Consider the following 55,554-nt stretch of genomic DNA (forward strand, 5'->3'; position numbering starts at 1 on the left):
CTCGGAGCCGACAGCACGGCCATCCTGATCGAGTTCCTGGACCACCCCGAGCGGTACGGACTGGCCCCCGACCTCTCCGACCTGATCGTGGTCCACGCGGTCACCGGCGACGAATGGCCGGACACCCTGGACTACGTCGACCGGCTGGTACTTCCGCGCCTGCGCCGGGCCGGGGTCCGGCTGGTGCAGATCGCCCGCGCCGGCCGCCAGGACGCGGACGGCGTGGTCGTCCTGGACGACAGCCGCTCTCCCCGGCGGATCTTCGCACGGGGGCCGTGGCGCCTGAGCGACGAGCTCCGCGAGGCCGGAACCGTCCCCCAGATCGCCAATGGCCGTAGGACGTGCAGCATCCGTTTCAAGGGATGGGTGCTGGACCAGTGGACGGAGGCCGAGTTCGGCGGCGCGAGCTACCGCCGGGTGATCGGCTACCACTACGGCGAGCTGAAGCGCGCGGAGAAGGACAGCCGCATCCAGCGCGAGCACAACCGGGCCGCCGGCCGGACCATCTGCGAGCCGTTCTATCCCCTGATCCTGGCCCGTCAGGACCGGGCGGACGTCGAGCGGTTCGTCCTGGAACGGCTCGGAGAGCCGGTCAAGAAGTCGTACTGCTCACAGTGTTGCTTCAGCGGCGTGTGCGCGAGCAGGGAGGCCCACGAGGCGCGTCTGCGGGACCACCCGCACATCGCCGCGGACGTCCTGCGGATGGAGCACGTCGCGATGGCGCTCAACGAGCGCTCCAGCCTGTACGGGACGGACAGCCTGTACCGCAGGCTCACCGAGGACGGCCGCAACCACCCCGTGCTCAGCGCCTTCGAGGAGTTGTTGGACCAGGCCCCGTACGCGATCTACGAGGTGCGGAGGATCTACTACGCGGCGCGTACGCCGGACTGCCGCACCCATCACGGCCGGTCCTGCCGGTCACCGAAGTGGTGGTGCCGCCAGCCGCGGACCGAGCAGTGCCGGGCCGACCACCCCGCCGGGGACTTCGAGCCGTGGTGCCCCGGGCACCGTGAATGCCGGGGACCGGCGAAGAAGGGGCCCGCCTGGCGGTCGGTGCGGACGGTGTGGGAAGGCGACCGCCGCACCGCCGAGCAGCTGATCCGGCAGTTCGCCGCCCGCCACGGGCTCGCCCTGGAGCGCGGGGAGACGTCCGGCATCCAGCGGGCCCACTACCTCACCGCCGACGGCGGGTTCCCGGCGGCCGCCGCCTTCGCCGTCGCGGCGCCGGCCGGAGTCCGCGACAAGCAGCGGAAGCACTTCGAGGCGGCGTGGACCCGGCACACCGGGGACGTCGGCACCCGCTGGAACCCGCTCCGGCCGCTGCCCGCGCCCGAACCCCCACGCCCCACGGGCGGAAAGCCGCTGATCCGCCGGGCCAAGACCGTCGGCGGCGTGACCCTCATCGCCTGAACCACCCCGCGGGCTCCGGAACCGCCGGAGCCCGCCCAACACCGAGGAGAGCAAGATGAGTTACACCGATCCGGTCGCTTTCGCCGCGACCCGGCACCGCATCGTGATCAACCTGTCCGGCGGGAAGGACGGCGTGATCGCGGGCGCCAGGGCGATGGACGCCGCCCGCCGGGCCGGGGTCGCCGACCGCGTCTGGACCGCCCACGCCAGCCTGGGCCCGATGGAGTGGCCCGCCGTCACCGTGGACGGGGTGCGGTGGCCCAGCGCGAGCGAGCTCGCAGCCCAGCACAGCCAGATTCTCGGCGTCCCGCCGGAGCGGCACATCGAGGTCCGCCGCACCCGGCAGGTCGACGGCCGCACGGTCCCCTTCGATCTGCTCACGTTCATCGCCGAGCGGGGGGATTGGCCCTGGCTGGGTCAGGCCCGCACCTGCACCGGACCGTGGAAGACGAAGATGGTGTTCGGCGCCTTCACTGAGCAGGTCCGCGCCCTGCGCAAGGAGGTCCAAGGGCCGCTGATGTTCGCCAACGTCCTCGGCCTCAGGGCGGAGGAGAGTCGCGACCGACGCAACCGGCAGGTGTGGCGCCGCACGACCGACAACAGCCACCGGGTGGTGGACGAGTGGCTGCCCGCCCACCAGGTGAGCACCGCCGACGTGTGGGCGTGGACCCTCGCGGAAGAGGTGCCGTACCACTGGTGCTACGACTCCCACCCCGGCGCCGGGGACCGCCGGGGGTCCAGCCGCTGTTCCTGCTCGACCTGCACGCTGGCCAGCCACCGCGATCTGCTGCTGGGCGTCGCCCGCCGGCCCCGGCTTGCCGAACTGTGCGCACTGGTCGAGCGCGTCCGCCAGGTCCCCTTCAACCCCAACATCACGATGGCCGAGCTGATCGAGCAGTCCCGCCGCCCGGACGCCCCCGACCCGGGCGTCCGCGTCGAGGAGAACGCCGACTTCGAGCGCATGGAACGGGACGTGCACGCCGCCCTCCGGCGGCCGCCGACGTACGAGTCCAAGGCCCGCACCGGGTCCGCCCCGCTGCTGCACGCCACCGGCGGATGCGGCACCTGCACCCTGACGATGTAGCCGCGGAACAGGGGGAACGGCGTTGACCCCGTTCAGCACATAAGGCAGAATTAGCAACGCTCGAAGGTGTGGCAGTTCCTTCGGCAGTCCCGAACCTTCAACGTCCAGGAGTCGCGATGAGCCCCACCGCGCTTGCCGTGCTCTCCCCGGGGACGGGCCGAACCGGTCCACCGACACTGACCCATTCCGTCGGCCCGGCCGTCTCCCACGGCCGGGCCGTGTCGCCCCCTACGGAGAACTCATGACCAGCACATCCCTGACCTTCCCCGTCCGAAACGATCAGCTCCCAGCCCTGCGCGAGGCGATCGAGCAGGCGGACCGGCAGACCCGGGCCCACGGACTGACCGGATGCCACCTCAGCCGCGGACCCGTCGAGCCCATGCCGTGGCCCGACGTCAACGGCGTCCCCATCGGCGCCGTGGCCGTCCAGGACGTCACCGTGACGTTCCCCCTCCTGCAGTTCGAGGGCTGGACCGTCATCGCCCAGGTCGAGCACGACGGAACGGCGGGCAACACCGTGACCGCGCTACCGCCGTTCGAGGACGAGGCCGCCGACCGCATCGCGCACTGCGACGCCTGCGGGGAACGCGGGGCCCTGACCAGCTACCTCCTGCGGCACGAGGACGGAAGCACGATGCAGCTGGGCACGACGTGCGCGGGCCCGTACGCGAACCTGTCCGTCACCGTCCTGCGCGACCTGTGGGACCTGATCCGTTGCTGCCTGGCAGCCGAGCCGTACGAGCCCGGCGAAGTGCCGCCGGACCTGCGGCTCCACGTCGACCAGGTCCTGGAGTACGCCGTCGCCCTGACCATCCAGGCCGGGTACGTCAAGCGCGGCGGCGGCTGGACGACCGCCGAACAGGTTCGCGCCCTGCTGCTGGGCGGCGCCGGCCGGGAGGCCCTGGACCAGCTGCACGAACACCTCCGGGCCGCCGGGAACGTCGAGGCCACGGCCGCCGCGGTCCGGGACTGGTGCCTGCACGGTGACGCGGCCGCGAGCGACTACCGCCGCAAACTGGCCCGCGCGGTCGCACAGGACCTGGCGCCGGCGGACATCGGTCTGGTGGTGTCCGCAGTCCCGATGTACCTGCGCGAGGCCCAGCGGCGGCTGACCACGGAGGACCGCGAGTCGATCACGGCCACGGTCACCGAGGTCAGCCCGCTCACGAGCCAGTGGGGCGAGCGCCGCCGCGTCCGCTTCACCGACGGCGCCGGACGCCGGTACGCGTGGGACTCGATGACCCAGCCGTTCCCCGAAGAGGGGCAACGGCTCCGTGTCACCGGCCGGGTCGTGCGCAACGCGGTCCGCGAGGGCATGGTCGAGACGTACCTGACCCGGTGCCGTGTCGCGCCGGCCTGAGCACTGCCCGGCGGCGTCCGCCACGGCTCCGCCCGGTGGGCGGGGGCTCCCCTCGGTCGGTCGGGCAGGCTCGCCCGTACCCGGGTTCCGGTGGGGGTGCCAGGCTCGCTCGCGCGACCGCGAAGCGGCTCGGCCTGGCGGCCCCGCCGGGTTCCGGGTAGCCCTCCGGGTGACCGACCGGCCGAGGGGAGCCCCCGGCCACCCCTCCACCCCAGCCACCCACGGCCCGCACGCGGCGACGGAGCCCCCGCCCCCTTGGGAGTAAGGGCCCCCGCCGGAGGCGGTCCTGTAGGTATGAAGAGAAGTCGAATGAACGTCGACTCAACCGTCTCGGCAAGGCCATGAGCTGGGAGTTTGTGGCTTGTAGCCCTCAATCCGAGCGGGCATAATTAGGGATTCCGGCAGGCTAAGAGTAGTTTGCCGGTGCAGTGCGGTCGTTCGATCGGACCGGGTCCGCCGAACGACTGGACACGCAGTAACCGAGTAAGGCACGATTAGTGAAGCCGAGAGGTTCGATGCTCGGTTCTTCCGCGGAGACGCGGGAGGAAGTGGGGCGGACGGTCAGCCCAATGGCAGTAGTGCTGACCGTCCTGAAGCCCCCTGGCCCCAGGCCCTTCAACAAAGCCCATATACCAGGAAGGCATCTACGCATGATGGTAAACGACGCGGAGCTGAACACGGCCCCCGCGCTTGACGACCTGATCACCCTGCACGCCGGGAACACGGCCGGTGCCGACCACGGTCTGCTCTACCGCATCGAGGACGGCCCCCTCCCCCGTGACGGCGGCTGGTTCATCCAACTCGCGGACGAGACCGCCCACGGCGCCCAGGACTGGGCGGCGACCATCCAGAGCCAGGACATCGACACGATCACCAGGCCGATCGAGTCCGGTGTCATGAACTGGAAGCACGAGGTCGACCAGGACCAGGACGCCGAGGGCGCGGACGAGGAGCCGGAGGTCGAGCACGGCCTGACGGAATCCGGCGTGGTACTTCTGCCCCGCGCCGCCGGCCACGACCAGCACCACCGCGACCAGGGGGCGGGCAATGACGACTGAAGCCCCGTCGCGAGACGGAAACACAACGGAGGACTCCCTCATGGCCATCTTGAACGGGCGCCGGGTATCGACCCGCAGGGAGCTCGCGGACAAGCACGACCTGAGCCTCACGTACCTGGAGAAGCTGTACCGGGAGCGGGAGACGAACGGGCACCCCGAGCCGGTCCCGGACGCCGCCGGCCGGGAACTGGCCTGGTACGACGCCGACTGGCGCCGCTGGTACAAGGACCTCACCGGCACCGCGGGGCTGGAGAGCCGCGCGGAACTGCAGGAACGCACGGGCCTGGGCCGCAGCACGCTCGAACTGTTCTACCGCGAACGGGAGACCAACGGCCATCCCGAGCCGGAGAAGACGGTCGGGAACACCATGTACTGGAACTCCAAGGCATGGGACCGCTGGTACAAGGGCTACCAGGCCGCACAGGAGTGGCGGACGGAGATCGACCGCAGCGGCAACGCCGAGGACGAGATCACGCTCTCGCAGGCCGCGCGGGTGCTGAAGATGGAGCCCACGAGCATCACGAAGTACCCCACCCGGAAGCCGAAGCACTGGCCCGACCCCATCAGGGAGGAGAAGACCGACAGCGGCCGCGTGAAGCGCTACTACCGCCGCGGGGACATCTGGCAGTACGGGGAGCTCCGCGAGCGGAGTGGTGGCGGTCGCCCTGCTGGCACAGCCGGGACTACGCGCCGTTACCCCTACGACGGGGACGAGCGGCTGGAGAAGGCCAGGAAGGCGTTGAAGGCGAACCCCAACATGCCCGTCGCCACGCTCGCCGGCGAGCTCGCCCGCGAGCACGGTGGAGCTGCCGGGACCTGGTCGCACATTGTCAGCAGCGCACGGCAGAACCCGGAGGACTGACCAGATGACCACCAGCGTCACCATCGCCTCCGATGTCATCGACCAAGTGGGCCTGGACCAGGCCGCGCAGTTCCAGAGCCGTGTCACGGTGTTCGAGTGCGTGGAGTGCAGCACTGCAGGCGACGCGAGGACGGAGCCGGCCGTGGTCGTGCTGCGTCGCAGTCCCGGCCTGTCCCATCTGGGGGTCGCGCACCATCGCTGTGCGAACTCGCAGGTGCGGGACTACGGTCCGGGAGACCTGGCCCTCACCGGAGAGACCGACTTGGTCCCTCGCGCCATCGGCCTGCCCACCGTGGATGGCACCAAGCCCGCTCTGCTGCTTGCCTTCGAGGAGCAGGTGGCGCTCATCGAGGGCGGGCACACCTACGACCCCGTAGTGAGGCAACTGGTCTCGGAAGGTCTGCACGCGTTGCCGGGATTGGGTAAGGCCGCCCCGGACAGTCCTGGCTGGCGCATCGCCCTCGGCGCGGAAGGTCGCGTTAGGGTGCAGTCGGATGTGCGGGTGCACCTCCGGGGGCACGTTGTGGTGCCGTCACCCTGGTTGCGCCTGGCTTCCCCTGCACGAGCTGTGACACTACTGTTCGGCAGTCTGTCCCATGCGGACATCTATGCTGACCAGCCGCCCTTTCGGGCCTACGCTGCTGCTCTGCGAGCAGGGCGGATGGTCGGAGGGACTGTCAGGTTGGAGACAGTCGTGAGTGCGTTCTGATCTTGCTTTAAGTGAACGAGGGGCGGGCCGCGTCATTTGACGCGGCCCGCCCCTCGTTCTATCGAGACGTGTCTGACTTGCCGCGGGCTGATATGGGGCCACCAGCCCGCGTCAGGCCGGTACGGTCGCATCGACAACGCTCTAGGTACCGTTCGAGCACTGTCCCCGAAAACGCGAACGCCGGGAGAGCCCCCGGCGTACGCAGTCGGACCCCACCCGTAGAAGGAGAGAGAACCGTGAAGTACCACCATAACCAGCCCGAGGGAACGCAGCGATGACGTCAGACGCGTTGGTGGAAGCCAGCATCGAGACCGTCGGCCACCAGGTCACTCCGTTTCCCGTGCAAGAGCCAGAGACGAAGTGCGTCGTGGGCTGGAAGGGCGGGATCGGCAAGACGACCCTCGCTCAGGAGCTGGCCTACCTGGACGACGGGGTGGGCGGCGACATGGACTGGTCGAAGGGAGGTCTGTCCAAGGGATGGGGCTACAACGAAGAGACGCGAACCGGCGCCCCGCTGATCGAAGCCTTCGAGAACGACCGGACGCCGAAGCCGCTGCGAGGCGGCCCGCGGAAGCCGGACCTGATCCCCGGGCACAGCACGTTCGGTGAGTTCCAGCCTTCGCCCGAGGTGGTGAAGAGGTCCCTCATCCGCTGGTCGGAAGAGCTGAAGAGGAAGATCACCTGGGATACCCATCCCGACGCCTGTCCTTCCACCCACGGCGCCCTGGCAGCTTCCCGTGTGGCGGTAGTGCCTGTGATCCTGCAGACGCGAGAGATGGCGTCGTTGGAGCACCTGCTTCAGGACATCAGCGACTATCCGCTTCTCCTGATCCCCTACATGGTGCCCAAGTCCGTCCCGACCTGGCACAAAGACGAGCTGAAGCGGCTGGCGAAGAAGTTCCAGGTCCCTGTCGGCCCCATCGTCTCCGAGTACAAGTGGGTCGGTGTGCGCCGCAAGCGGGTGGCTATCTGCTCTGAGCCCGTCTTCAAGAAGGAAGAACTCTTCGTTGAGCAGATGAAGCGGGTTCACCAGGCGGTGGTTCGGTATGGCAACTGAGGAGGAGCAGGCAGTGGAAGAAGGACAGGGCGCGGACGAGCTGAACGGTCTGGACGAGCTCGACCAGAAGCAGAGGGGTCGCAGCCGGACGCGTCCGCCGGCCCCCGCTCACAAGAAGGCCCCCGCAGCTCCCCAGGGCGAGAAGCGGGGGGAAGCGCAGGATGAGAAGCGCGCTCCCGCCGCTACCAGCTCTGCTGGAAGGGGTGTGGCCACCGTCCCGGCAGCCGCACCGCCAGCGCCTGGCTACGTCCCTTCACAGGTCTCCGTCAACGGCAGTCAGGGGTGGGAGGCGGGGCCGGGGCGTCCTGAGAACCTTCCCACGGCAGTCGAGGTACTGAACCAGCGCTCTGTCAGGCGCGAATCTCTGGATGCATCTGTTGCAGCCGATCTCCGCCTGAAGAAGCGCCTGAAGCGATTCGCGCTGGACAACGACGTGGACCACCTCCCCATGGGCGACATCGTCACCGTCGCCCTGGATGACTGGCTCACTTCCCGGGGTTTCTGACCTCCGCACCTCCCTCCCGCCAACCAGGCGGGAGGGAGGAAGCGCGGGTGACTATTTCAATAGTCACCTATGCTGATAGGTAGTCGCCTATTGATCCGCCAGGAGGTTCGGTTTTGAGTGCCAAGGAACGCCAGATCGCTTCTCTGCGTGCCATTGCGGACGAGCTGGAGGCCGAAGCTGCCGGTGAGGTACCGAGCGATCCGTATGAGCCGCATCCCGACACGCTTCGGATCATCGAGTCCAGGGGGACGAAGAGGGGGCAGTTCAACTACTCGGTACCGCAGGAACTGGACCTTCAGCGCCGCATCCGTCGATACCACGTAGAGCACGGCACTCAGCATGGGGACGTCGTGGCTCTGGCTCTCGATAGCTGGCTCAGGGCCCAAGGCTTCCCCCCTCCCCCGTCTTCCGCCTCTCCGACCCGGGAGGGTGAGAGGTGACGAAGAGGTCTCCTGTGGAATTCGCGCAGAGATCTTGACAGCCAAGGAAAGTTAAGGCATAATTAGGGATAGCGCAAGAGGTCCATGCGCGTCCGATACGCACGAAACCCCGGGTGCCACTGCTTGGAGGGCAGGCATCCCGGGGTCTCACACCAGAGACGAGGCTCCGATGTCGTACTTCAGTATCACCCCAGAATGGGGTGGACGCGCACCTTCCGGTGCTCTGCTGCCGGGGGTGGGGGCGTGAACGTGCTTCCCCGTATCCATGCCGTGGCGGAGTCCCTGGGGGTGCCTCCGTGGACGGTTGCTCTCGGCGGAGTGCTCGCGGGCGTGGCGAGTCTGGCCCTGCTGATCCTGGTCGTGCGCCTGGCCGGCCGGGCGGTGACGCGGGCGGTCGAGAAGGCTCGCCGAGACGACGACAGTGAGGCCCGCGCCCGGGTCATGGCCATGATTGACGACCGCTGGCGGACCATCGTCGGCATCTGCGGCATGTCCGTTTCCATGTACGGCCTGTACGGGTTCGCGGAGGACACCGCGGGGCTGCCGTTGCTGCTGCGGATCTTCTTCATCGCGATCTTCGACGGCGCGGAGATCGGCCTCATGCTGGGGCTGGCGCGGTCCCTGGCTGCCCAGGAGGTGCCGCGGTGGACCGAGGGCATGATCCGGTCCCGCCGGATGGCGTGGGGCCTGGTGGCCCTCTCGGCGGCGGCGAACTGGGTGCACGCGCCGGAGGGCGGCGGTCTGTGGGCGAAGGTGGCCCTGGCCGGTGTGCCGGTGGTGTCGGTCAAGCTGCTGGAACACGGCCTTGACCTGCGGATCGCGGAGCTGGCGAGGGTCGAGGAGGAGGACGGCGTCCGGCCGGGCCCGCTTCGCCTGTTCGTCCTGCTGTGGCGCCGGATCTGGATCGCGGCGTTCGCATGGTTGGGCCTGGACACGACGTCCACGACCAGCGAGACCTCCCGCCGGCTGCTGGCCCAGCGTGCCGCTCGCGCGGTCATCGTGCTGGCCCGTGCCCAGAAGCGTGCCGACCGTACGTTCCGATTCGGTTGGCGGAAGTCGCTGGCGGACCGGGCGGTGGACCGGCGGACCGAGGACGCGGCGGTCGCACTGGACCGCGCGGACGCGCCGGTCAACGTGGACCAGGCTCTTGCCGTGGTCCGGCGGACCATGGGTCACATGCAGGCCGGGCGGCTGGGACGGCTCGATTACGCGGATGTCGACGCCGTGGTGAACACAGTGGTCTCGCTGCCCGCGTTGCAGCAGAAGGTCACGCAGAAGCTGGAGGAACAGAAGGCCGAGGTTCAGGACGAGCTGCGTGCAGCGGAGCGGGCCGCGAAGCAGGAGCGGGACGAGGCGTTGGCTGCGCTGGAGGCGGAGCGGGAGGAGCGCGCCCGGCTCCAGGCGGAGCGGGAGCAGGAGCGCGAGCGCTTCGAGGAACTGGCCGGGCAGCTTCGCGAGCAGGCCGAGCAGCTTCGCACCGAAGCAGAACAGGCGAAGCGGGAAGCGGCCGAGCAGGTTCAGCTTGTCCGTGAAGCCGTCGAGCAGAGTGCGGCGCGTGAAGCGGAGGACCGCCGAGCGGAGCGGGAGACCACCGAGCAGCGGGCCGAGCGGGAAGCGAAGCGGTGGCACGAGCAGATCGAGCAGCTTCGTGACGAGGCGAAGCGGCAGCTTCGGGAGCAGGCGGAGCGGTTCGAGCAGCAGGGCGCCGAGCAGGTCCGCGCGGAGCGGGACCGGTGGAACAGGGAGCTGGAGCAGCTTCGTGGGGAGGCGGAGCGGCAGCTTCGCGAGCAGGCCGAGCAGCTTCGCACCGAAGCAGAGCGGGCGAAGCGGGAAGCGACCGAGCGGGTCGAGCGCGAAGCGGCCGAGCAGCTGGCGGCGGAGCGGGCCGAGGCGGAGCGCAAGATCGAAGCGAAGCAGGCCGAGGCGGAGCGCGAGATCGAAGCGGCGCGTACCGAGGCGGAGCGCAAGATCGCCGCTTCGCAGGAGCAGGCGGAGCAGCTTCAGGCTCAGCTCGATGCGAAGCAGGCAGAACCGGAGCAGACCGCGCCGGCCGGGACGGCGGAGCAGCCGAGGACTCCGAAGCCGAGGGAGGCGTCGAAGCCGTCGGCGCCGCTGGCCAAGGGCTCGCTGAAGCAGCGCTTCATCCAGCGGGTGCACGAGCTGTGCGAGCAGGGCGAACCCCGTCTGCTCGGTCCGGCGGTGACCCCCCGGACCCGTACCGATGTCGCGTACCAGGTGCAGGCTGAACTGGGGCTGACGTCGCAGGGGACGGCCCGCACCTACATGCAGGAAGCGATGGAGCGCTGGGAGGCCGCCCAGCAGGCCGCGGCGGAGAAGAAGGCGCCCGCCAAGGCCGCCAAGGACAAGGGCAAGGGCAAGCTGCTGGACACCTTCGGGCGCCCGATCGCGGACCTGGACGCGCTCGACCCGAAGGGGGCCCTGGCGCGGATCTGATCAAGACGCAAACGGGGGCTGGCCGGACCTGGAAGGGTCCGGCCAGCCCCCGTTCTGCTGCCCACCGATGTCCTCAGTGCGGCACCGCAGAGGGGCCCTGGGGGCCGTTCTGCGGCCCTGCTGGCACCCGTCGGGCCGGGGAGGTCGAGAGCGTCCGGGACGGCGTCCAGCGGCCGCGAGGCCGGGCCCGAGTCGAGGGTCGAGGGCGCCGGTAGGCGCGGTAGGTAGGCGGTAGGTAGTTGCCGGTAGGTGGCCTCTGACCTGCGCATCTACCGGGCTACCGAGTGATGGGACGCGCCGGCCCGACCGGTCGGGGAGCGGGGCGTCAGGTGGTGGTGGTCCACCGGTAGGAGAGCGACCACAGGTGTGCGGGGAGCACGCTGACCGTGACCGCCACGGTCCGGTCGACGGTGGCGGCGGTGCGGGTCAGTTGGATGACCCTGTTGTCCGCGTCGATCTCCAGCGCGGTCGCTTCGTGCTCATGCGGCGGGCGGACGTCGACGGTTTCGGAGAAGTCCGTGGGCCGGTGCCCGAGCTCGATGAGAAGGCCTTCTACGCCTCGGGGGCCGAGGTCTGGGCGCTCCAGGTCGGTGTGCCGCGCGATGTCGAGCGGCAGGTACGTGAAGACGAGCTGGACGGGGGTGCCGGGGTCGGCGGGCGCGGAGCCGGCCGCCACGGCGAACGTCCGCGTCTCGCGGACGAGGACCTGCCCCTGGCGCTTCAGGCCGAGCGGAGCGGCCAGGTCCTGCGGTGCCCGCTCCGTGCGGACGTCGGGGAAGTGGCGGGCGACGAGTCCGAGGGCACGCAGCTCCGCTTCGAGCGCGTCGTCCGGGCCCGCTGCTTCGCCGTCGGAGACGGAGCGGAGCAGGCCGTCCGTCCGCCGGGTAATCCGCTGCAGGAGACGGGAGACGTAGGCCCCCGACCCCTTGCGCGTGGTCACCAGGCCCTCGGCGGCGGCGACCCGGACGGCCCTCTCTACAGCGGAGCGGGTGCACCCCAGGTGCTCGGCCAGTTCGGCGGCGGCGGGCAGCCGGGAGCCGGGTTCGTACGTGCCGCCCGTCACGGCCTCCCGCAGTCGCTGAGCGACGCTGCGGAACTCCGGGGTGGCGGACGGGTGCTGTGTCATGAGCTGAGGGTAAGGCTCCGCAGCAGATCACTCAATCTCCCGAGGAGATTTTGAAATCTCCCGTGGAACTTGATTGACCTCCCGTGGAGGTTGGCGTTTACTGGAGATGCCGCAGGACGCCAACGGGCTTGCTGCGGAGTCGCCTTACGCGACAACGGCCCCGCCGGTGCTGAGCACCAACGAGGCCGGATGCACCTCGGAGCGACCCCCCTACCGCCAAGCAGATGGGCCGCCCCGAGTCCCTATCCCAACGCATGGAACAGGACTCACATCATGGCAGAGCGGAAGACCAGCACGCCTTCGAACGGCTACCTGCGGACGGGCCAGCCGGGCATCCCGGTGCCGGGCGCCGGCCGGACCGACGGCCGCCTCCGCCAGGGCGACCCGATGATCCCGCAGAAGCGCCGTCCCTGACCGCTGAGCGTCACTCGCGTGCCTGGCGCTGAACAGCACCACGGCACGAGCAGGGCCCTCACCCGCAGCGCCACCGGCCGCGACCCTTCGTCGCGGCCGGGGCGCCGCCCCCTCTCCGAAGGACAGCCGTGTTTGACCTTGCGCTCGGCGCCGCCGTGGTCGCGCTCGCCGCGACTCACCTGTACCGGCCGAAGAGCAGGAAGGTCCGAATCGCCAAGGACGCCGTGACGGTCAGCACCGTCGTGGCGGTCCTCGCCGTTTGGAGCCAACTGTGACGCTGCTTCACCACCACCGTGGACGCGCCGAGCGCGCCCGGCGCGCGACCCCGCCCGGCCACGTCTTGACCCGCACGTACTACCCGTCCACGCGGTCCTGGACGCCGCACGCGGATGCCCGTGCTCTCGACCTCCCCGCTGGCTTCGTCCGGCACCCGCCGACGGCGACGAACAGCCCGGCCCTGCCCGGGGCTGACGAACTCCGCATCCGGCAGCTGATGACCGACGCCATCCGGAAGTGGGGGTGGCTGGCCCGATGACGACGAACACCGACTCGGAGACGCAGGTGTCCGAGACAGGTGTCCGCGACGTGAGCGACTTCCTCGCGGACCTGGACGACGTGCTGGCGACGTCGACCGCGCCGACGATCCCGGCACCGGCCGTCGAGCCGGACCCGGAGCCTGACGCTGCGGCGACGATGCCCGACGTCGACCTGGGCCTGGACGTGGTCGGCCCGGACGCCGACGCCGACACGGAGCCGGTCGCCGCCGACGCGCCCGCACCGGCCCCGGTCGAGGCACCGGCCCCGGCCGCCCGGGCGCCCGCCCCGGCGAAGGACTGGTGGAACGACGTCTACAAGGACGACGCCGCGGACCAGGACACCTTCACCGGAAACGCCCCCGCTCCGGCGGTCGCGCCGCCCCCGCCGAAGCACGCTCCCGCCGCTGCCCCGGCCCAGCCGGTAGCCGAAGGGGACGACGCCGACGACGAGGACGGCGACGACCAGGACGAGGCGCCCGAGCCGAAGAAGACCCGGACCGGGCGGAAGAAGGAGCAGGACGCCGAGGACGCCGAGGGCGACGAGGCGGGCACCGACGAGGCCCCGGAACCCGCGACGACGGGCGGCCGGATCGTGGCCGCAGTCAAGAAGGCCGGTCCGGTCGTCGCTGGCACCGCGAACGGCGGCGGCCTGATCAACAACCCCCGGGGCCGTCAGGTCGTCTTCGCCGGCACCGCGTACGCCGTGGGCTGGGGTCTGCACCTGGACGACTGGGTCACGGGTCTGCTGGCTCAGGCCGACCAGTACGCCACGCCTGTGGCCGGTTGTGCCCTCGGCCTGGGGGTCTTGGGCCTGGCCACGCGGTCGAGGTTGGGCGGCGTCGTCTTCGTGTCTTCGTTGGGCCTGATCACGGTGCTGCAGATGGCGCGGCCCGCCTGGGTCGTCGGCGGCGGCATCTCGCTGGGGCTCCAGATCGCTTACCGCATGGTCCGTGGCTGGGTCGGCCCTTACGGCGAGCGGTGGCCCTGGAAGGGCGTCGTCTGGGCAGCCCACATCCCCGCCGCGACGGCCACCGTCGCATCCATCTTGTACGGCACGAACTAACTGAGAAGGCAGATCACAGACATGGGCCAGATTTTTGGAGCGATCGGTTTCACCGGCGGCGCCGTCGTGATGACCGCGTTCCTGATCCTCGGCGCGCGGGGCCAGTGGAAGATCAAGTTGTCCCACGAGGGCGTGATCGTGGCCGCGTTCATCACCGGCCAGCTCTATGCCCAGGGCGGGGAGACCTTCAGCTTCGTCGCAGACATGAGCGGCGGCCTGTCCCAGGCGATCCAGAGCAGCTTCGGGTCCGCAGGCAACTTCGGTGCCGGTGCGGTCGCCCTCCTGATGTGCCTCCTCATCTACGGCCTGAAGCCGTCGAAGTTCCGCAACGGTCTGTTCGCCCTGATGCTGCCGAGCATGTTCACGGCGGCCGGTGGCATCTTCGCCACGCTCACGCACCTGATCAGCAACCTGACCGGAACGGTGGTCGCCTGATGGCTGTGGACCTGGTCAAGTCCGACCCGGGCGACGAGGACAAGGGCGTGGCGGATGACGTCGAGCTGGTAGACGACGAGGGCGTGACGGCGGAGCAGCCGTCACGCCCTCGGGCGTGGTGGGGCCAGATCATCGAGTCCCTGGAGAGCCAGGCGGACGCCCCCCGGGTGCGCGGGCGTGCCGTGACGCGTCCGGACCTGTCGGAGTATCACGCGTTCGACCGCGCCGGCCTGGTCACCGTACGGACGGGGTCGGCGATCATCCTCCGCGCGACCTGGACCCTGACACGCCGGGGATGGGTTCTGGTCATCGGCCGGGTGAGAAGGGGGAAGGGGGCGAAGTCGGCGCCGAAGGCGGCGACCGGTGGCGATGCCGAGCGTTCCGCGAAGCCGAAGCGGCGCGGCGGAAAGTCCCCGGCGAAGAAGTCGACGGGGGGCAAGAAGGCGCCCGCGAAGTCCGGGACCAGCACCGGTGACCTCCTTATCGGCGGTGCGGTACTCGTCGGAATGGGAGGCATGTTCCTGGTCAACACGGCGGTACCGGCCGTGGGGAAGCTGGCGGCGGCGGTAGGGAACTGGGTGGTCGACCACCCGGTGGACCTGCTGCGAGGAGCGGGCGGTTTCGTGATCATCTTCGTGGTGATCGCCTGGATCGTCGGAGCGGTCGCCGGGGCCCACGAAGATCACGAAAAGGAAGATCGCGAAGAGAGCCCGGACGGGGGAGTCGCGGAGATGGACCCCCGCGAAGATCACGAAGAGGATCAGGGGAGTGGGGAAGCGGAACCCGATCCGGCCGGTGGGGAAGTGGCGGAATCGTCCCCCGAAGAGGCCGCCGCAGCGGAGCGAATCAGGGTCTACGCGTGGGTGCGCGAGAGCATCCAAACCCGGGGGAATGGCACCGCCGTGCACCTTCGTGAACTGGCCCTGGGAAGACTCCCCGAGGGGGGTGACATGCGGTCCGAAATCGGCCGGGTGAGGGCCCTCCTGGCGGCCCACCAGATCCCCGTCCGGGACGGCGTGAAGGCCCCCGCATCGGACAAGGACGGGGCCACCCGTAACCGGCCCGGTGTGCACTCCGCGGACCTTCCCCAGGGCTTCACTCCCCTGCCGGCCCAGGGGTCGAACCTGGTCCGCCTACTACCGGTAGGTCAGCCCTCTGACCTGCAATAACTACCCGCCGCCTACTGCCCGCCTACCGAGTCGGTAGGCGGGCTACCTGCCGTCCCGCGCAGGTTCTAGGCTCGATTCCCGCATCAGCAGCCGCCCGCCCGTGGGCGGCCCGCGAGAGGAGAACGTCCCCGTGGCGTACTGGAAGTGCGGCGCCTGCCGCACCCGCTTCCCGATCGGTCCGGAGGGGGAGACGGCTGCACGCGAAGCCCACCGCCATCAGGCCCACTTCGGGGGCATCCCCGACGGCGAGGACGGACCCGAGCAGAGCGGCAGTCAGCAGATCACCGGCCGCCAGGTCCTGTACGGGCTGGTCGTGCTGGCTGTGCTCGCCGTCCTGGCCCGCTCGTGCGATTTCCCGCTCATGAGCTGATCGAGCCTGCCACGCAAACGGAATCGGCCCGACAGGCGAATGCCTGTCGGGCCGATTCCGGTCCGTGTGATCTTGCTGCGTCGGGCCTTACGTGTTCCGGTGCCTGATCTCACCGTCCACCACGGCCTGGACGAAGTCCCGCCAGGGGCCGTGGTCGAACTCGAATACGGGCCCGGATGGAGCCTTGGAGTCGCGCACCCACATCTTCCGGGCCGTCCCGTTGCCCATGCGAGCCGCTTCGACGCACTGACCCCCTTGGTCGTTGCTGTAGCTGGACGTGAACCACTGGGGGTTCTGGGCGTCGTCCCTGGTCATAGGAATCAGAACTCCTCGATCGCTTTCTTGATCATGCTCAAGGACTCCGTGTGCCCTGGAGCGAACGCTTGCAGGTCCGTGAACGTCTCCTCGTACCGGTCGACGTCGGCCCGCTTCCGAACGACCCAGGCGTCGGACAGGTTTTCCAGGTAGACAATCGGGGGGAAGGGGTCCTTCTCCCGGAACTGCAAGATGGTGAACGCTCCGTTCATGCCGGGGTGTGCTCCCGACTCGAACGGAACGACCTGCACACGGACGTTGGGGAGGGATGTCGCGAGTTCGGCGATGTGCCCCAGTTGCTCACGCATCACTTCGGCGCTGCCAACGCGACGTCGCAGCACCGATTCGTTGATGATGGCGATGAGCCTGAGCGGTGAGGTCTCCCGATGTAGGACCTCCTGCCGTGTCATGCGGACGGCTACGAGACGGTCGACATCGTCCTTGCCCAGTCCCTCGTGTGCTCGGCGGTGCAGAGCACGGACGTATGCCTCGGTCTGCAGCAGGCCGGGAACGTACTCCGACTCGTAGTTGTGGAGCGCAGACGCCGTGGCCTCCTGCCCGAGATACGCCTTGAAGCCGGGCGGGATGACCGGCGCGTACTCGCGCTCTTGCCACCAGTCCTTCTTCGTCTTGGTCACGGTCGCGTAGCCGATGAGCGTCGCCCGCTGTTCGGGCTCGGCCCCGTAGATGTCGCACAGGGCCATCACATCGGCCGGTTCCACGACGCCGTTCTCGCCGGCCTCCAGCCGGTTCACCTTCGAAGGGCTCACGACGAGACGCCGGGCCACTTCGGAGGCGGCGAGCCCGGAGGTCTCCCGCAAGCTGCGGAGTTCGACGGCGAGCTGAAGACGGCAGAGAGCCGGTGCTGCCGACCCCACATCCTCAATCATCCTGTGTCCCTTCGTCGTGCCAGGGCCAGTGTGTCGGTGCTTGTTCTGCCACGGCAAGGAATGTTCTGCGTCTTCGCGAGAGATTCTGCCACCCCATGAGCATCTGTCAGTTTCCCCCCTGTGTGCGTCAGTTCGAATGAGAACAAGTTCCGCAGAATTCTGCTGGAGATGTTCCCACGGTAGCGAATCTGCTGGCATCCTGTACCGAGTCAGCACACAGCGCGCCTGCTCGACAACTCCAAGTGATCTTGGGTGGGCCGCGTCGTCCCGACCAACCGGGAGGAACCCCGGATGCCCAGCGAAGTGGCCCCGCAGAGCGACGACCGAAGTCGTGGCGCGACAAGCGCCGAGGAAGGGCTCCGTCGGCGGTTTGAGATTTCCGACGTGAGTACGGCCGTCTTACACGTGCTCCAGGGCGCTTGCTGCCTGGGCTGTCAATCGCAGGGCGGGGAACTGCGTCCCGCCGGCCGCGCGTGCACGGTCAGCCCGAATGGCACCACGCTCTGGTGGGACGTTCGGGCCCACGACAAGTGCCTGAATGCTGCCGGGGGTGCGTCGTGACTGCGGTCCTCGCGGCCACCGACACCGGCTGGTTTCTCTCCGCACACCCCAGCCCCGACCAGTTGGCCGTCGAATGGGCCGAGCACCCGAAGTGGACCGGGCAGCTTCCGGCGGGCCGGGCATGGGACGCAGTGGCGATGCCATACACCGTCGGGCTCGACGTGCTCGGAGTGTGCCGGACGCTCAAGGGCTTCTGCCCCCCGGCGCTGGCAGACCGCTGGAACCGTCGCCTCTACGTCTTCATCGAGCCGGACCAGGGCGGAGTCTGGGCTGAAGACATCTGGACCCTCCCCCGTGAGTCCTGGCTGACCATCCCCCACCCGCAGTTCGGGCCGTACGACTGCCCGACCTGGTGGGTGCAACGGCCTCACTCGGCACATGAGTTGCTGGCCGCCGTCGAGCTGCGGACCGCCGTTCGGCTCGCAATGCCCGCCTACCGCCGTCGCGTCGCGTCGGTCCCCGCCGACGGAGGTGTGCTGTGACGCATGAGATGCCGAATCGTTCGGCGGAGACACCGGCACGCGACGTTGGGGCCGACGGTGCCACGCAGCCGAACGTCCAGCCCGAGCCGCACCAGTACGCCTTCGACGGCGACGACCAGGCCCCGGCCCGCGCCCGTCACCACGTCCGGGAGGCCCTGTGTTCCTGGCGGATGCCGGAGAACACCGTCGACACGGCCGTCCTGCTGGCGTCCGAGATCACGACCAACGCGGTGCGGCACACCACGTCATCCAGCATTCAGCTCGAACTGCTGCGGCGTGACGGCGAAGTCGAGGTGGCCGTTCGTGACAGCGGTCCCCGGCCCGCCAGACCGCTCCGCGCGATCTCGGAGGAGACCGCCGACCTGTGGGACGAGCACGGCCGCGGGCTCGACCTGGTGCGCCGGTTGTCCAGCCGGTGGGGCGCCACGGAAGCGGGGCCGGGGCTCAGGGTCTGGGCCGCGATCGAGGCGACGGGCGATGTCCGATGACCGAGTCTCCGGCCGGCCGCGCTCTCGCGGAGCGCGCACCGAACACCACAGCCACCGCGCCGGACTGGCGAGCACGCCGTCCGGCGCGGACCCCGGGCGCCTTAGCGGCGCCCCCCCGTGCCGCCCCTGGCAGGGCCAACCCCCCGTATCCCGCGCCGGGGGCGGCACGCCTACGCGATAGGGAGCTGCTGATGCAGTCGACGTACGCGGTTCACGCTCCCTCGGTCAGCGCCGAGAAGCTGGCTCGGATGGCAGCGGCCTTGCGGAGGATGCGCACGCTCCCCGAGATCCTGGACGACATCGGTGACGCGCTCGACCCACAGCCTCCCGAGGAGGACGAGGTCGAGGAGATTCACGGTCACCTGCGTGACGACCTGGAGCGACTGGCCGCCATCGCTATTGCGGCGGAGAGCAGGGACGCCGAGGTACTGCGGCTCGCAGAGCGGGCCGCCGGCCTTCAGGCCGTCGACCTGCCGGAGCACTTCCGGGACCGCGTTCTCCACCTGCGGCTGGTGGGCGCCGTCGCGAACGACCTCCTGGAACGGCTCACCGCCACGCGAGCGATCAAGCAGGTCGCGTGAACCAGAGCGTCCAGCGGACGCCTTCACCAACACGGACCACCGAGAGGACGAAGCGCTATGTGTCCGCACAACCCTCCCTGCCCGGCAGTGCACGAGTCGGACCGTGAGCACGCCAGGGTGGTCGGCCGGGACTACCTGCTGGGCTGGGCCCTGCTGTGCAACGGGACCATCGTCTTCGACACCGGGAGCCTGCTGCCCGACGGGCAGGTCATCGCGCCGCACCGGCCCAAGTTCGCGGGGGCAGCGGCATGACCGTGACTCAGTTCCACTGGCGGGGGCTCCACGTCCCGTTCGTTGCGCCGTGGAGCGAGGAGAACCCGCTGCCGACCAGGCTGATCAAGCGGGTCGGTCCGGACGGCGCGGAGGGAATCGGTTACGCCGACGAGGTCAGCGGCGCGGACCGGAGGGACGGCGCCCTCTGGGTGCGGTACCCACTGGTGCGGGGGAGGGGAAGGCCCCGTCTGGCGGACATCCACCCCCTGCGTCAGCGTCAAGCCATGTCGCACATGCTCTGCATGGTCTGTGCGACCTCCACGTTCGACAACGACGAGTTCAGCCGCTGGGGTGGGAAGCACCTGTTCATCGGACGCGCGGTTGACGGTCGACCGATCCGCGACGGTGATGTGACGGACACCCCTCCCGTGTGCCTGCCGTGCGCCGTCGAAGCCGCCGAAGCGTGCCCGCACCTGGTCAAGGGGCACACCGCCGCCTTGGTCGAGCGGACAGAGCCGTGGGGAGTTTCCGGGATCGTCTACGACCCGCGAACCCTTCAGCCGATCCCGACGAAGAGCAAGAACGGCCTCACCGACGTCGCGTTCGAGGACCCCGCCCTCCGGTGGACTCTCGCAGCCCGCGACGTCGTGACTCTGCATGGCTGCACCCCCGTGGACCTGACCGAACTCGCGACGCCGAGCGTCGCGGCCTAGACCCCGTCCGGCGGCCCGGCGCCTCGCGCCCGGGTCGTCGGACGGTCAGCGCCGGCGGGCACAGCGCCCGCCGCCCCATCCGCCGAAACAACCGAGAGAGCGAACCGCCATGCCTGACTTCCCGTACCTGCATCGCATCCGCGCGAAGCGCCCGCCGCGGCAGGACTTCGAGCCCCGCACCCTCATGGACATGCTTCTGGACCAGGACCAGGACCAGGAGCAGGTCGAGGGCCGCGCCGTGCAAGTGTCCGCGGTGACCGTCTCGTTCTTCGGCTTCCGAGCGCAGTCGCACGGCAGGACGGGCTTCGCCGCGCTGAAGCACATGTACCGCGACCACCCGGTGCTGGTCCGCTGCCTGTGCACCTACCTGGGCGCCATGTGGACCGTGACCGCAGCCGTGACCGCTCAGAACCTGCTCTGAGGCGGACCGGCGTCGCACCGGTGCCGCACCGCCAGCCGGTGGGCACCGGTCCCTCCGCCGCCCCGTCACCGACGACCTGACCGCGACCGTCGCGGACCGTAGAGAGAGGGCCTTTCCGTGCTGGACGTTGAGGGGACGAAGTCCGTCAGCCTGCCGGGCCAACGCGTCGCGCAGACACCGCTGATCGGCCGGGCCGATGCGGAGGCGCTCGCGGGAGAACCCGCGCACTGGGAGCAGGTGACGGACCGCAGAGGCGCGGCCGTCTGGCAGGTGTCCGGACCGCGCGGACTGTGGGCCTTGAAGGTCGGCACCGGCGAGGGGGCCGCCACCGTCGCCCGCGAAACCGCCGTGCTCCAGCAGACGCACACCCTGGTGCCCGGCCTGTCGTACGGAGGGCGGGCGAAGGCGGGCCGGGGGACAGGTTCGGCGTGGCTCATCACGCCGTGGCTCGAAGGCGCCTCCACCTGGACCCGGTTCGAGAGCGTACGGCAGCAGCATGACGAGGACCGGTCCTCGGCCCTTGCCGCCGCGGTCGACGTGTGCCAGGCCGTCGGAGCCCTGCACGCGGCCGGGTGGGTGCACGGTGACCTCCAGCCACACCACACCGTCCACACGTCCGGCGCGGTCCGCTTCATCGACTGCACATGGGCGTCGGGCCCGGTGCTGGCACCGTCGCACACCTTCCTCGGCGGACTGGTGCACCTGATGTCACCCGAACTGATGCACCGCATCGAGGCGGGGGAGCGTCCGGTGGTCACCGAGCCCTCGGACGAGGTGTACGCCCTCGCGGCCGGACTGTGGTGGGCGGCGACAGGCGCATGGCACCGCGACTACGCCGCGGCGGGAGTCGACCCGGCGCGGTTTACGGCGGCAGTGCTCCGCGGGCTGCTGCTGCGTAACCGGCTGCCGCACGGGCACATCACCCACTGGCCGCAGCTCGAAGAGGTCCTGCAGTACACCCTCATGCGACCGCCGGCCGCGCGGCCCTCCGCCGAACAGATGGGCCAGTGGCTCCGTCAGATCGGCCCCGGATAGCCCCCAGTGCACGACAGCAAAGCCCCGGAGAGCGGCCAACTGCCGTACTCCGGGGCTTAGTTGTGCTTATGGCACATGCCCCCGACCCTTGTCCTGCTGTCGACAGGACGGGCACCGGACGCGGTCGGGCGCGAGCGCCGGGAAAGCGGAACCATGCCCCATCGATCGCGGAATCGTACTTTTGGGGCCAAGGGAAATATAAGTGGCTAAACGTTCCTCCTGGCCGGAACTCGCTCTGTGGGTTTATCGACAAAGAATCATCTCTTCTTCGCCTTTTTTAATGGGGCGCTATTCCTGACGGTGTGTTCATCCGTATTGAAAAGAGACCCGAGTATTGGCACCCACCTGTCGGGCAGGACCTGGCGGCCCCTCTCGACATCGCAATACGTGCTGACGGCGACTTTCAGCGCTTGCGCCACCTGCGCCTGTGTGAACCCTAGGAACCGCCGGAGTATCCTCAACGTCCAGTCAGCATCGAGGAATTCGACCAGATCAAGGGGTGAGACGTCGAGGCTGCGGGCCAGCCGGAGCAGATGCCGTGGACTGGGCCGCTGATTCTTCGACTCCCACATGGCGACGGCGCTGCGAGAGCACCCGACCGCTGTTGCCAATACCTTCTGGGAGATACCACGGGCCTGCCGCAACTCAGCGACAAGCCATCCCCGCAGACGCCATCCGTCTGCCCCCGTGCGCATGGCGCCGCACTCTACCGCGATCCATACGAAATTTTTTGACGCACTGTGGCCGATCCGCGTACTGTCCAGTTCAGTTCGGGCCTATCGCGGGGAAGGTCGTCTGGGGATGAGTGCGCTCAAAACGGTCGTGTGGAAGGTTCTCAACATCCCGGAGCCCCGGAGCAAGGAAGCGCCAGCTCCCCAAGCGGAACCGCCCCAGCAGCAGACCGTACCGTCAGCCGGCGCCGCACACTGGGTAGCCGCAGGGAAGCGTGTCCAGGCCGAGCGCAACGGGCACAGCCCGACTCAGGTTGCGACCGAATCCAAGCAAACGCGGACGCCTGCCACCCCCTGGGTTCTGCAGGAGGAGAAGACCGGCACGAGGGCACTGGTCGTCACCGGCCGGATCGTGCTGTGGGTGGTGGTCGGCCTGGCCGTGATCACTGGGGTCAGGTCCTGGTTCTGGCCCAGCCAGCCCGCGCCGGCCCCGGCGCCAACGGTCAAGCAGGGGCCCACCTACCCAGTGCAGGACGCCCAACTGGTCGCCGCGCGATTCGCGTACTCGTACCTGACCTGGGACGAGGCCGACCCCGACCAGCGAGCCAAGGCCCTGGCGCGGGACATGCCCAAGGGCACGGACACCACCGCGGGTTGGAACTCGAAGGGGCAGCAGACCGTACTCCTCGCCCAGCCGGGCGCGGTGACGGAGCTCGGCGACAAGCGCGCCCGGGTGCACGTGACCGTGCTGGTCAACGTCCCCGGCGAACCGGCGAAGGACAAGAAGAAGGACCCGGCGCCCGCCCAACGGAAGTGGGTGGGGCTGGAGGTCCCGGTCCTGAACACCGCAGGCCGGATCGTCGTCACCGGCGAGCCGGGCATCGTCGGCGTTCCCGCCTCCGGCCCGACCGTCACCGACCAGAACACCGTGAACAGCGACGTCGAACTCTCCGCTCAGACCCAGACCACCGTGGAAACGTTCTTCACCGAGTACGCCAAGGGCGAGGCGGACAGCGTGACCGCCCCGGGCGCGAGCGTCCCGCCGCTGCCCGACGGGATGACGCTCCAGGGCATCCAGAGCTGGAACGTCGACCAGGGCAAGGGCAGCGACCGCACCGGAACCGCCGTCGTGCGTTGGCAGATCGGCGCCGCCGAGCTGGAGCAGACCTACCGGGTCGAGCTGACCCGGGTGGCCTCGGCCGCCGCCGAGCGGTGGCAGGTCGCCGAGCTCCACGGTGGAACGTTCTAACTCCGCTATGCAGGAACCAAACGAGGGGATACGAGGCATGTCTGCCGACACGGTGACGCTGGCGCTGACCAGCGGCGCAGACCTGAAGACGTGGGTCTTCCTGATCGCGGGAAACATCTTCCTGATCATCCTTGTGATCCGATCGATCGGCCACTATGCCAAGCGCGAGTGGGGTGATCTGATCGGCCACATCATCGCCGGCATCCTGGTGGCTGGATTCGTCTTCGCCACCGACACCACACAGACCATGTTCGTGGAGATCTTCAACAAGGTCGCGGGCGCGTGAGGACCGGACACACCTACACGCGCCATTTCGATCTTGAAACTCGGCAGCATGAAATCCTCGGCATGGACCTGGGTGAAGGTCCCTCGCGCCGGATGCTGGTCACGGGCGTGGTCGTTTACGTCCTGTGGACCGGTTCTCTCCTGATGATGTTCGGGTTGCCCAGCCAGCTGACGTTCACGTTGTACTTCGCGCCCCCGGCAGTGATCACCTACTACGGGGCCCAGCGCAGCCGGAGGAACGAGCGCCGGTGGAACCTCACCCAATGGGCGCTGTGGGTCCGCTACCTGACGCTGGGACACCGTCCTGTGATCAACGGCGGGCGCCGTGCGGCCGAGCGGCACGAGTGGTTGCCGATGAGTGCTCGCCTCGGTGAGCGCGCCGAGGCGTTTGTCGAGCTGCCCGGCATGGGCGCCTTCGAGAACGTACTCGGCAAGGACGCGCCCCGACTCACCGCCGGCCGGGCCGTCCCGTTCGACTCCAAGACCCGGATGTACGGGCCGGACGCGGTGTACCGCGCCCGTAAGCGCACCGGCGGCAAGCCGCAGTAAAGAGGGGTACGGGGATGAAGATCACGAAGGCAGTCGGAAAGTTCCTCGGAGTCGCGGGGGACCGGTCGGCGCCGCCGCCGCGATACCTGGCTCTGGCGGACGGGCTCACGGTGACGGAGACCCACGCGGAGGCGTGGTACGTCCTGTCCAGCAGCAACACCGACCTGATGTCGGAGACGGCGCGGGACGCCGAACACGACCAGGCATCCAGTGCGCTCGCCCGCACGCTCGCCGGACACGACTGCCACCTGCGGATACTCTGGAGCCCGCTGAACGCGGCGGACTACCGCGACGAGGCCGAGGAACTGTTCACCGCCGGAGACTTCGCCGCGTGGGCGGACGCCCGGGTGGAACGGCTCGATGACCTCGCCCTCTCCCAGCGTCAGCTACTGCTGGGTGTCCGCATTCAAGAGCGCTCGGGACAGACACAGGCCCGCAGCCGCAGCGGCGTGCAGGACGCCTTCGGCATCAGGAAGACCGGCATCCCGCAGCGCGAGCTGGCCCGGCTCGACGCGCTCGCGCGCCGGCTCGGACGCCAGTTGGAGACGACCCCGTGGCGGGCCAAGCCCGCCCCGGTCGAGGTCCTGGCCTGGATGATCGCGCGCGAACAGCACCGGGCCACGAGCCTGCCGACGCCGAACTCCGCAGGTGTGATCTCCGGGGCGAAGCTGGCCGCACTCACCCGCGGCCGCGTCGTCCCGTACCCGGACCACGTGCGCGTGATGGACGCCCAGGGCGAAGTCGCCGCCTGGACCAGCGTCCTGACGATGGACAGCTTCCCCGAAGAGATGGAGTCTCCCGGGCCGGGGGAGTGGCTGAGGACGGTCAGCGAGATCACGTACGTACCTGAGTACGACGAGGACGGCGTCGACCCCGATGTTCAGATCCTCCCCGTCAACCCCGAACCGTCCGTGCGCTTCAAGGTCCTGCACCGGCGCGACGCGCTGAAGCTGACCGAGGAGACGCGGAAGTTGGCCAAGGAGCAGGGCGACTCCGCCGCCCAGCACTCCGCCGGCACACCCGCCGCCGACATCATCGAGACCGAAGAGACCATGGCCCAGCTCGCGCGCGACATGAAGCGCGAGGACGTCACCCTGTTGGAGGACCACCCCCGACTGGTCGTCTCCAGCGACGTCTCCCTGGACGACCTGCGCTCGAAGATCGACGCGGTCAAGGGGCACTACGGCGGTCTCGGCATTGAGGTGTCCATCGGCACCGAGGAACAGAAGGAACTCTGGCTGGAGACGCTTCCGGGCGACAAGGTGCGCGTCCCCGACCTCTCCCACATCCGCACCGTCGGCGCACTCGCCGGATCGTGGTTCTGGGGCGGTGCGAGCGTCGGTGACGACACCGGCCCGGTGATCGGCTACCTCACCGGCTCCACCCCCGGCCTGGTCCGCAACGACCTGACCGGCGGCAGCCAGCGAGGCGACGCGACCACCACCGCGTTCATCGGCCGAAGCGGACGCGGCAAGACGACCGCGATGATGATGTCCCTGCTGGACGCCGCGTTCCGCGGCAGCTTCGTCCTGGCGCTCGACTTCAAGGGCGACATGGGCGGTTTGGTCGCTGCCGGTCGCCGCTTCGGACTCAACGCGCACCTGGTGGAGACCGGCGCCCAGTACGCCGGTGTCGCTGACCTGTTCACCCTGCTGACCGGTGAGAGCGCCGAGCGGGCCCAGACCGAGGTCCCCGCACAGCTGGGCATCGCCCTTCCCCAGCACCTGCGGATGCGCGGCGCCGAGACGCCGATCCAGTCGGCCGTCAACGAGGTGATCGCCGCCGGGGAACCGCGCGTGTGGAAGGTCATCGAGCACCTGCGCGAGTCCACCGACGAGCTGGCCAGGGAGACCGGGCAGGCCCTGTACGAGCTCGCGCAGACGGGCTTGGGCGCACCGTTCATGGGCAGGCCGACCGGCGACAACATGTTCATGCGGTCCGAGCCGGGCATCTGGGTGGTGCAGATCCCCGGGATCTCGCTGCCTGCCCCGGACGACGACCGCGAGGACTGGTCCGTGCACCAGCGGCTCAGCGTCGCCCTGGTCCACTCCATGCTCGCGTTCGGTATCTCGATGGCCGGCCGCAAGGACCTGCGCGGCCTGCGCAAGGCCATCGCGGTCCCCGAGGTGCACGTACTGACGGCGACCCGCGAGGGAAGCAGCTTCCTCCAGTACATCGCCAGGGTCGGCAGGGCGCTTCAAACTGCCCTGGTCATCGACACCCAGGACCCGGAGTCGCTGGCGAAGCTGACCGGCCTCATCGAGCAGATCACCACCATGTTCGGCTTCCAGCTCACGACCTCCGAACAACAGGACGCCCTCGCGGCCCTGCTCGACCTGCCCAAGGGTGAGCACACCCGGGCGCTGATCCAGGCGATCGGCGTGGGCTTTGACCAGGAGATCCGCCACGGCCACGCGATCATGCGTGACCGGCGATTCCAGTCCGCCACCGTCCAGTTCGACGTCCCGTCGGAAGAACTGCTGGAACTGCTGAGCACGACACCGAAGGTCGACAACGGCGGGGCCGACCTGACCAAGGAACCGCAGGGGGTAGGGGTATGAAGCGTGCCGTAACCATCGCCGCCGCGGCGGCCGTCACCGTTCTCGCCGCCGGGTGCTCATCCCAGGACGAAGGGGACAAGGGCGGGTCCGGTGACGGTGGCGCCTCCGACACCACGGCGGCCGCCGTGCAGGCCGCCCGGATCTACCAGAGCGCGGTCAACGGTGACGACTGGACGAAGGCGTGCGGCCTGCGGACCGAGCGCTATCGGCACGGCTCCGTGAAGGAGTGCGTCGCCGACAACGCGCCGAAGACCCAGAGCCCGGAGCCGAGCCCGACCGAGTCCGAGGAGTTCCCGCCGCTTCGCCGGGCGGACGGCTCTGTCGTGCGCGGCAAGCCGAAGCCGAGCGCCACCGGCCCGGACCGGGCGGAGACGGGGGAGGTCAAGGCCAGCGCGCCGCAGAGCGTCCCCGCCATCGGTGACCACCCGGCCGGCACGGGCGTGCGGGTCGAGTACACCGTCACCTGGCCCGACTCCACCACCACCAGCCGCAAGGCCCTGCGCGTCGTACAGCAGGGCGACACCTGGCTGGTCGACCAGTCCGAGGACATTGCCGAGTCCGACGAAGCGCACGGCAATCCGGTCCGCGACGCGCTGATGAGGGGATGACGTCGTGATCAGTCTCGAACCGCGGAAGAAGTACCGCTTCAGCGTGTTGAAGCTGCTGATCCGGCTGCAGAACTTCCGGCTGCCCCGCAAGCGGACCGTCCTGATCCCCGTCCTGGGGATCTACGTGACGCTGATGGTCACCGCGCAGTCGGCATGGGCGAAGGACTACACCCCGGTCGGCATCGGTGACCTCCTGCCCTCCGTGGACATCCCGTACACGAAGGGCCAGGGGACCCTGTACGAGGAGTACGGCAACCCCCTGCTCTACACGATCACCGACGACTACGGCATGTGGGACGTCATGGACCCCATGCTGGAGATCCCCGCGATCATCTGCATGGCCCTCACCGCCGTGATCGGCTCAGCCGCCGTCACGATCGTGCAGTGGATCTTCAACGTCACCACGATCCCGCCGCTGGAGAACGCGATCACCGCCTCCGTGGGCGGTGCGGCGAAGACGCTCACCGAGACGCTGCTGCCGTCCGCGATGGTGATCGGTGCCCTGGTCGCGTACGCCAATCACCGCCGGGCCGCCGGGTCGAGCCTGTCCCAGCTGGGCTGGGTGGCGGTCTCGACCATCTTCTCCATCTCGCTGCTGACGGCCCCGCAGACATGGGTCAACGGGATCGACTCCGCCCGCAACGTCGGTAGCAGCGTGGCCATGAACGCCACCTCCGCCGGCCTGGGCGACGGCACGAAGGAGCCCATCGACCTCGGCCACAAGACCACGTACGGCAACAACGAACGCGACAACATGCTGCGGAAGTCAAGCGATGCCGTCTGGCGGACGTACGTCGTCACCCCGTGGTGCGTGGTCCAGTTCGGAAGCCTGGAAGCCTGCAAGGCAGAGGGCAAGGGCCTGCTGGACAAGGGCATCGACCCGGAAGAGCGCAAGGAGCATATGAAGGGCGTGGGCGACCGCATCGGGGGTGACTCGAACTCCTGGGTCGACGGCCACAACCCGGTAGGCCGCATGATGGTCGCCATCCCGGCACTGATCTGCGTGATCCTGTTCGCGGCCCTGGTCCTGATGCTGGCCTTCGCGAGTCTGGCGTCCCTGCTCGGCGCCCTGCTCATGCTGGTGTCTGGAGTGATCTTCGCCTGCCTGTGGATCATCCCAGGAAGGCCCAGGACGTGGGGCGTCCGCTGGTTCGACTTCCTCCTCGGCTACACCCTGCAGAGCGCCATCGCCACGATGACCCTCGGCTCGGTCCTGGTCGTGACCACCGCGTCCACCAAGATGATGGGCGAGTACGGCTATGCGGCCGCCGCCGGAATCAGCATCGCCACCGCCATCGTCGCCTTCAAGTTCCGCAGCGTCCTGGAGTCCATCGTCGGCGTCAGCGGCCTGACCAGCCCGGCCGCCGCCGTCGGCGGACTGCTCGCCGCCCGCGCGGCGGGCAAGGCCGGATGGGGGATCACCAAGGGACTCGGCCGCGGACTTGCGGGGATGCGGCTTCCGCGTATGCCCCGGATGCCCCGCCGCAGCGGCGGCGGAGGCGGCGGCACCGACAGGCCGACGACTCCGCAGCTTCCGCCGGGCGGCACCCCGGGCGCCCTGGCCGGTGCCCGCCGTCCCATGCCGCCCCTGCCCTCCGGGCAGACGGCAGGCGCCGCACTGCCGAACAGCGGCAGCCGCAAGGAAGTCGGTCCCCTTACCAGCCGTCCGGAACTGCCGTCGTCCACCGCGCCGGCCCGCGGCCGGTCCGTTGCCGACGGCCCGGCCAAGGCCGTCCCGGGCACCCGCCGCCCGGCCGAGGTCGGAGGCACCCGCCGCCCGGCGGAGGTCGGAGGCTCGGTGCCCCGTCAGGCCCTGCCTGCCGCAAGCGGCTCCGCGCAGGCGACGACCCAGAACGCGCCCAACAGCGCGAGCCGTCCGGCGGCGGGAGCGGCCAACCGTCCGTCCCCGACGCTGCGGACCGAGAACAGCGGCGCCAGCTACACCTTCCGGCAAGGTCCGAAGACGGGCACCTCCGCGCCGAAGGTCATTCCGCACAAGGTGGTCCGCTCGACACCGAACCGTCCCGGCGGTTCCACCGGGCCCAACCCCACCCGGCCGGAGAACCGCAGCCGGGCCCGCAGTCGCGGCCGCGGCCGGGGTCTGTCCGTGCCGACCGTGACGCGCCGCAACGGGGGGAACTAAGTGGCCGACGACGACAAGAAGCCGCGTACGCCCGCGGACTTCCGCGAGCTGCTGCAGGAGGTCTACGAGGTCCCGGAGGTCGAGGAGGAGGGCAAGCGGCGCCAGCGCCGCAAGGCCCGCCGCCAAGCCCGCCGTACGGCGAAGACCAACCGCAAGACGACGATGAAGCAGGTACTGGAGGACGAGCGGGCCAAGGAGCCCATGAACCCCGCCGGTGCCGCCCTGATCATCGTCGTCATTCTGGTCGTGGGATTCGGCGCCACGAAGTGGATCACCGGGGACGACAAGGGACAGCAGAGCGTCAGTACCGCGCCGAGCTCCGCCCCCGCCGATCCCGCCGGTGGCGGAACGACCGCGAGCGCACCGCCGAGCCCGTCCGCGTCGGCCTCGCCCTCCGCCTCCCTGCCGCCGGTGGACCTGAGTTCGCCAGAGAAGACCGCAGAGGGATGGGCCCGGGTCTACATGACCCGCAACCCTCCGGTCGACCGGGAGCACGAGACCGTGGTCGAGCGGGCGGCGCCCTGGATGACCGAGGCCCTGTCCCGGAACCTCGCGGGCAACGAAGACCGCTGGTGGAACAACCTGATCTCCAACGGTGGTGTGTCGACCGTGACCACGGTCGAGGTCGGCAAGGCCGACGAGGAGCTGGGCATCGACACCCCACTGCGGGCCTGGCGGGAGGTCACGGTCAAGGCCGTCATCGACGGCTACAAGACGTATGACAAGACGTACGTCTTCCAGGCGGAGATGACACGCGACGACGACGAATGGCGCGTGTCGAGGGTGCGGGGGGTCTGACGTGAATTCGCGCCAGGCCGCCATGCTGGCCACGGGGGTGGCGCGTCGAGGTGCAGCACTGAAGCTCGCCGTCCCGGCGTCCCTCCTCTTCTTCGCCTTCCTGATAGGGCTCGGGATCGTCGGGGGTATCTCCGGCAGCTCCCAGGCGTCCGCCGCGTCCTGCGGCGGCGCCGGCCTGCCCGATGCCCAGTACGAGAACGACGACGAGAGCGACGAAGGCGGTACGGACAGCACCGACGGACTCCATGCACAGCAGATCGACAACGCCAAGACCATCGACAGGGTGGCCGCCACCGGCGGTCTGTCAGGCCGCGCGACCCTGATCGCACTGATGACCGCGCTGCAGGAAAGCACGCTGATCAACCTGGACCACGGTCCGGGCGACTCCGTGGGCCTGTTCCAGCAGAAGCCGCAGTACGGGTGGGGCACCAAGGAACAGATCATGAAGCCCGAGTACGCGGCGAAGATGTTCTTCTTCGGTGCGGACAGCGGAAGCCCCCGCGGGCTGACGGACGTCAAGGGCTGGGAGTCGATGGCGCTGGAAGATGCCGCTGAAGCCGTCCAGGCATCCGAGCAAGGCGAGCTGTACGCCGGCCAGGAGTCCGAGGCCCGCCGGATCGCCAAAGAAGCCGGAATCAACCTCACCCACCCCGGCAAGGCGAAGCCGACCGACACCCCGTCCGACGACACGCCCGACGACGCGTCCGACGCTCCGAGCGACGCCCCCACCGAGCGGTGCGAGACCGAGGAGGACCGGCCGGACACCCCTGCCAAGCCCGGCACCGCGTTCCACGACGGCGACGCGAACTGGCCCGCCCAGGTGAAGAACCCCAGGTCTACCGCCGACGCCGTGAAGTGGGCGCAGCGCGAAGCCGACAGCGGGTCCCTGGAGTGGTACCAGTGGTGCCTGAAGTTCGTTGCCCAGTCGTACGGCTGGACCTCCGCCGGTTCCAGGTACGCCATTGACCACTACTGGGCAATGCCGTCCACGATGCGGCACAACCGGGACCGGAACCCCCCTGTCGGTGCCCTGATGTTCTGGAGCACCGACGGCAGGGCGGGGCATGTCGCGCTCTACGTCGGCAAGGGGCAAATCGCCTCCAATGACATCCGGGAGCCCGGCCGGATCTCGATCGTCCCGGCCACGGATATTGAGTCGAAATGGGGTGCTACGTACCAGGGTTGGGCGCCGCCGTACTTCCCCAATGCCGGATAAGAAGTGGCATGTCAGTGCCTTTTGAGATGATCTAGAACAGAGCAAAGGAGACGGGTGTGGCAGATCGGCTGATCCTGGTTGACGACCTGGACGAGGAGAGCATCAAGGACGTCGAGCGGATCGACTTCATGTGGCGGGGGACGGAGTACGAGATCGACCTCAACCCGGAACATCTGGCGGAGTACGACGAAGCCCTCGCTCCGCTGCTGAAGGTCGCCCGCGTGAAGCAGGGCGCCGGCCGCAAGGGACGCAAGGCCACGAAGCCCAAGTCCGAGACGACGGCCGAGACGAAGAAGATGCGTGACTGGGCCAAGGCGAACGGGCACGACGTGCCCGACCGCGGCCCGATCCCCAGGGAGGTCCGCGAGGCGTACGCCCGAGCCCAGGCCGAGTCGGGGCCGAGCGTCCCGCCGCAGGGCACACAGGAAGACGCCGCCGAGGCCGCGACCCAGAATCCCTATGCCGGTCGCTGATCCGAAGGGACACACCCGGCCCTCCGTGGCCTGGCGGCCCCTGAACGAAGAGGCAGCGAAGCAGCTGACCAAAGAGGCGGCCTGCTTCGTCTGGCTCAACCTCACCACGGGGGAGCTGGACGTACGCGCGACTGACGAGCTCGCGGCCAGCCCCCCGTGGCTGGTGGCCGTGTGCTGGACACTCCGGTGGCCCGTCGCCCCGCTACCCGCGGACCGGGCCAACAAGCTGATGGACGAGATCGCCCCCCACGCTCAGCACCTGATCAACGCCACCAGCACCGAACTGCCCGACCGCCAGCGGCCGGGAACCGTTCTGTACTACGGCGCCGGGCCCGCGCTCGACGCCATCCAGAGGTGCTGTGCCGCCACATGGACCGACCCGGACCGGCTGCACGCGAATACGCTGTAAGGAAGTGGCCCGATGCCTGTTGTGACCGACCATGACGCCGTCCCCCTGACCCCGGTCTACACGATCGTGATCCGCGAAAGCGGTGAGGCCAGCGTCGATGGGCATCCAGTGGACACCCTCCCCGGCCAGGACGCGCGCGACGCCGCCCTGGCGCACATCCAGGAGAAGGCCGCCCGGCTCGACCGGCCGGTCCGCGTCAACGCCAAGGAGCCGGACGGCAGCACCTGGCCCCTGATTGTCGACTGGGACGGCGAGGTGACGCCGCTCGAACACCCCCACCCGGCCCCGCCTGCAGCACGCCGAGCTCCCGAGCCGCCTCCCGCAGCCGCCCCCGTCCACCTTCCCCCGCCCACCGGCGAACCGGTCATCCCCGGCCCACCCTTGGCAGCCCCCGGCGTCGACTGGATGGCCCCCCTGCCTCCCGAGTACCGGGAGATGCTGGACGCGGTGAAGTCTGCGGACGTCGCGGGCAACCTTCCGGCCGCCGAGGTCGCGGCCAAGGATCTCGAAGACGCGTTGGACGACGCGTACGGACCATTGCACCCCTACACCGTGAACATCGTCGCGGTCAGGGCGAACCTGGCACTGCGCAGGGCGGCGTGGGCCACCAGCCTGGAACTCCACATGCGTGCGGCCTGGCGCCGGCACGACCAACAGGCCCCCAGGGACGAGACGCTGCACCTGGCCCGCCAGGCGCATTTCTGTTGGAAGCACCTGGTCGCCCAGTGCCCCAAGCACCCCGGGACCCATGACCCCGCCCAAGCCCAGCAGTCTGCCAAGGACCTCCTTCGCGTGCTCCGGCAAGTTGACGTCGAGCCGATCATCATCACCACGACCGAGGAGTGGGCGGCGAAGCTGCTGCCTGTCGCCTCCTAACGCACCACCACGAAACGGGGGGAAGACGGATGGCGATCCGTGTGGGACCAGGCCAGTCGGCCCAGCAGGAGTACAAGCGACGCCTGCGGTCCTGGCGAACATCGGCACGGCGGCGGTTCCTCATCGGGCTGGCCCCCGTGCTCGCCCTCGCCGGGGTGCTGGAGTGGTGGATCGGCTGGCACGGCATCGGTGTTCCACTGTTCGGCCACATCGCCGCCCTCGCCGTCGTCCTCGCGTGGTGCGGAACACTCACGGCACCCCAGCACGTACGGGCCTGGCGGTCCGGTGCGGAAGGAGAGCGCCGGACCGCGCGAATGCTCGCCCCGCTGGCCCGCCGGGGCGCGGTCATCCTCCACGACCGCGCTCTCGGCAAGGTCGCGAACCTGGACCATCTCGCCATCGGGCACTGGGGGATTGCCTGCATCAACACCAAGAACTGGCAGGCGCGCGGGGCGCGGGTCGCCGTCAGCCCCGACGGCGGAACCCTGTGGTACGGCGCCCACGCCCAGAACCGCGAGGTGGCGAAAGCCCAAGGTGAGGCGAGGCAGGCAGCCGCCGCCCTCCGGCGCCCGCTGGACGGGCTGCCGGTCGACGTCCGGCCGATCATCGCCGTACATGGGGCTCCGGTTGGCCGTCGCGGCATCTTGGTCTTCGACGGCGTGGTGGTGATCGAGGCCCGACGCCTTCGCGGCCACCTGCGTAAACAGCGTCGCGTCCTCTCGCCGGCCGAGGTCGCCCAGGCCGGACAGGCAGCCGACCAGGCCCTTCCCCCGAAGGAATAGAACGTCGCTTCGCCAGGAAGTCGAACAAACCAAGCCAATGGCCCGGGAGTCTTTCCGGGCCATTGGCATGTGGGTTTCCCGAGCGGTTTAATGAGTGTATGGCAGCAACGCAGCGCGTCACCGTCCACATGTCCGAGGATCTTGCTACACGGATCAGCAGTACCGCCAGGTCGTACCGGCTGGCTGAAAAAACCTGGCGTCGCCTTTCCCTGCTAAACGCGAGGGATTCCCGAGAGCGTAAGAGGATTCGAGTAGAGGCGGAATTGCGCCGTAGGACAGAGTGGCCGACAGAGGACCATCTTGTCGAAGCCTGCGTTCGTGGCCGCATGGCGCAGCCGGACCTTGCCCGCGACTGGCGCCCGCTGACCGAGGAGGAGAAGGCCGAGCTGTCGTTGCCCGGCATGTGGCCCGGATCGGAGCGGCCGGGGGAGGACTTCGGGACTCCCTTCGCCTGCACACTCGACTATGACCTGGTCTGGCGTGCGCGCACGGCCGCATGGCGGATCAGTGAGCCGTGGATCGAGGAGATCCTGCGGCAGGGGCTGGGCAACCTGCGCGGGCTCACCGAGGAACAGCGCGACCGGCGGGCCGCCCTCGGTGCCCATGTGCTCACCTTCGGCGCCATCGTCCGGCAAGGGATCGCGGACCACTGGCCCACCAAGGGCGTTTTGCAAACTGAATCGCGAAAGGGTTCTGACCAATAACGTTATTTTGACCGCCATATCTGTGGATCGTTTCTGCGCCGCTTTTCTTAGACGATTGCCGATTCTGCTTGTCAAGCGTCGCCGGTGCTGCTATCCATGAAATGGCTTCGGTGAAGTAAGCGAGAAATGGAAGGCTCTACGGATGTCCGAAGAGGTAGCGGTCGCGGCGCAAAAGGCGCGGCCGAAAGTGGTCAACGGAACGCAGTTGGCGGCCGAACTGGGCATCGAGCCCTGGATGGTCACCAGGGCACAGGAGTTGGGACTCATCCCGCCCCGTGACAAGTCCAAGGGGTGGTCGCGCGAGGCAGCCGACGCCCTCGCTCCGCGAGTCGAGGAGATCCGCGAGGGCATCGCGGACCGCGAGGGATACGGCGCCCGACGTACGGCCGAGCTGCTGGCCGAGCTGACCGGACTCGCAGTCGAGTCCGCCGACGTGCCGCCCCTGGCCGAGAAGACCAGGTTGCGCGTCGTGGATCAGTACAAGGGCTGGGACCTCTACTCGGTACGCGACGCGCGGGCCCTCGCGGCGTCCGACGACGCCAAGGCGTTGATGACCGAGCTGATCGCTGCCCGGCAGGAGGCGAAGGCCCGCAGCGAGGCCGAGTGGACCGCGTGGGTCGAGGTGAGCCTGCCGCCCGACGAGGCAGCCGGCCGTCTGGGGTGGAAGGTGGCCGAGCTGAAGCAGGTCGCCCAGGAGGGGCGGATCAGCGCGGGGAGGGGCGGACGGTTCGCCGTCGAGGACCTGGACGTGCTCGCCGCGGACGAGGAACTGTGCGAAAAGGTGACGGGGGACCGGCTGATCCGGGCCGACGAGGCGGCCGGACTGCTGGAGATCCGGTACCCCACCGACTGGCAGCACGTGGTGGCCGCAGGCTGGATCACCCCGGCTTCCCACGTAGAGGCCCGGGTCGGCAAGCGCCGGTGGATCGACGTCCCGCTGTTCCGGACCCGTGACGTCGAGGGCCTGCGGGATCTTCCGGGTGTGCCGTGGGAGGAGGTCCGCGCGGTACGACCCGGAGAGCCGAGTCCGCTCCGCGAGTACAGCCGGGTGACGACCCGCGCCGAGGCGATCCACGCCTTCGCCGCCGCCGTCGCCGACCGGCACCAGGTCGAGGTCTGGGCCTTCCACGACGATCGCACCGGCGCGTGGGCACTGGACTGGGCCCGCAACGACCAGGACGGTCCGACGCGCGAGCAGGTCGCCGCCGAGCTCCGCGCCGACCAGCAGGCCGCCCGCTACCGCGCGGACATCACGGTCGGCGGCACCCGGTGGGGCCAGCGCGCACGTCACGCACGCGAAATCCTGGCGGCGGACACGGCGGTGCTGCTGTGCACCCGGTCCTCCGGGCAGCCGACCAGCGACACCGAGACGACCGAGATCATCGAGATTGCCGTCGTGGACGCCTCCACCGGCAAGGTGCTGCTGGACCGCCGGGTGAAGCCGTCCGTCCCGCTGGGGGAGCGGTACGCCGGAGGGATCTCCGACGAGGACCTGGCGGACGCCTCCCCGTGGGAGCGCGTACTGGTCCGGGTGCGGGACGTGACCCGTGGGCGCCTGATCGTCCCGGGCCGGCCGGGGGAGGACCAGAAGCTGATTGCGGCCGACACCGCGCGGGCGGGCAAGCGCCCGATGCACCTCGCCGCCGACGAATCCTGGGCTTTGCGGGAGGGGGACGACCCGGTCACCCCGGTCAGGGGACTGCCTGCGGTGAAGGGGTGCGAGTACGTGCGCGAGGAGCTGCTGCGGCGGTCCCGCGCCCGCGGCCGCGCTCACCTTCCCGAGGCCGCACCCCACCAGGAGGTGACCCGCTGATGGCCGAGATCCGGATCATGGGCGCGAGCGTCGAGGAACAGGAGCAGGTCACGGACCTGATCAGGAAGGCCCTCGCGGCGTACCCGGTACCGGTCGCCGTGGACGAACCGCGCCGTCTGCAGAACCGGCGGTCCGAACCCGGCACCCCCGCGTACCGGATCGTCTTCACCGTCATCCCCGCTCCCGCCCCGGCGCCGGCCGCCGAGGAGCACACCGTGCACGTCGAGCGGGAGGAGCCGGTCCGCCGCCGAGGAGAACGCCGCAGCGGACGCCCGATGAGCGGGCGCCGGGACCGTCCCGCCCTTCCTCCGGGCACCGGCCGGTAGCCGCCGGGACTGGCCGTCGTATCCCGCACGGGCCCTTGCCGCCGCTACTCTGGGGGCGAGGGCCCGGCGACCGTTCCGGAGCCCCGTGCTACGGGAAGGCGGTGACCATGCGCGAGGCGACGAATCCTGGCGAGGGGGAGTGGACCCCGGACGCCATCGCTCACGCCCTGACACCGGTCCAACGGATGGAGTTCATGCGTCAGCTGAACCTCACCCCGTTCAGCGAGCTGGAAGCCCTCGGTGCCCGGTGGCGGAAGCTCATCGAGGACCTGCGGGCCGGAGCCGCGAAGGCCCCCGAAGTCCTGGACTACCAGCGTCAGCACGGCGGCGCTCTGCCGCCGCAGTACACGGACGTCACCGAGCTGATCAGCGAGCGGCGGGTCGCGTGAACCACCGGCTCTACATGGACCACACGCAACACGAGGTCTACCGGAGCCTGCCCGAGCGGGCCCGCGACCGCCTGGCCCGCTTTCTGCTCGACTCGCTCACCGACCCCATCACCGCGACCGAGCCGTACGGCGACGTCGATGACGGCGTGGTGCGGCTGTGGGCAGCCGGGGACCTGGCGGTGGTGCTGATGGTCGGCGCCGAGACCAAGACCGTCACGGTGCTCAGCATCGCGTACGCCGGCCTGGACTGACGACGAACGACGAGGGGCTTCTCCTCCTACCCCCGCGGGGGTAGGAGGAGAAGCCCCTCGGTGTCTTCAACACCCTTCCGCGGGCGGACCCGATCAGCGACCGTTCCGAAGACACCGCTCGGCGCCGAGCGTGAAAGTCGATGCGGAATGACCTCCGCCGAGATGAACGAGCGCTCGCCCGGGAGGTCACGCGGGAACGGGCAAGCCCAGCGCCGAAACGGGGGGATTCGACGCTGGGCTGTTGGTCAACTCTGCCACGGAATTGCCCGCCCGTACCCTGATTTGAACCTTTGGGTGCTCCGCGCGACAGAGCGCCTGTCAGGCGAGAGCCTGCCCAAGAAGGTCCCGTGGACGGCCGTTGAGCGCCTGGTGCAGGGCCTCGGCCCGAGACCGGATCAGGCCGTCACGGTAGGAGGCCGGGAGGCGGTCGAAGATGCCCGCCGCCATCTCGGCAGACGCTGAAGGGTCGCCGTCGAGGCGCAGACAGGCGGCGGTGTCCATCGCGATCAGGGCCCGGGTCATCACCGATGGGGAATCGGTGAGGTCGAGGGCATCGTCCTGGGCCGCGTAGGCAGCCTCCGTGTCCCCGAGGAGGGTGTACGCCTGGGAGAGGTGGACGAAGTGCTTCTGTCCCGGATAGCCGAACCAGGTGTCTGCTGTCTCCTGTCCGTCGAGGTGTTCCACGAGGTTCCGCACGTCTGTGACTGCCATCCGGGCGCCCCGAAGGTCACCGATGGCGGCCAGGGAGCGGGCCGTGACCGCCGCCGCCAACGCGCCGGCGGCGGTGGGCGTCCGACCGGCGGCCCTGCGTGCGCGGGAAGCGATCCGTACGGCCGCCTCGGGGGCGCCGTAGTTCAGCGGCACCATCGCGTGCCGTGCCAGCACCCAGGCGGTCATCTTGCGGTCACCGGACTCGCGCGCCGCCTTCTCCGCCGTCGCGAACCATCGGAAGGCGTCCCCCTTGTCGCCGCGATCGTGCTGGACGATGGCGACGAGACCGGCGATCCCCGCAGCGGTACGGGCGAGATCAGCGCGTGCCCCCGCGGGGTGGGGCTGGTTGAGGACCTGACCGAGGAGGTCGAGGTCCGCCTGCATTTCGCTCAGCACGTCGTCGGGCGCCCGGCCGTGGTAGCCGCCCCGGTGCCGCTCGAATGCCGACTCCAGGTAAGCCAGATCGCCGGTGCCGGAGCCGGTGAGGGCGCCGTCGATGCCCTCGCGTGCCTGTGCGATGCCGGGCAGCGCGGTTGAACCTACGACCGCGGCCGCCACCCCGAAGAAACTGCGTCGCTTCACGTCCTCTTTCTCCCTGCGCTGGCTGCGTCGGTGCTGTCGCGATGCGGCGACTGCCCGCTGCACGTCCGCGACGCTCAGCCCGTATGCGCGGGCGATCGTCTCGTGCCAGTCCGGGACCGGTAACCGCTTCTCCAGTTCCCACCGTTTGATGTTCTCCCAGTCGAACCACCGGCCGCCCTGGGCCTGTTGAACGACCTTGGCCTGCTGATCTCGGGTGCGTCCGGCGCGTTCGCGGATCGATCGAAGTAAGGCGCCGATGCCGTCCGGGGCCACCATGACACTTTCCCTCCGTCGCCGTCGGGTGCGGCCCTCATCCTGGCCCCCCGGAGCGGCCCCCCGCCGGGAAACGCACCCCTTCGTGGCCCCTCATTCCTTGTGTTCCCCGGCAGTTCAATGGGCGAACGCCGCCGACCCCTCGGCTCGCCGCCGGAACGGTCTCGGTGGCGGGTCGAGGTTCCACCGGCCGCACGGCGTCACCCGGACAGACGGACCAACTGGAGGGGATCATGGACACCGCAGCACCCGTGGATCGGCAGCCGGCTCGCGTCGCATGGGAGGAGACGGGAACGGCCATCGTTCCCGGTGTCCTGGAGCCGGACCGCTTCAAGGCCCTGGTCGAGGAGGCGTGCGGCCGGATCGACCTGGTCACCCCGCACGTCCACGAGCACACGGCAGCCCATCGTGACGGCAGCTTCGCCTCCCCGGTGCACTGCGGCTTCATCCCACCCGGCCCGGTGCTGGAGGCCCTGGCCTACGACAAGACCCTGCTGATGGCCCTGCGCGAGGCCACCGGCATTCCCCGGCTGATCCCGCGCGGTGGTGCGGTCGTCCTCTACAAGGAAGGCGACTTCCAGGGCCTGCACGTGGACTCGGTGAAGTCCACCGTGACCGTCGCGGTCGCGCTGACCGAGGACCTGCCGCCGATGGGCTGGGCCCCCGACCTGATGGGAGCCTTCCCCGACCGCCTGGGGGAGGTCGTCACCGAGCACGGCATGTTCCCGGAGGGGGAGGGCTTCACGACCCTGTCCCACCCGTACGGCGACGGCAGTGTCCGGGCGTTCGCCGGGTACCACGTGCCGCACTGGCGCCGGCCGGTCACGTCGACGGGCCTGCTGGTGACGATGTCGTTCATGGACCTGTGATGGCCATGACTGCACGTCAGCTCTGGCTGGCGGAAGGACGGGCGGTCGTTCCGGAGGACGTGGTCGACCCCGGGCTCTGGGAGGAGCTTGCCGAGGAGGCCGACCGGTGCGAGCCGCACGCGGTCGTCCGCCACAACCAGCGGCCGGGCCTGCTGGTGATGCGGGACGGCTCGATCACCTCCCCCCAGCGCTGCCGCGTCCACACCGGGGGAGACGCGCTCAGCCGACTGGCCATGTCCAAGGGCCTCGCGGAGGTGGCGGGCGAGGCGACCGGCCGGGCCCGGATGACCCCGATCCGCTTCGGCTTGAAGTTCTACGAGCCCGGCGACTACATGCACGTCCACCGCGACGACGGGAAGTGTGAGATCACCTTCTCGTGCGGCCTGACTCCCGGTCTCGTCTCCATGGGCTGGCTGCCCCGCCTGCGTTGGCTGACCACCCAGCAGGTCGCCGACCGCCTCGGTGACACCCCGTACCCCGACGGCGGCGAGACCTTCCCGGTCCGCCACCGCGTCCTCACCGGATTCGACGGAAGCCGAATCCCCCACTGGCGTACCCCGCTCGACTCCCAGTCGCGCGAGGTACTGATCACCATCTGCTTCACCGACCTCTCGGTGTAAGCAGCGTCCTTCCCCAGACCCAGGAGGAACGACCATGACCCAGCAGATCCCGTCCGCCACGACGCAGGCCGTGGACCCGGCCGACTTCGTGGCCGAGCTGCACGCCGAGGGCAACATGCCGCAGAACTCCGGCGGCGACCCGGCCGTGCCGGACTCCGCCTTCCCCGACACCCACACCTACCCGCTGCCGTCCGCCTGACGGCTCCGCAGGCGGTAGCTGAACCCGCCCGGCCGCCGGGGCACCTTTCATGACCTGGGTGTCCCGGCGGCCGGGCTTCGGCATCTGCGAAGGGAAGAGCCCATGCGTAAGGCGTACTTCGACGGCACCCACCGGACCCGTCATCCCGACGAGACCTGGGAGGCGATCCGACCGCTGCTGATGGCGTACGGCATCACCCGCGTCGCCGACGTGACCGGGCTGGATGACCTCGGCATCCCTGTGACCATGGCCGTGCGGCCGCTGGCCCGCACCCTGTCCGTCGCCCAGGGCAAGGGCGCGACGCTGGCCGCCGCCCGGGTCTCCGGGGCGATGGAGGCGATCGAGGCATGGCACGGCGAGCGGGCCGTCCCGACCGCCGAAGTGCGTGCCCCGGCGAACGGTCTCGGCCTGGACCTGCCCTATCCGGTCACCGACCTGGAGAGCCACCCCGGCTCTCTGGTCACCGGCCGGACCGTCCTGGACTGGATCACGGCACGATCAGCACTGGACGGCGAACCCACGCTCGTTCCGGCGGCGTGCGTGCAGCTGGGCCGGGAAGCACACGACCGATGGCGGCTGCACCTGCCCAGCGCGTCCACGAACGGGCTCGCCTCCGGCAACACGCGCGCCGAGGCCGTCGTCCACGCCCTGGCCGAGCTGATCGAGCGCGACACGATCAGTGCACTGGCCGACGGGTCGGGGCACGGCCGTCTCATCGACCCCGGCACCGTCGAGGACGAGCACTGTGCGGCCCTGATCGACCGGGTGCGGGCGGCAGGGGCCTGGCTGGAGCTGTGGCACCTGCCGAACCGGTTCGAGGTGCCCGTCATCAGCTGCTACCTGTGGCGCGAGGACCAGCCCGCCCTGCTGGTCTCCGGCTCCGGCGCCCACCTGGACCCCCACGTGGCCCTGTCGAGGGCGATCACGGAAGCGGCTCAGTCCAGGCTCACCCAGATCACCGGCAGCCGGGAGGACATCCACCCGGCCGCCTACCAGCCCGCCGTACACCACGGACCCCAGCCGTCCGCCGGCCGCGGCGCCAAGTGGGCGGAGGACACCGCGCAGCACACCACCGGCTTCACCACGGACGAAGGCGAGGCCGAGCACCTGGCGGCCCGCATCAGCGCGGTCACCGGCCACTCCCCGCTGGTCGTGGACCTCACCCACGGACCCCACCAGCGACGTGAGCTCGCCGTCGTCAAGGTGCTGGCCCCGGCCCTGCGCTACGACGCGCGGCACGTCATCCCCCGACCGACCCAGGAGGCAGTCGCGTGAGCGTTCACGTCTTCTCCGGGCCTACCGTGCCCGCCGCCCGCGTCAGGGAAGCCCTCCCCGACGCCGTGACGCACCCCCCGGTCCGACACGGGGACTTGATGCGGCTCGGAGCCGGCCCCGGCGACACGGTGCTGATCATCGACGGTCTCTGGCACCAGAGCGCCCCGGTACGGCACAAGGAGATCCTGGCGCTGATGGCCGAGGGCGTTGCCGTGGTCGGCGCCGCCAGTATGGGAGCCCTGCGGGCCGCCGAGCTCGCTCCGTACGGCATGGTCGGGATCGGGCGGATCTTCGAGGACTTCCGCAGCGGCGCCCTGGACGCGGACGACGAAGTCGCCGTGCTCCACACCGAGGACGGCCGCCCACTGTCCGAAGCACTCGTGAACCTACGGGCCGCACTGACGCGGGCCGCCGCCGACGGCGAGCTGGAGACCACCGAAGCGACCCGGCTGGCCAACCTGGCTCGCTGCCTGCCCTACACCCGCCGGTCCTGGACCGCCCTGGGCCGCCTCGCGGCGGGGGAGGGGTTGAAGGCCGCGTTCAACAGGGCGGATGCCTGGCGTCGCGTGCACCCCTGCGACGTCAAGCGAGAGGACGCCGAGCGGGCCCTTGCCCTGGTGGCCGCTGGCCTGCCCCCGGCCCCCGGCACAGCCGGGGCATGGGCTGGCGAGCCGTGGCAGACCAGCTTCGTCCGGTACTGGCAGGCGACCTTCCGGCCGGTCGCGGAGGCGAGCGGGCAGTCCGTGAACTGCCTCGCTCTCCTGAACTATCAGCAGCTCTACGACCCGGGGTTCCCCAGCCGGTGGCGCACCCGGGTCCTGGCTGCTCTCGCGCAGGAAGAGGGCAGCGATGTGTGCCGCCCGGTGCGAGCCGCGGCGGTGGAGCGGTCCGCTCTGCGGCGCGTTGCTGAGGCCGGTGTGGAGCTGGGCGGTATGTCCGGCGACCAGCTCGCCCACTGGCTCACCGAGGACGAGGTGAGCCAGCTCCCGCCGGAGGAGGCGCTGGTGCGGATCGTCGTCCGCTCCGCCCGCCTGGACGGAGCTTGGACGGTGTGGCCGGTCACGGTGGCCGAAGCGGGCGACCTGGTCGGTCCCGTCCCCTCGGTGGCCGAGGCCGTGGCCGCCGCGTTCATCTTCAACGCCGAGGTCGAGGCGGCCGACCCTCACCGCACCACGGCTCACCTGAGCGTTGACCGGATCACCACATCGCTGGTCCAGCGGTGGGGACTGCCCGAGCGGTGCGGCCGGACCGTGCTGGACGCAGCGGCCCGGGACCGGGCGTTCCGCGACTTCGCCGGCGCCGTCGAGGTGGCCCGCGCGTTCTACCTCTCCGCCCGCGCCGGTACTGACGGGCCGTCGCCCTCCTTGACCACCAGCGGCGCGAGGCAAAGCCCCCGGACCTGAGCAATGGCCAGCGGCACGACAGCGGCGGCCGCGATGATCAGGGCGCCCACTGCCAGCGTCGTGCGAAGCCCGAACATCTGAGAGGCGGGGCCCGCCAGGAGGTATCCGAAGGGCACGGGAAGGATCTGTCCGAGCGTCGAGTAGGACAGGGTCCGGCCCAGCCGGTCCGCCGGAATCCTCTCCTGCACCAACGAGGCCCACACGGTCATGCTCACCGCCAGCCCCGAGCCCGCCAACGCCGTGGCGAGGGCGAGGACGGGCAGCGGTACGGCCGCCGCCATCGCGCCCAGCGGCACCGCCATGGAACCGGTTCCCGCACAGACCACGAACCCGACCCGACGCGGCTTCCACATCAGGGCGAGCGCCGCCCCGGCCACCAGCCCCGCGGTGAAGCCGGAGACCACCACGCCCCACGGGGCGGCGCCGCCGAGCACCCGCTGTCCGTACACCGGGCCCAGGAGCTGGTAGCCGACCAGCCACACGGGAACGATCACGGCGGCCTGGCAGACCATCACCCACAACCAGCGGCGGGAGCGGAAGTCATCCCAGCCCTCGCGCAGGTCGGCGGTGAAGCCGGTCCGGACCTTCACGTTCTTGGCTTTGAGGCTGATCCGGGAAAAGAGCAGGGCCGAGGCGGCGAACGTGAGAGCGTCCCAGCCGAGGGCCCAGCCAGGGCCGACCACGGCGACCAGGACGCCGCCCAGGGCGGGCCCCGCCACCTTCACGGTGTTCTGCCCGATCTTCAGCAGGGCATTGGCCGCGTGCCGAAGTTCGGCCGGGACGACCTCCACGACGATGCCGCCGGCCGCGGGGTTGAAGAAGGCCCCCGCCGCCCCGCAGACGGCCGACATCGCCACCAGGTGCCAGACCCGGGCCGTGCCCGAGAGGAGCAGGAGCACCGCAGCCGCCTCCGCGGCCGCGCAGACGATGTTGGACCACACCATGACTCGGTGTCGGGGCAGCCGGTCCGCGACGACGCCGCCAACGAGCAGCAGCAGGATCTGGGGTACGACGCTCGCCGCGAGGACCGCGCCCAGCGCGCCGGGCCCGCCGCCGATCTTGAGCACCGCGAAGGCCAGCCCGATGGGCGCCACGGCCGAGCCGGTCCAGGAGAGCAGGCGGGCGGCGAAGTGCAGCCGGTACGGTCTGATCGCCAAGGGGGCGCCTGCCTCCCGGACCCGGGCCGCCCAGCTGATACGTGGGACGGGCCCCGCTGGATTCCGGTCGTGCAGCCGTGCCTTACGCAAGATCCAACTCCACCCAGAGAACACGAAATCCCGGCAGCGAGGCGCCACCGGGAAGATGGTCCCGACTCTAGAGCAACCCGAAGATCGTCTGTCGCAGACGCACCAACAGGCACCCGCGGAGCCAACAACGGGCAGCCCGCCTCAGCCACAGAACGGAACCCCCAAGCGCCCGCAGCCGAGAACCGGCGAGCGGAGGTACCCAGCCGTGCGGCCCCCAGGCCGTACGGCGGCACCCCCGCGGACATCAGCCACGCTTCCCGTCTTTGATCGTCACGGCGCCCAGCCACCCGAGACTCAGAGCCGCTGCTGCTGTCCACCGGGCGTTCGCCGACGACGGCGCCGCACGCGAAGCGAGCCCAGCCCGCGACCTGTCCACGGCAACCACCGCGGCGGGCGGTTCACCCTCCAGGGTGGTGCGCATCACGACGGCAGTTCTCCACCTGCAGACGGCAACGGCCCTGCCCCCGTACGGCATGGGGCAGGGCCGTTCTTGCGCAGGTTCAGCGCCCTGCCGGGAGATCGGTCATCGCCATCTCCCGCACCTTTGCCAGGAGGAAGCGGCAGTCCTCCACGGCGTTGTGCGGCCCGCCGAGCTTCTGTGTGCGGTAGCGACCGCGCTTGACCGACCACAGGCCCTTCCAGACGGCGTACGGCTCCATCGCGTCGACCCATCGGCACCCGCCGAGCCACTGGGCTGCCGACTCCGCGGACCCGTGATGTCGTGTCAGCTCCCGTTCGAGGCATTCCCTGTCGAAGGGCATGTTGTAGGCGACGCACGTCCGTCCATGCAGCGCTTCGGTGAGGGCTGGCAGCAGCTCTCCGAAGGTGGGGGCACCGACGACCTTCTCCGGCGTGATCTTGTGAACGGCTACGGCGCCCGGCTCAATCTCGGCACGCGGGTCGAGGTAGGCGTCGAAGAGCACGGCACCGCTCCGGTCGGTGGCCGCGATCTGCACGGCCCACGGCTTGTTGAGACCGGTGGTCTCCACGTCCACGGCCGTCAGGGACTCGTCCGCCAGGAGCCGCCGGGCCCAGTCCGAGACCTGCGCCCGCTCGCGCGGCCACGACCGGGGCCTCCGCAGGGCCCGGACTGCGTCGTCCAGGACATCGTGCCGTTCGTGGGACTGCCCGAGCCGCCACCCCGTCCCGCCGCCGGACTGGTCGGAGTAGAGCATCCCGAGGAAGTCGCCCCCGTCGTACACCCCCCAGTTGGGCAGGTCGGTGTCTGCCGGCCGGACGAACTGGGCGGACCGCCCGTCGACCTCATGGGTGAACAGGTCCTCCAGCAGAGAGGGGTCGGTGAGCGTCACAGGGAGTCCCCCTCACCCTCGCTCTGGACCGGCTTGCCCTGGTCGTCCACGATGAGGGACTGCCCGGGGATCGGTTCGTCCTCATCCACGGAGCTGCTGACCTGTTCGCGGCCGAGTCCGTCCGCTGCGGGGGAGGACGACTTACCGCCCTTGCCGCTGCTGGCGGCGGGGGAGGACTTCACCTGTCGTTCCAGTCGACGGACCTGGCCCTCCAGAGCCTTACGAGCCTTCTCCGTCCGCTCAGCCGCTGCCGCCTGTGCCTTGCCGAACTCCCGGCTCTGATCCAGTTCTTCGAGCAACCGGTCACGGTCGGCGTTGTGCCGCTTGACCAGCTCATCGCGTTCGTCGTTGTGCTGCTTGATCAGGTTTGCCCGGTCGGTCACGTGCTCTTGGATCAGGTCCTTCCGCTCCCGCTTGGCATCCGCGACCTGAGCCGTCGCCGCCTCCGCCGTCGCCTTGTGCTGGGCAGTCTCCGCCTGGAGCTTTTCGACGCGCTCCCGGGCCGTCCGCTCGATGTTCTCGACGTCCTTCCGGGCGGCGGCGACCTTGTCCTCCGCCTCCTTCCGGGCGGCGGCGACCTTGTCCTCCGCCTCCTTCCGGGCGGCGGTGATCTGGTCCTCGGCGTCCTTCTCGACCCGGGTCCGGTGTTCCTCAATACGCTTCTCGGCCGCGGCCTTAGCCGCTTCGATCTGCTTATTCGTCTCGGTCGTGACCCGCTCGATCTCCGCACGGGCGGCTTCCTGAGCGTCCTTAGCCCGCGCATCGGCAGCAGTGACCCGTTCCTCAGCCTCCCGCTCGGCCACCTGCTGGGATCGCACGGCGTGCAGCGCGAGGAGGAACATCAGGGTGGCGGTCGACTCGGCCTGTTCGCGGAGGCCGTCCGCTTCGACGGCCGCCTCCTCCGCCGTCTCCTTCAGGCTTTTGAGCCGCTTCGCCTCCTGCTCGGCGGCGATCCGGGCCTCATGCTCCACCCCGAGCTTCGCCTGTGCTTCGGTGACGGCCAGCCGGGCGGCGTTCTGCGCGTTCGCGACCTGGACGCTCGCCAGCTCCGGATCGCCCGCGGCCTCCACCGCCGCAAGATGGCCGGGGAGCACTTCGAGGACCTGGACCAGGAGGGAACGAAGGCTGATCTCCGTGGTCTGCGCCTCCGCCACGGCGGCACTGTGCGGGAGTGTGGACAGGTCATCCGGCACCACGTCCTGACGAGCGGCAGCGTCCTTGCCGTGCTTCCGCTCCCAGCGCAGGGCTTTGAGCGCGGTGTGGTCGGGGTCATCGCAGTATTTCGACGGCGGCCCAGGGGTACCAGGCGCCTTCGCCTTCGCCGGCCGGGAACACCCGGCGGGGAACTCACACAGTCGGACGGCGGTCTCGGTGGGGCCGTCGCTCTGGTCGTTCATCAGTGGATTCCGTTCCCCGTCGCTCAGGCGGCGGTCGTGCGGGTGGGCAGGGCGATGACGGCGGCTTCCTTCGCGGATTCGAGCGCCGTGGTGAAGGCGTCGGCGACGGCGGCGGCCTTTCCGGTCATGCCTTCGATCTCCGCCACGGCGAGGTCATCGCGAGCGGTACGGGCGAGGAGGTCGAGGACATCACTGCCACCCGCCGTCAGGGCCTGGATCTGCTGGAGCTCCCGGTACTGCCGGTCCGCCTCCGCGACCTGATCGGCGTAACCCTCCAGGGCAACCACGCGCCGGGTGATGCCGTCGAGGCTCGCCTGCAGCGCTCGGTCCCGGGTGTCGAGCAGGGCCGTGACCTTGGCTCCCTCCGCCTTCACCGGAGCGGCCTTGACCAGGCGGCTGTACTCCCGCAGCGTCTCGGCGATCTCCCACTGCTGCTGAGGCAGTGCAACCTCATTGCGCTGGCGGTCGATCAGGTCCTGCTTGTGGACTGCCGAACGGAGCACGGCGTTCGCCGCGGTGTCGGCACGGGCCAGGAGCTGACCGGCGTCCTCCGACAGGTCCGTGTCCATCACGTACTGAGTGCGGGCGTCACGCATCCGGCGCAGCCGTTCCCGTTCCGATCGGCGTTCGAGGACCGACCCAGCAGACCAGATCATCACGAGTCCGCCACCGACCCCGAGCGACGTCCACTGGTAGGGGGCGAACGCCCCGGACTGCGGGGCCGACCACATCAAGACCCAGGCGAGGCCCACGACCCCGGTCTCTTTCCGGACCGGAGCGAAGATCCCCTTCCACGGGGTGATGTCCTCCGGGGACCGGCGGAGTTCACGGGGCTCCGCCGAACGCAGCAGGTCCCGGAGGTCCTGGGGGAGTGCGGGATCGAAGGTCAGCCGGGGGACGACCAGCTTGGACTTGCCGTCGTCCTGCTTCTTCGTGGTCATGGTCTGGTCCCCCATCAGGCGGCGGTCGTGCGGGTGGGCAGGGCGATGACGGCGGCTTCCTTCGCGGATTCGAGCGCCGTGGTGAAGGCGTCGGCGACGGCGGCGGCCTCTCCGGTCATGCCTTCGATCTCGGCGACGGCAAGGTCATCGCGCACGGTGCGGGCGAGGAAGTCGAGGACGTCGTCGCTGCCGTCGGTCAGTGCCTGGATCTGCTGCAGTTCGCGGTAGCGGTCATCGGCCTGGGCTACCTGCTCGGCGTACGACTCCAGGGCTTCGACCCGCCGGGTGATCCCGTCGAGGCTCGCCCGCAAGGCCCGGCGCCGGGTGTCGAGCAGCGCGGCGACCTTGCCCCCCTTGGGGTTGGAGGGCTCGGCCTTCACCAGCCGGGTGTACTCCCGCAGTGCCTCCGCCACCTCCCACTCCTGACGGGGGAGGGACACCTCATTGCGCTGCCGGTCGATGAGGTCGAAGCGGTGCACCGCAGAGGTGAGTACGGCCTTCTTGGCCTGCTGAGTGCGGGCCAGGAGGGTACGGGCGTCGTCGTTCAGCGCGGCGGGCTGGACACATCGGCCCCTGAGTTCGGCCAGCCGTCGGGCCGACTTGTTCCGCGCGGCCGCGTCCGTCGCGAACATGGTCGCCGCCAGAACAAGGGCTCCAGCCCCGATGGGCCAGGCGTAGGTGAGTGCCGCGTGCAGGGTGTCAAAGATGCCTTGCATCGTTCGACCGGTGACGTCCGTCAGGTTGGCCCCGCCGTCATGGGCGCTCGGCTTGTACCACTCGACTTCCCCGGTGAACCAGGCCCCGCCCGCGAGGCCAACGACGCCGGCACCGGGACGGACCAGACGCGGGGCCGTGGCCCACCAGACGCTCATCTCGCCCTCACTGAACGAACGGGGGTGTGCCTCAGCCCGCTCCAGGAGGTCCCGGTCCTTCTTCGCGAGGTCTGGGTCCATCACGCTGACGGCCGCCAGGCGCGGTGACGGCGGCGGTTTCTTCTTCACCTTCGGGTCCTCCCCTGTGCCGACTCATGCGCGTCGCGGGACCTCACGGTCTCACGTGCCGCTGACAAGGAGGTCGTCGGTTCCAGCACGACGTCATCCCCTCATCAGCGCGTCGCGGACCGGATTGCCGTGAGCTTCGTCGGACTCGGCAATGTCCTCGGACTGGTCGACCAGCCAGGTGTCGCCCTGCTGTACGACGCGCAGGGCCTTGCGGCTGGTGGTGGTGGAGTCGGGCCAGGTGACGGTGTACTCGACCCGCACGCCCGTGCCGGCCGGGTGGTCACCGATGGCGGGGACGCTCTGCGGCGCGCTGGCCTTGACCTCCCCCGTCTCCGCCCGGTCCGGGCCGGTGGCGCTCGGCTTCGGCTTGCCGCGCACGACAGAGCCGTCCGCCCGGCGAAGCGGCGGGAACTCCTCGGACTCGGTCGGGCTCGGCTCCGGGCTCTGGGTCTTCGGCGCGTTGTCGGCGACGCACTCCTTCACGGAGCCGTGCCGGTAGCGCTCGGTCCGCAGGCCGCACGCCTTCGCCCAGTCGCCACCGTTGACCGCGCTCTGGTAGGTCCGGGCGACCTGCACGGCGGCCGCCGTGGAGTCGGAGGCGCCACCGTCACCGGACCCGCCCTTGTCCGTCCCGGTCCCCGACGAGCACCCGGCAACGAGTACGGCGACGCCCGCCGCGGCGGCCGCCGTAGCGACCCGCCTTACAGACTTCTTCCCCACCTTGTTGTCCTCCTCTTGCAGCTGTGCGGAACTTCCTGCGTGTGCAACAGGACGGCTCTCAACGAAGGCGGTGTGCCGACCTGACTCCGCAGTGTAGTCGAATGCGTTTCAAGATCGCAACGCAATGCAATGAAACGTAATGCAATGAAACGCAATGAAATTGAATCGGCACAGGGTTTGATCAGGCATGATTCGACACGTGCCGATCTGAGATAGGGGTTCCATTGCAGCGCAGGGAGCTACCGGGTCGGGCAATGAGTGCCGCAGATGGGCACACAGCGGCTCGCCCCTCTGCCTGCCGCTGTTGCTCGCCCTCTCCCTCGCGCGCCGACGAAGCGGCACCGCTCCACCGGCCGCGTGGGTGCCGGAGCGGAGAATCGCTCTCACAGAACCGTTAGACAGTCGAAGTACCCGTCCGGGCGACGCCGTCCGCCCTCGCCGGCCGCCTGATTTCCGATACCGTCTCCTTAGCGGAAATCAGAAACAGCGCGCTTGCAGACGCCTACAACAGGCGCTGACAACTACTGGAGGGGGCGGCGATGCCGGAGCGAGACGAGGCTGAGGAGCCGGGCCGGTCGGTCGAGGAGGTTCAGCGGCCGCTGGAGGTCGAGGCCGAGCGCCGCGGCCCTGAACTGCTCGACCAGCTCGCCCGCGAAGGCCGGTACACCGGCCGGGCCTTCGCTGACCCGCAGAGCGACCTCACCGAGTGGACCACCACGGTGGTCGATCGCAGTGGCATCGCCCGGGGCGGCGAGGAGAAGACGGTGTCCGTCCAGCCCCTGGTGTCGCCGGAGCTGTTCGGCGGCGGGCCGGTGACGGTCCTGGACGGCACCGAGGGGGCTGCCATCATCGGCCCGCTGAACAGCGGGAAGACCAGCGCCGTCGACCAGACCCGGGCGCAACTGGACGCCGCTGGCCTCTCGTACGAGGAGCGGGCCGTCACGGACGACTTCGGCGTCCAGCGCGTCGAGTTCACCGTCGAGCGGCCGGAGAGCGGCGAGTGACCGGCGACCGAATGCCGTACGGCCGGTGGTGCATGGAGGCCGACGCGGCGGACGCCCAGCGCGAGGACCTGGTCCCGCTCGCCGAGCTGCCCGGCCTGGCATCCGGCCGGGCGAGCCTGAGCCGGGCGCTGGAGCTTCTGCAGGAGGCCCCCAGCCGGCCCGCCGCGCTGGACGAGGCCCGCGAGGCGATCCGAACGGCCCTAGAGCAGGTGCCCCAGACCGGCCGTGCCCAGCACTGTCACGAGTACCGGTGGCGGTCGGAGGATGCTCCGGTGTGCTCGGTGAAGACCTGCGGACGGTGTGCTCCGATCCGGGCCGCCCGCGACCGGCAGGACGCGCGGTGACCGCCCCGTACACCCGGGCAGAGGCCGGGCGGAACCGGCTGGACGAGCAGATCGCCACGGCCGCCGGGCACATGCAGCGTCTCGCCGAGGAGATCGCAGCCGAGGCCGCCGAACTGGGGCGACTGGCCGCAGTCGGGGCGCCGTTGAGCGCGCAGGCCCGGAAGCTGACCGACTGCCTCCAAGGCGTCGCCCGGGGCGCCGCACGGCATGACGCCCTGACCGACGCGGTGAAGATGGTGTACGGCAGACCGGCTGTATCGGCAGACGCCCCCACCAGAGTCCTCCCCCTCCCCGCGCCGCCGGACGAGCCCTTCCGGGGAGACCGCCTGATCCGGCTGACCGCCGCGGAAGTGCAGGAAAAGATGCGCACCCTGAACAACGACACCCCAGGCACGGAGGGCACGGGCAGGTGAGCCAGACCTATGAGCAGGCCCGCACCCAGGAGTGGGGGCCCGAGGCCGAAGCGATCAAGACCCGGGTCCATGCCGCACTGCGGCGCGGCCGTGGCATCGCCGTCTTCCCGCTGGTGGAACTGCTGCTGGAGGGCGAGGAGTTCGACCTGACCGGACTGCCGGACGAACGCCGTCGGCTGGAGATCGGATTCGCCTACCGCGCCGACCGGATGGAGGTCGAGACCTTCCCCGCCACGCTGCCGTCCGACCCGGGCGAAGCCGTGCTGGTCTACCGAGCCCAGCCGCTCGACGGCACCCCGGACCCCGTCGCCACTCTGCTGAACGCGCTGAAGACGATGACCCGGGCGTCCGGCACGGGCGCCGAAGCCGCACACCAGGCCGCCCAGGACGCGGCGGCCGCCGTGCGCGCCATGCTCCCGCCGACCCGCACCAAGCGGAAGTAAGACCCGGAGGCCCCTGCCGTGACCAGCACTGACATCGCCCTCCCGCCGTCTCGCCCCATCGCCCGGCAGATGGAGACGGTGACCACCAGGACCGGAATGCGCCTGTCGGCGTCCGCCGCCAAGTGGTTCGAGGAGAGCGTCCCGCGGTCGAGCCGGGACGCGCGGGCCTGGCGCTGGCAGGAGTACGCGCAGTGGTGCAGCGACGTCGACTGGCACACCGCCGAGCGCGGCGCCGTGGCGTCGTTCATCGCCGCCCTGGCCGACCGGGGGCACCCGGTCAAGACGCTGCAAGCGATGTCGGGCACCCTGCGCGGGATGCGCGCGCTGGACGGATCGCCGCTGGACGCCGAGGAGTTGAAGGCGATCGAGGGCGTCATCCGGGGACGCGCCAAGCACGAGGCGAAGGGGATCGGGGGCGTCCGTCCCGGCCCGCTGAAGGCGGACGGCGTGACCCCGGAAGACCTGCGGCGCATGGTCGCCACTCTGAACGTGAGCACCCCGCGCGGGGCGCGGGACGCGGTCACGCTGGTGCTCGACTGGTGGATGGCCGGGCGGTGCAGCGAGCCGGCCGCCCTCAACATCCACGACATCCGCATCCTCACCGTGGAGCTGACGGACGAAGAGACCGGCGAGATCCACGAGGTTCCCGCGCTGGAGGTCGAGGTCAGGGAGTCCAAGGCGGACCAGGACGCCGAGGGCGAGACCGTCCGCATCCTGGCGCCCCTGGACGCACCGGAGTTGTGCCCGGTCACCGCCGTACGCCGGTGGTTCGACGTCCTCGCCGACGCCGGGCAGCTCACGGACGGTCCCCTCCTCCGCCGGATCGACCGGCACGGGAAGATCGGCGCGGACGCCGCCGGCCGCCGCAACGACGACGCCGAGCGCCAGGGCGGCATCACCGCCCGGACCGTGCGGACCATCATCAAGACGGCCGCCCGCGCGGCCGGACTCATCAAGGACGAGGACGAACGGGCGGTCGCCGAGGTCTGGGAAGACCGCGCGGAGGCGGTCGCCGCCGCGGCGGCGACCGACAGCGAGGCCGAGGCCAGCAGCATCCTCTCCGGCTGGCGGCTCCGTCTCCGCCGTGCTCTGCAGCAGGGCCGCCGCATCACCGGGCACAGCATGAGGCGCGGGTTCATCCAGGCCGCCCTGCGCAGCAAGAAGCCACCGCACCAGGTCGCCATCCACTCCCGTCACGCACCCAAGAGCCGGGCCTTCTGGGAGTACGTCGACAGCGTCCCGGACTGGGAGCAGAGCGCGACGATGTCCCTGCGTCTCGCGGCTTAGGACGTCATCACGAACGGCTTGTTGCACCCGCCGCAGATGACCGGCGGCCCCTCCCAGGTACCCGCCGCCGCCCGCAGGGTGCGCACGGGACGGCACTGGCAGCTCGCCGGCCGGTAGTTGGTGTTCCGGCGTTGCCCGCCGGTGGCGGTGGCGCCCGAGGGCGGGATCGTCCGCTCCGCCCGGATCGCCGCCTCCAGCGCGGCGATCTGCTCGCGGTAGCGCTGCCGTGCGATGTCCGTGATCGAGGTGACGGAGTAGCCCTTGCGCTCCGAGCGCTCCACGGCGAGCCCCAGGACCTGAGCCGAGTCCCGGAAGAACTTGTTGTGGTACTGCGCGGCGTTGCAGTCCTCTTCCCCGCGGGTGGAGCACCGCCCGTGCGCCGCTTCGTGCAGCAGGCTGCCCATCACGTCGGCGGCACCGCGGGCCAGGCCCTCGGCGGCGATCCACACCTCCGGGACCTTGTTGCCGCCGGTAAGACTCCACTGCTGGGCCCAGAAGTGCGCCCAGAGCGGCTTCCGGTGCCGGGTTCCCATCGTCACCACGGCGTCCGGCACGTCGGGATGGTGGCGGCGGATCGCCTCCCAGCCCAGGGCGAGGGCCCCGGTGATGGCGGCTCCGACGCTGCTGAGCGTCGCGTTCTCGGCGGGGCCCTCGGACTCCGCTGCTGACGTGGTGATGATCGGTTCTCCCATTCTCGCGTCTTAAGACGCGAGAATATCGGACCCGGGTGCCGATCTCACCGGCCATAGGCCGACTCGCACAGCCGCGAGAGGGAGGGGTCGACGGTCCCCTTCGACATGGCGCACACCGTGCCCATGTCGTACGAACGGGCAGGGCGGGGACGGGCCGGAGGCCGCTTCGGCACCACGCGCGGCGGTGGGGCCGCGTGCTCGACCCGGGGGCGCGGGCGCGGGACCGCGCGGTGCTCGCGGGGAGGCGCCACGGTGCGGGTACGAGGGACCGAGGACCGTAGCGTCTTCCGTGGCGGCTTCTTCGTCTTCTTCGCTGGCCGGGACGACTTCGCGGAAGACGCCGAGTCTTCGGAGGTGTCCACGAGCGCTTCGCGGCCTGGTGGGGGCGTCGCCTCCGGGACGAGCATCGGTCGGGCATTCACCGGGGGCCGCTTGCCGTCATGGTGCGGGGCCTGTCCGGCGACGTTGACGCATCCTGCGCACCCGACAGCGAGCAGGGCGAGGGCGGACAGGAGACGGCGCACGACCTCACATTGCAGGAGGTGGACGGGAGCCTGCACCCGACACGCGCAGGGGTCACCCGGCCGTGTGAACGGCTATCGAGCGGTGGAGTCGACGGCCCGCACCAGGGCGTCGACCTGGCGCAGGGTTGCGGGGGTGAGCCCCGTACTCCTCCCGGCCTCCCGGACCACCTGCTTGCCGAACTCGCGAGCGGGAACGACAGGGAGAATGCGGTGCCCGAGGGCGGAACGGGAACCGACCATCCACCGATGGAACTCATCCGCACGGCGGCGAAGCTCCCAGACGTCGCTCCCGCCGGCGGACTCCATCAAAGCTATGGAGTGCTGCACGATCCCGGCCCGTACGGCGCGGACCCGCCTGATCGAGGAGACGGTCCACTTCGCCATCGCGACAGCGCAGCCGAGGTAGAGCAGCCCAGTCACGTACCAGAGCGCTTCGCGGTCGGTC

General features: G+C 70.0%; 63 protein-coding genes (1 of these 63 only partly in view). 50 read left to right on the forward strand and 13 right to left on the reverse strand.

Features of this window, described 5'->3' with window-relative positions:
• The 9 genes from RND61_RS26415 to RND61_RS26455 form a co-directional block, all read left to right on the forward strand.
• Positions 1–1,410: hypothetical protein (locus tag RND61_RS26415; RefSeq protein ID WP_315880614.1), on the forward strand; the 1,410-nt coding region annotated here is incomplete at its 5' end.
• A 55-nt stretch (positions 1,411–1,465) separates the two neighbouring features.
• Positions 1,466–2,494, forward strand: a complete 1,029-nt coding sequence (locus RND61_RS26420) for a phosphoadenosine phosphosulfate reductase domain-containing protein (RefSeq protein WP_315880615.1) — start codon at positions 1,466–1,468, stop codon at positions 2,492–2,494.
• Between the two features lie 241 nt (positions 2,495–2,735).
• Complete coding sequence (locus tag RND61_RS26425; RefSeq protein WP_315880616.1) at positions 2,736–3,854, forward strand: hypothetical protein; 1,119 nt, start codon at positions 2,736–2,738, stop codon at positions 3,852–3,854.
• Between the two features lie 650 nt (positions 3,855–4,504).
• A complete protein-coding gene (locus RND61_RS26430) occupies positions 4,505–4,912 on the forward strand; it encodes a DUF6211 family protein (RefSeq protein WP_315880617.1) in 408 nt (135 codons plus the stop codon).
• 40 nt (positions 4,913–4,952) lie between these two features.
• Positions 4,953–5,774, forward strand: a complete 822-nt coding sequence (locus RND61_RS26435; RefSeq protein ID WP_315880618.1) for a hypothetical protein — start codon at positions 4,953–4,955, stop codon at positions 5,772–5,774.
• Positions 5,775–5,778: 4 nt separating this feature from the next.
• Positions 5,779–6,483 (forward strand): hypothetical protein, encoded by a 705-nt coding sequence (locus RND61_RS26440; protein WP_315880619.1) that lies wholly within the window; start codon positions 5,779–5,781, stop codon positions 6,481–6,483.
• Between the two features lie 274 nt (positions 6,484–6,757).
• Positions 6,758–7,540 carry a ParA family protein gene (locus RND61_RS26445; RefSeq protein WP_315880620.1) on the forward strand — a complete coding sequence of 261 codons (783 nt, stop codon included), beginning with the start codon at positions 6,758–6,760 and terminating at the stop codon, positions 7,538–7,540.
• Positions 7,530–8,045 carry a hypothetical protein gene (locus RND61_RS26450; protein ID WP_315880621.1) on the forward strand — a complete coding sequence of 172 codons (516 nt, stop codon included), beginning with the start codon at positions 7,530–7,532 and terminating at the stop codon, positions 8,043–8,045. The genes RND61_RS26445 and RND61_RS26450 overlap by 11 nt, the downstream gene beginning before the upstream one ends.
• 683 nt (positions 8,046–8,728) lie before the next feature.
• Positions 8,729–10,939, forward strand: coding sequence for a hypothetical protein (locus tag RND61_RS26455; protein ID WP_315880622.1), 2,211 nt, complete (start codon positions 8,729–8,731; stop codon positions 10,937–10,939).
• Positions 10,940–11,264: 325 nt separating this feature from the next.
• Here the strand turns inward: RND61_RS26455 and RND61_RS26460 are convergent, their stop codons facing one another.
• Positions 11,265–12,065: a GntR family transcriptional regulator gene (locus RND61_RS26460; RefSeq protein ID WP_315880623.1), complete on the reverse strand. Its 801-nt coding sequence runs from the start codon at positions 12,063–12,065 to the stop codon at positions 11,265–11,267.
• A gap of 273 nt (positions 12,066–12,338) precedes the next feature.
• On the opposite strand from RND61_RS26460, the gene RND61_RS26465 reads away from it, so the two are divergent.
• The 7 genes from RND61_RS26465 to RND61_RS26495 all read left to right on the forward strand — a co-directional run bounded on the left by RND61_RS26465 (position 12,339) and on the right by RND61_RS26495 (position 16,052).
• Positions 12,339–12,479, forward strand: a complete 141-nt coding sequence (locus RND61_RS26465) for a hypothetical protein (protein ID WP_315880624.1) — start codon at positions 12,339–12,341, stop codon at positions 12,477–12,479.
• Positions 12,480–12,607: 128 nt separating this feature from the next.
• Positions 12,608–12,754 carry a hypothetical protein gene (locus tag RND61_RS26470; protein ID WP_315880625.1) on the forward strand — a complete coding sequence of 49 codons (147 nt, stop codon included), beginning with the start codon at positions 12,608–12,610 and terminating at the stop codon, positions 12,752–12,754.
• Complete coding sequence (locus RND61_RS26475) at positions 12,751–13,014, forward strand: hypothetical protein (protein ID WP_315880626.1); 264 nt, start codon at positions 12,751–12,753, stop codon at positions 13,012–13,014. The genes RND61_RS26470 and RND61_RS26475 overlap by 4 nt, the downstream gene beginning before the upstream one ends.
• Positions 13,011–14,078: a hypothetical protein gene (locus RND61_RS26480; protein ID WP_315880627.1), complete on the forward strand. Its 1,068-nt coding sequence runs from the start codon at positions 13,011–13,013 to the stop codon at positions 14,076–14,078. The genes RND61_RS26475 and RND61_RS26480 overlap by 4 nt, the downstream gene beginning before the upstream one ends.
• A gap of 21 nt (positions 14,079–14,099) precedes the next feature.
• A complete protein-coding gene (locus tag RND61_RS26485; protein WP_315880628.1) occupies positions 14,100–14,513 on the forward strand; it encodes a hypothetical protein in 414 nt (137 codons plus the stop codon).
• Positions 14,513–15,682 (forward strand): hypothetical protein, encoded by a 1,170-nt coding sequence (locus RND61_RS26490; RefSeq protein ID WP_315880629.1) that lies wholly within the window; start codon positions 14,513–14,515, stop codon positions 15,680–15,682. The genes RND61_RS26485 and RND61_RS26490 overlap by 1 nt, the downstream gene beginning before the upstream one ends.
• A 130-nt stretch (positions 15,683–15,812) precedes the next feature.
• Complete coding sequence (locus tag RND61_RS26495) at positions 15,813–16,052, forward strand: hypothetical protein (RefSeq protein ID WP_315880630.1); 240 nt, start codon at positions 15,813–15,815, stop codon at positions 16,050–16,052.
• 87 nt (positions 16,053–16,139) lie between these two features.
• Here the strand turns inward: RND61_RS26495 and RND61_RS26500 are convergent, their stop codons facing one another.
• Both RND61_RS26500 and RND61_RS26505 read right to left on the reverse strand, forming a co-directional pair.
• Positions 16,140–16,367: a DUF397 domain-containing protein gene (locus tag RND61_RS26500; protein ID WP_315880631.1), complete on the reverse strand. Its 228-nt coding sequence runs from the start codon at positions 16,365–16,367 to the stop codon at positions 16,140–16,142.
• 5 nt (positions 16,368–16,372) lie between these two features.
• Positions 16,373–17,257, reverse strand: coding sequence for a helix-turn-helix domain-containing protein (locus RND61_RS26505; protein WP_315880632.1), 885 nt, complete (start codon positions 17,255–17,257; stop codon positions 16,373–16,375).
• A gap of 698 nt (positions 17,258–17,955) precedes the next feature.
• Between RND61_RS26505 and RND61_RS26510 the strand changes: the two genes are divergently transcribed.
• The 7 genes from RND61_RS26510 to RND61_RS26540 all read left to right on the forward strand — a co-directional run bounded on the left by RND61_RS26510 (position 17,956) and on the right by RND61_RS26540 (position 21,751).
• On the forward strand, positions 17,956–18,300 hold the full coding sequence (locus RND61_RS26510) for a hypothetical protein (protein ID WP_315880633.1): 345 nt from the start codon (positions 17,956–17,958) through the stop codon (positions 18,298–18,300).
• The gene (locus RND61_RS26515) at positions 18,297–18,788 is read left to right on the forward strand and encodes an ATP-binding protein (RefSeq protein WP_315880634.1); all 492 of its coding nucleotides are present in this window, start codon (positions 18,297–18,299) and stop codon (positions 18,786–18,788) included. Before RND61_RS26510 ends, RND61_RS26515 begins: the two co-directional genes overlap by 4 nt.
• Before the next feature lie 248 nt (positions 18,789–19,036).
• Positions 19,037–19,369, forward strand: coding sequence for a DUF6415 family natural product biosynthesis protein (locus RND61_RS26520; RefSeq protein ID WP_315880635.1), 333 nt, complete (start codon positions 19,037–19,039; stop codon positions 19,367–19,369).
• 57 nt (positions 19,370–19,426) lie between these two features.
• Positions 19,427–19,621 (forward strand): DUF5999 family protein, encoded by a 195-nt coding sequence (locus RND61_RS26525; protein ID WP_315880636.1) that lies wholly within the window; start codon positions 19,427–19,429, stop codon positions 19,619–19,621.
• Positions 19,618–20,295 carry a hypothetical protein gene (locus tag RND61_RS26530; protein WP_315880637.1) on the forward strand — a complete coding sequence of 226 codons (678 nt, stop codon included), beginning with the start codon at positions 19,618–19,620 and terminating at the stop codon, positions 20,293–20,295. The genes RND61_RS26525 and RND61_RS26530 overlap by 4 nt, the downstream gene beginning before the upstream one ends.
• A gap of 109 nt (positions 20,296–20,404) precedes the next feature.
• Positions 20,405–20,716: a hypothetical protein gene (locus tag RND61_RS26535; RefSeq protein WP_315880638.1), complete on the forward strand. Its 312-nt coding sequence runs from the start codon at positions 20,405–20,407 to the stop codon at positions 20,714–20,716.
• Positions 20,717–20,833: 117 nt separating this feature from the next.
• The gene (locus tag RND61_RS26540; protein ID WP_315880639.1) at positions 20,834–21,751 is read left to right on the forward strand and encodes a lipopolysaccharide kinase InaA family protein; all 918 of its coding nucleotides are present in this window, start codon (positions 20,834–20,836) and stop codon (positions 21,749–21,751) included.
• Positions 21,752–22,008: 257 nt separating this feature from the next.
• Here RND61_RS26540 and RND61_RS32765 read toward each other — a convergent pair whose 3' ends face one another.
• Positions 22,009–22,446, reverse strand: a complete 438-nt coding sequence (locus RND61_RS32765; protein ID WP_391654194.1) for a helix-turn-helix domain-containing protein — start codon at positions 22,444–22,446, stop codon at positions 22,009–22,011.
• A 502-nt stretch (positions 22,447–22,948) separates the two neighbouring features.
• On the opposite strand from RND61_RS32765, the gene RND61_RS26545 reads away from it, so the two are divergent.
• From RND61_RS26545 to RND61_RS26625, 17 genes are all read left to right on the forward strand, one after another.
• Positions 22,949–23,671: a conjugal transfer protein gene (locus tag RND61_RS26545; RefSeq protein WP_315880640.1), complete on the forward strand. Its 723-nt coding sequence runs from the start codon at positions 22,949–22,951 to the stop codon at positions 23,669–23,671.
• A 37-nt stretch (positions 23,672–23,708) separates the two neighbouring features.
• Positions 23,709–23,957, forward strand: a complete 249-nt coding sequence (locus RND61_RS26550; protein ID WP_315880641.1) for a hypothetical protein — start codon at positions 23,709–23,711, stop codon at positions 23,955–23,957.
• Between the two features lie 62 nt (positions 23,958–24,019).
• A complete protein-coding gene (locus RND61_RS26555) occupies positions 24,020–24,505 on the forward strand; it encodes a hypothetical protein (RefSeq protein ID WP_315880642.1) in 486 nt (161 codons plus the stop codon).
• A gap of 14 nt (positions 24,506–24,519) precedes the next feature.
• Complete coding sequence (locus RND61_RS26560; RefSeq protein WP_315880643.1) at positions 24,520–27,066, forward strand: ATP-binding protein; 2,547 nt, start codon at positions 24,520–24,522, stop codon at positions 27,064–27,066.
• Positions 27,063–27,674 carry a hypothetical protein gene (locus RND61_RS26565; RefSeq protein ID WP_315880644.1) on the forward strand — a complete coding sequence of 204 codons (612 nt, stop codon included), beginning with the start codon at positions 27,063–27,065 and terminating at the stop codon, positions 27,672–27,674. The genes RND61_RS26560 and RND61_RS26565 overlap by 4 nt, the downstream gene beginning before the upstream one ends.
• Before the next feature lie 4 nt (positions 27,675–27,678).
• Positions 27,679–29,817 carry a hypothetical protein gene (locus RND61_RS26570; protein ID WP_315880645.1) on the forward strand — a complete coding sequence of 713 codons (2,139 nt, stop codon included), beginning with the start codon at positions 27,679–27,681 and terminating at the stop codon, positions 29,815–29,817.
• The gene (locus RND61_RS26575; protein ID WP_315880646.1) at positions 29,818–30,615 is read left to right on the forward strand and encodes a hypothetical protein; all 798 of its coding nucleotides are present in this window, start codon (positions 29,818–29,820) and stop codon (positions 30,613–30,615) included. It begins immediately after the preceding gene.
• A 1-nt stretch (position 30,616) separates the two neighbouring features.
• Positions 30,617–31,831, forward strand: coding sequence for a peptidase M23 (locus RND61_RS26580; RefSeq protein ID WP_315880647.1), 1,215 nt, complete (start codon positions 30,617–30,619; stop codon positions 31,829–31,831).
• Positions 31,832–31,887: 56 nt separating this feature from the next.
• Positions 31,888–32,304 carry a histone-like nucleoid-structuring protein Lsr2 gene (locus RND61_RS26585; RefSeq protein WP_315880648.1) on the forward strand — a complete coding sequence of 139 codons (417 nt, stop codon included), beginning with the start codon at positions 31,888–31,890 and terminating at the stop codon, positions 32,302–32,304.
• Complete coding sequence (locus RND61_RS26590) at positions 32,291–32,713, forward strand: hypothetical protein (RefSeq protein WP_315880649.1); 423 nt, start codon at positions 32,291–32,293, stop codon at positions 32,711–32,713. Before RND61_RS26585 ends, RND61_RS26590 begins: the two co-directional genes overlap by 14 nt.
• Positions 32,714–32,725: 12 nt before the next feature.
• A complete protein-coding gene (locus RND61_RS26595; RefSeq protein WP_315880650.1) occupies positions 32,726–33,589 on the forward strand; it encodes a hypothetical protein in 864 nt (287 codons plus the stop codon).
• Positions 33,590–33,618: 29 nt separating this feature from the next.
• Complete coding sequence (locus RND61_RS26600; RefSeq protein WP_315880651.1) at positions 33,619–34,371, forward strand: nuclease-related domain-containing protein; 753 nt, start codon at positions 33,619–33,621, stop codon at positions 34,369–34,371.
• Between the two features lie 326 nt (positions 34,372–34,697).
• Entirely contained in the window at positions 34,698–35,075 is a 378-nt protein-coding gene (locus RND61_RS26605) for a hypothetical protein (protein ID WP_315880652.1), read from the forward strand.
• A gap of 187 nt (positions 35,076–35,262) precedes the next feature.
• Complete coding sequence (locus RND61_RS26610) at positions 35,263–36,888, forward strand: hypothetical protein (protein WP_315880653.1); 1,626 nt, start codon at positions 35,263–35,265, stop codon at positions 36,886–36,888.
• Positions 36,888–37,214 carry a hypothetical protein gene (locus RND61_RS26615; protein WP_315880654.1) on the forward strand — a complete coding sequence of 109 codons (327 nt, stop codon included), beginning with the start codon at positions 36,888–36,890 and terminating at the stop codon, positions 37,212–37,214. Before RND61_RS26610 ends, RND61_RS26615 begins: the two co-directional genes overlap by 1 nt.
• A gap of 194 nt (positions 37,215–37,408) precedes the next feature.
• Entirely contained in the window at positions 37,409–37,603 is a 195-nt protein-coding gene (locus RND61_RS26620; RefSeq protein WP_315880655.1) for a hypothetical protein, read from the forward strand.
• A 14-nt stretch (positions 37,604–37,617) separates the two neighbouring features.
• Positions 37,618–37,854, forward strand: coding sequence for a hypothetical protein (locus RND61_RS26625; RefSeq protein WP_315880656.1), 237 nt, complete (start codon positions 37,618–37,620; stop codon positions 37,852–37,854).
• Positions 37,855–38,172: 318 nt separating this feature from the next.
• Here the strand turns inward: RND61_RS26625 and RND61_RS26630 are convergent, their stop codons facing one another.
• Complete coding sequence (locus RND61_RS26630) at positions 38,173–39,423, reverse strand: transcriptional regulator (RefSeq protein ID WP_315880657.1); 1,251 nt, start codon at positions 39,421–39,423, stop codon at positions 38,173–38,175.
• A 230-nt stretch (positions 39,424–39,653) separates the two neighbouring features.
• Here RND61_RS26630 and RND61_RS26635 point away from each other — a divergent pair, with 230 nt between their 5' ends.
• The 5 genes from RND61_RS26635 to RND61_RS26655 all read left to right on the forward strand — a co-directional run bounded on the left by RND61_RS26635 (position 39,654) and on the right by RND61_RS26655 (position 43,786).
• Positions 39,654–40,289, forward strand: a complete 636-nt coding sequence (locus RND61_RS26635) for a hypothetical protein (RefSeq protein WP_315880658.1) — start codon at positions 39,654–39,656, stop codon at positions 40,287–40,289.
• 5 nt (positions 40,290–40,294) lie between these two features.
• Positions 40,295–40,909, forward strand: a complete 615-nt coding sequence (locus tag RND61_RS26640) for a hypothetical protein (RefSeq protein ID WP_234336463.1) — start codon at positions 40,295–40,297, stop codon at positions 40,907–40,909.
• Positions 40,910–40,943: 34 nt separating this feature from the next.
• Positions 40,944–41,108, forward strand: coding sequence for a hypothetical protein (locus tag RND61_RS26645; RefSeq protein WP_315880659.1), 165 nt, complete (start codon positions 40,944–40,946; stop codon positions 41,106–41,108).
• Positions 41,109–41,210: 102 nt separating this feature from the next.
• Complete coding sequence (locus RND61_RS26650) at positions 41,211–42,383, forward strand: YcaO-like family protein (RefSeq protein WP_315880660.1); 1,173 nt, start codon at positions 41,211–41,213, stop codon at positions 42,381–42,383.
• A complete protein-coding gene (locus RND61_RS26655) occupies positions 42,380–43,786 on the forward strand; it encodes a TfuA-like protein (RefSeq protein WP_315880661.1) in 1,407 nt (468 codons plus the stop codon). The genes RND61_RS26650 and RND61_RS26655 overlap by 4 nt, the downstream gene beginning before the upstream one ends.
• Here the strand turns inward: RND61_RS26655 and RND61_RS26660 are convergent.
• The 6 genes from RND61_RS26660 to RND61_RS26685 all read right to left on the reverse strand — a co-directional run bounded on the left by RND61_RS26660 (position 43,705) and on the right by RND61_RS26685 (position 50,402).
• Positions 43,705–44,943: an MFS transporter gene (locus RND61_RS26660; protein ID WP_315880662.1), complete on the reverse strand. Its 1,239-nt coding sequence runs from the start codon at positions 44,941–44,943 to the stop codon at positions 43,705–43,707. The two genes, RND61_RS26655 and RND61_RS26660, sit on opposite strands and share 82 nt — an antisense overlap.
• A 590-nt stretch (positions 44,944–45,533) precedes the next feature.
• Positions 45,534–46,343, reverse strand: a complete 810-nt coding sequence (locus RND61_RS26665) for a 3'-5' exonuclease (RefSeq protein WP_315880663.1) — start codon at positions 46,341–46,343, stop codon at positions 45,534–45,536.
• Entirely contained in the window at positions 46,340–47,740 is a 1,401-nt protein-coding gene (locus RND61_RS26670) for a hypothetical protein (RefSeq protein ID WP_315880664.1), read from the reverse strand. The genes RND61_RS26665 and RND61_RS26670 overlap by 4 nt, the downstream gene beginning before the upstream one ends.
• A gap of 23 nt (positions 47,741–47,763) precedes the next feature.
• On the reverse strand, positions 47,764–48,681 hold the full coding sequence (locus RND61_RS26675; protein WP_315880665.1) for a hypothetical protein: 918 nt from the start codon (positions 48,679–48,681) through the stop codon (positions 47,764–47,766).
• Positions 48,682–48,695: 14 nt separating this feature from the next.
• Positions 48,696–49,682, reverse strand: a complete 987-nt coding sequence (locus RND61_RS26680; RefSeq protein WP_315880666.1) for a hypothetical protein — start codon at positions 49,680–49,682, stop codon at positions 48,696–48,698.
• Between the two features lie 93 nt (positions 49,683–49,775).
• Positions 49,776–50,402 carry a hypothetical protein gene (locus RND61_RS26685; RefSeq protein ID WP_315880667.1) on the reverse strand — a complete coding sequence of 209 codons (627 nt, stop codon included), beginning with the start codon at positions 50,400–50,402 and terminating at the stop codon, positions 49,776–49,778.
• 539 nt (positions 50,403–50,941) lie between these two features.
• On the opposite strand from RND61_RS26685, the gene RND61_RS26690 reads away from it, so the two are divergent.
• Genes RND61_RS26690 through RND61_RS26710 form a run of 5 tightly spaced genes read left to right on the forward strand, consistent with a single transcriptional unit; the run spans position 50,942 to position 53,893 of the window.
• The gene (locus RND61_RS26690; protein WP_315880668.1) at positions 50,942–51,406 is read left to right on the forward strand and encodes a hypothetical protein; all 465 of its coding nucleotides are present in this window, start codon (positions 50,942–50,944) and stop codon (positions 51,404–51,406) included.
• Positions 51,403–51,750 (forward strand): hypothetical protein, encoded by a 348-nt coding sequence (locus RND61_RS26695; RefSeq protein ID WP_315880669.1) that lies wholly within the window; start codon positions 51,403–51,405, stop codon positions 51,748–51,750. The genes RND61_RS26690 and RND61_RS26695 overlap by 4 nt, the downstream gene beginning before the upstream one ends.
• The gene (locus RND61_RS26700; protein ID WP_315880670.1) at positions 51,747–52,163 is read left to right on the forward strand and encodes a hypothetical protein; all 417 of its coding nucleotides are present in this window, start codon (positions 51,747–51,749) and stop codon (positions 52,161–52,163) included. Before RND61_RS26695 ends, RND61_RS26700 begins: the two co-directional genes overlap by 4 nt.
• Positions 52,160–52,606, forward strand: coding sequence for a hypothetical protein (locus RND61_RS26705; RefSeq protein WP_315880671.1), 447 nt, complete (start codon positions 52,160–52,162; stop codon positions 52,604–52,606). Before RND61_RS26700 ends, RND61_RS26705 begins: the two co-directional genes overlap by 4 nt.
• 18 nt (positions 52,607–52,624) lie before the next feature.
• Positions 52,625–53,893 carry a hypothetical protein gene (locus RND61_RS26710; protein ID WP_315880672.1) on the forward strand — a complete coding sequence of 423 codons (1,269 nt, stop codon included), beginning with the start codon at positions 52,625–52,627 and terminating at the stop codon, positions 53,891–53,893.
• On the opposite strand, the gene RND61_RS26715 is transcribed toward RND61_RS26710, so the two are convergent.
• The gene (locus tag RND61_RS26715; RefSeq protein ID WP_315880673.1) at positions 53,890–54,585 is read right to left on the reverse strand and encodes a hypothetical protein; all 696 of its coding nucleotides are present in this window, start codon (positions 54,583–54,585) and stop codon (positions 53,890–53,892) included. The two genes, RND61_RS26710 and RND61_RS26715, sit on opposite strands and share 4 nt — an antisense overlap.
• Before the next feature lie 596 nt (positions 54,586–55,181).
• On the reverse strand, positions 55,182–55,554 hold the 3' portion of the coding sequence (locus tag RND61_RS26720) for a hypothetical protein (protein WP_315880674.1). The gene runs 149 nt beyond the window's last position; 373 of the gene's 522 nt are visible here — the last part of the coding sequence; its start codon lies off the right edge, out of view — the gene reads right to left on this strand; its stop codon occupies positions 55,182–55,184.

Source organism: Streptomyces tamarix, from assembly GCF_032423885.1.
In the GTDB taxonomy this organism is placed as follows: domain Bacteria; phylum Actinomycetota; class Actinomycetes; order Streptomycetales; family Streptomycetaceae; genus Streptomyces; species Streptomyces tamarix.

Coding starts and splice junctions, on each gene's coding strand:
- RND61_RS32765 (WP_391654194.1), bottom strand. CDS start 22,446: ATGCGCACGGGGGCAGACGGATGGCGTCTGCGGGGATGGCTTGTCGCT.
- RND61_RS26715 (WP_315880673.1), bottom strand. CDS start 54,585: ATGGGAGAACCGATCATCACCACGTCAGCAGCGGAGTCCGAGGGCCCC.
- RND61_RS26530 (WP_315880637.1), top strand. CDS start 19,618: ATGACCGTGACTCAGTTCCACTGGCGGGGGCTCCACGTCCCGTTCGTT.
- RND61_RS26520 (WP_315880635.1), top strand. CDS start 19,037: ATGGCAGCGGCCTTGCGGAGGATGCGCACGCTCCCCGAGATCCTGGAC.
- RND61_RS26440 (WP_315880619.1), top strand. CDS start 5,779: ATGACCACCAGCGTCACCATCGCCTCCGATGTCATCGACCAAGTGGGC.
- RND61_RS26690 (WP_315880668.1), top strand. CDS start 50,942: ATGCCGGAGCGAGACGAGGCTGAGGAGCCGGGCCGGTCGGTCGAGGAG.
- RND61_RS26510 (WP_315880633.1), top strand. CDS start 17,956: ATGCCATACACCGTCGGGCTCGACGTGCTCGGAGTGTGCCGGACGCTC.
- RND61_RS26630 (WP_315880657.1), bottom strand. CDS start 39,423: ATGGTGGCCCCGGACGGCATCGGCGCCTTACTTCGATCGATCCGCGAA.
- RND61_RS26600 (WP_315880651.1), top strand. CDS start 33,619: ATGGCGATCCGTGTGGGACCAGGCCAGTCGGCCCAGCAGGAGTACAAG.
- RND61_RS26645 (WP_315880659.1), top strand. CDS start 40,944: ATGACCCAGCAGATCCCGTCCGCCACGACGCAGGCCGTGGACCCGGCC.
- RND61_RS26550 (WP_315880641.1), top strand. CDS start 23,709: ATGTCTGCCGACACGGTGACGCTGGCGCTGACCAGCGGCGCAGACCTG.
- RND61_RS26420 (WP_315880615.1), top strand. CDS start 1,466: ATGAGTTACACCGATCCGGTCGCTTTCGCCGCGACCCGGCACCGCATC.
- RND61_RS26565 (WP_315880644.1), top strand. CDS start 27,063: ATGAAGCGTGCCGTAACCATCGCCGCCGCGGCGGCCGTCACCGTTCTC.
- RND61_RS26635 (WP_315880658.1), top strand. CDS start 39,654: ATGGACACCGCAGCACCCGTGGATCGGCAGCCGGCTCGCGTCGCATGG.
- RND61_RS26465 (WP_315880624.1), top strand. CDS start 12,339: ATGGCAGAGCGGAAGACCAGCACGCCTTCGAACGGCTACCTGCGGACG.
- RND61_RS26675 (WP_315880665.1), bottom strand. CDS start 48,681: ATGACCACGAAGAAGCAGGACGACGGCAAGTCCAAGCTGGTCGTCCCC.
- RND61_RS26425 (WP_315880616.1), top strand. CDS start 2,736: ATGACCAGCACATCCCTGACCTTCCCCGTCCGAAACGATCAGCTCCCA.
- RND61_RS26560 (WP_315880643.1), top strand. CDS start 24,520: ATGAAGATCACGAAGGCAGTCGGAAAGTTCCTCGGAGTCGCGGGGGAC.
- RND61_RS26460 (WP_315880623.1), bottom strand. CDS start 12,065: ATGACACAGCACCCGTCCGCCACCCCGGAGTTCCGCAGCGTCGCTCAG.
- RND61_RS26605 (WP_315880652.1), top strand. CDS start 34,698: ATGGCGCAGCCGGACCTTGCCCGCGACTGGCGCCCGCTGACCGAGGAG.
- RND61_RS26450 (WP_315880621.1), top strand. CDS start 7,530: ATGGCAACTGAGGAGGAGCAGGCAGTGGAAGAAGGACAGGGCGCGGAC.
- RND61_RS26615 (WP_315880654.1), top strand. CDS start 36,888: ATGGCCGAGATCCGGATCATGGGCGCGAGCGTCGAGGAACAGGAGCAG.
- RND61_RS26625 (WP_315880656.1), top strand. CDS start 37,618: ATGGACCACACGCAACACGAGGTCTACCGGAGCCTGCCCGAGCGGGCC.
- RND61_RS26525 (WP_315880636.1), top strand. CDS start 19,427: ATGTGTCCGCACAACCCTCCCTGCCCGGCAGTGCACGAGTCGGACCGT.
- RND61_RS26670 (WP_315880664.1), bottom strand. CDS start 47,740: ATGAACGACCAGAGCGACGGCCCCACCGAGACCGCCGTCCGACTGTGT.
- RND61_RS26480 (WP_315880627.1), top strand. CDS start 13,011: ATGACGACGAACACCGACTCGGAGACGCAGGTGTCCGAGACAGGTGTC.
- RND61_RS26430 (WP_315880617.1), top strand. CDS start 4,505: ATGATGGTAAACGACGCGGAGCTGAACACGGCCCCCGCGCTTGACGAC.
- RND61_RS26535 (WP_315880638.1), top strand. CDS start 20,405: ATGCCTGACTTCCCGTACCTGCATCGCATCCGCGCGAAGCGCCCGCCG.
- RND61_RS26590 (WP_315880649.1), top strand. CDS start 32,291: ATGCCGGTCGCTGATCCGAAGGGACACACCCGGCCCTCCGTGGCCTGG.
- RND61_RS26555 (WP_315880642.1), top strand. CDS start 24,020: ATGGACCTGGGTGAAGGTCCCTCGCGCCGGATGCTGGTCACGGGCGTG.
- RND61_RS26500 (WP_315880631.1), bottom strand. CDS start 16,367: ATGACCAGGGACGACGCCCAGAACCCCCAGTGGTTCACGTCCAGCTAC.
- RND61_RS26595 (WP_315880650.1), top strand. CDS start 32,726: ATGCCTGTTGTGACCGACCATGACGCCGTCCCCCTGACCCCGGTCTAC.
- RND61_RS26485 (WP_315880628.1), top strand. CDS start 14,100: ATGGGCCAGATTTTTGGAGCGATCGGTTTCACCGGCGGCGCCGTCGTG.
- RND61_RS26620 (WP_315880655.1), top strand. CDS start 37,409: ATGCGTCAGCTGAACCTCACCCCGTTCAGCGAGCTGGAAGCCCTCGGT.
- RND61_RS26505 (WP_315880632.1), bottom strand. CDS start 17,257: ATGATTGAGGATGTGGGGTCGGCAGCACCGGCTCTCTGCCGTCTTCAG.
- RND61_RS26650 (WP_315880660.1), top strand. CDS start 41,211: ATGCGTAAGGCGTACTTCGACGGCACCCACCGGACCCGTCATCCCGAC.
- RND61_RS26435 (WP_315880618.1), top strand. CDS start 4,953: ATGGCCATCTTGAACGGGCGCCGGGTATCGACCCGCAGGGAGCTCGCG.
- RND61_RS26445 (WP_315880620.1), top strand. CDS start 6,758: ATGACGTCAGACGCGTTGGTGGAAGCCAGCATCGAGACCGTCGGCCAC.
- RND61_RS26640 (WP_234336463.1), top strand. CDS start 40,295: ATGACTGCACGTCAGCTCTGGCTGGCGGAAGGACGGGCGGTCGTTCCG.
- RND61_RS26490 (WP_315880629.1), top strand. CDS start 14,513: ATGGCTGTGGACCTGGTCAAGTCCGACCCGGGCGACGAGGACAAGGGC.